The organism is Curtobacterium pusillum (genome assembly GCF_007673235.1).
GTDB classification, from domain to species: domain Bacteria; phylum Actinomycetota; class Actinomycetes; order Actinomycetales; family Microbacteriaceae; genus Curtobacterium; species Curtobacterium pusillum_C.
The window spans coordinates 56,057-103,316 of sequence record NZ_VDZH01000002.1 but is presented as its reverse complement, the minus strand read 5'-3'; the positions used below and the strand labels follow the sequence as shown (position 1 = coordinate 103,316).

Below are 47,260 nucleotides of genomic sequence, written 5' to 3'. Positions count from 1 at the left end.
CTGGACTGGAGGCGCGGTGCGGGTGACCGACGTCGGTCACCCGCACCGCGCCTCCAGTCCAGACGGCCCCACCCGCTAGCGTGGTCCGCATGGGGACGGCGACGGAGTGGACGCGGCTGCCCGTGGGGCGCCGCGAGCTCCGCCAGGACGCGGTCCTCGCGCTCGTCCTCGGTGCCGGCCTGGCGATCACGACGACGCTCTACACCGCCGCGGGCACCTACGGCGACGACCAGGCCGCGTGGTGGGTCTCCGCGCTGATGATCGTCGCGAATGCCGCGCCGATCGCGTTCCGCCGGCGCTGGCCGATGAGCATGGCCGTCGTCTCGGCACTGGCCTTCGCGGCCTTGCAGCTCCTGCACGTGCCAGAGGTCTTCCTCGTCAACTTCACCCTGTTCATCGCGCTGTACACGGTCGGAGCGTGGTGCTCCGACCGTGTCCGGGCCGAGGCCGTCCGGTGGGTCGTGATCGGCGGCATGTTCGCCTGGCTCTTCATCGGGATCGCCTTCGGCTGGGCCGTCCCGAACGCACTGCCGAACGACGACGGCGGGCTGATCCCGCCCTACATCGCGTTCTCGCTGCTCAACATCCTGATCAACGTCATCTACTTCGGTGCCGCCTGGTACGCCGGCAACCGGGCGTGGGCCTCGGCCGTCGCGAAGCACGAGCTGGACGTCCGGACCGCCGAGCTCGCCGCCGAACGCGAGCGGAGCGCCGCGCAGGCCGTGACGCTGGAACGCGTCCGGATCGCCCGCGAACTGCACGACGTCGTCGCCCACCACGTCTCGCTGATGGGCGTGCAGGCCGGCGCCGCCCGACGGGTGATCGACCGCGACCCGGCGCAGGCCACCGCGTCCCTCGGCGTCGTCGAGGAGAGCGCGCGCACCGCCGTCGAGGAGCTCCGGCGGATGCTCGGCACCCTCCGCTCCCACGACGACGACCCCGCGGGCGACGACCACCGCGACGCTCCGAGCACCGAGGGCCTCGGCCGCATCGGGGAGCTCGCCGGCGCCGCCCGCACGGCTGGCCACCCCACCGAGTACGTGGTCGTCGGCGAACCGCGGGAGATCCCGCCGACGGTGTCCGCCGTGGCGTACCGGATCGCGCAGGAGGCCGTGACGAACGTCCTCAAGCACGCCGGACCGACCGCCCGGGCCGACGTCCGCGTGCGGTACCTCGCCGACTGCGTCGAGGTCGAGGTCACCGACGACGGGCACGGCGACCGCGCTCCGCGGAACACGGCGGGCAGCGGACTCGGCCACGTGGGGATGCGCGAACGCGTCGCCGCGGTGGGCGGACGGATCGAGATCGGGCCGCGCGCCCGGGGAGGCTACCTGGTGCGGGCATGGCTGCCGACGACCTGACGATCGTGCTCGCGGACGACCAGGACCTCGTCCGGGCCGGGTTCCGCGTCATCCTCGAGTCCGAGCCGGGGTTCCGCGTCGTCGGCGAAGCGGCGGACGGCGCCGAAGCCGTCGAGGCCGTCCGACGACACCGACCGGACGTGGTCTGCCTCGACGTCCAGATGCCGAACGTCGACGGGCTCGAGGCGGCACGGCGGATCGCGGCCCTCCCCGATCCCCCGGCGGTGCTCGTCCTGACGACGTTCGACCACGACGACGCCCTCTTCCAGGCGCTCGAGGCCGGGGCGAGCGGGTTCCTGCTGAAGAACGCCTCTCCCGAACGGCTGATCGACGCGGTCCGCACGGTGGCCGCGGGCGACGCGCTGCTCGCCCCGGACGTGACGCGGCGGGTGATCAGCCGGGCGACGGCGACCGCCCCGCCGACGAGCGCAGACGCCGTGCCCGCAGCCGACGCGGCGCTGGCCAGCGCCGGCCTCACCGAGCGCGAGACCGAGGTGCTCCGACTGCTCGCCCGGGGTCTGAGCAACGCCGAGATCGCCGCCGAGCTCTACGTGGGCGAGGCGACCGTGAAGACCCACGTGTCGAACGTGCTGCAGAAGCTCGGCCTGCGCGACCGCATCCAGGCCGTGGTCTGGGCGTTCGAGCACGGCGTCGCCGGCACCGCGGGCCGACCCGAGACCACGGACTGACCCGGCACCACGGACGGACCCCGCCCACGTCCGCTCCCCCGTGCGGTGGAGTCGGCGCCGCAGATCGCGCCTCCGAAACCCGTCGCCAGCCGGAGGCACCGCCCCACCCCGGCGCAATAGCGTCGACGCAGGCGGACCGAACCGCCGCGAGAGGGGAACGACATGCTCACCATCGACGGGGTGACCAAGCAGTACGGCGACCGCCGCGTGCTCGACGACGTCACGTTCACGGTCGGTGACGGACGCCTGACCGGGTTCGTCGGCGGCAACGGTGCCGGCAAGACCACCACGATGCGGATCCTGCTCGGCGTGCTGCAGGCCGACGCCGGCACCGTGTCGATCGACGGCGCGACGATCGGCCCGGCCGACCGACGCCGCTTCGGCTACATGCCCGAGGAGCGCGGGCTGTACCCGAAGATGCCCGTCGCCGAGCAGATCACCTACTTCGCCCGGCTGCACGGCGTCGACAAGCGCACCGCCGCGAGCCGCACCACCGACCTGCTCGACCGGCTCGGCCTGGCGCCGCACGCCGACGACGCCGTCGAGAAGCTCTCGCTCGGCAACCAGCAGCGCGTGCAGGTCGCCGCTGCGCTGGCCCACGACCCCGAGGTCCTCGTGCTCGACGAGCCGTTCTCCGGCCTCGACCCGATGGCCGTCGACGTCGTGCTCGCCGTGCTGCGCGAAGCCGCGGCCGGTGGCGTCCCGGTGCTCTTCTCGAGCCACCAGCTGGACGTCGTCGAGCGGCTGTGCGACGACGTCGTGGTGATCGCCGGCGGCACCATCCGTGCCGCCGGACCGCAGGACGAGCTGCGCAAGCAGGCCGGGCCGCCGGCGTGGGAGCTCCTCGTGGAGGGCGACGTCGCCTGGCTCCGCGACGAACCGGGCGTCACCGTCCGCGAGTTCGACGGGGGCTACGCCGTCTTCGAAGCCGACGACCCCACTGCCCAACGGGTCCTGCAGCGCGCCGTCCAGCACGGCACCGTCGGGTCGTTCTCGCCGCGTGTCCCGCGGCTCAGCGAGGTCTTCCGGGAGGTCGTCCGATGAACGGCTCGTTCGTCCAGTCCGTGCGGCTCGTCGCCGCGCGCGAGATCCAGGCACGCGTCCGCAGCAAGGCGTTCGTCGTGTCGGCCTGCATCCTCATCCTGATGGTCGTCGCGTCGATCGTCGTCGGCGGCATCGTCGGCAAAGCGACCGCGGGCGACACCACCCCGGTCGCGGTCGTCGACGGCGTCAGTCTCCCCACGAGCAAGGGGCTCGACGTCACGCAGGCGCCGACCGCCGCCGCCGCCGAACGGCTCGTCGAGAACGGTGACGTCGACGCGGCGATCCTGCCTTCGGACGACCCGCTCGGCTACAAGGTCGTCGGACTCGACGACGCCCCGACCGACGTCGTGCAGGCGCTGAGCGTCTCACCCCGCATCGAGCTGCTCGACCCGAACGCGATCCCCGGCGGGCTCATCTACATCGTCGCGCTCGCGTTCGGGGTGGTGTACTTCGCCTCCGCCGTGACGTTCGGTCAGTCGATCGCGCAGAGCGTCGTCGAGGAGAAGTCCACCCGGGTGGTCGAGATCCTGATGGCCGCGATCCCGGCGCGGGCACTGCTCGCCGGCAAGGTCCTCGGCAACAGCGTCATGGCGTTCGCGCAGATCGTGGCGGTGGCGATCGCTGCGGCGGTGACGCTCGCGGTCACCGGGCAGGACAACATGTTCACCGTGCTCGGGCCGAGCATGCTGTGGTTCGTCGGCTTCTTCGCGATCGGCTTCGTGCTCATCGCCTCGCTGTTCGCAGCAGCCGCAGTGCTCGTCTCCCGCCAGGAGGACGTCGGCAGTGTCACCACCCCGGTGATGATGCTCGTGATGATCCCGTACATCCTGATCATCGTCGCCTACAACAACCCGACGATCCTCGGTGTGATGTCGTACGTGCCGTTCAGCGCGCCGATCGGCATGCCGATGCGGATCTTCCTCGGGACCGCCGAGTGGTGGGAGCCGATCCTGTCCCTCGTGATCGTGGCGGTCTCGGTGGTGCTGGTCGTGGTCATCGGGGCGCGGATCTACGAGAACGCGCTCCTGCGCACCGGCAGCCGGGTGAAGCTGGCGGAGGCACTGCGCGGCTGACGCCGCGATCTGGACCGGAGGCCCGGATCACGTGAGTCGATCGACTCACGTGATCCGGGCCTCCCGTTCAGAGCAGCCCGAAGACCGCCTGCGCGCCGAGGCTCGTCGCCGCCACGAGCACCCACAGCGCGATCCCGAGCAGCATCGGCCGGAACCCCGCACGTCGGAGTGCGCCGAAGTCCGTCGAGACCCCGATCGCAGCCAGCGCGACCGTGATGAGGAACGTCGCCGCGGTGGAGAACCCCGGGGCCGCGGCGGCCGGCAACACCCCGAGGGTGCGGAGCAGGACGACCACGAGGAACCCGATCAGGAACCACGGCACCAACCGGAGCACGCGGACGCCCCCGGCGCGACCCGACCCGTCGTCGGCGGCGAGCTGCTCGCGGGAAGCGCGCCGTGCCTCCAGTCCGGCCAACCCGATGACGATCGGGATGATCATGAGCGTCCGGACCAGCTTCACGACGACGGCGGTGTCGGTCGCCTGGCGACCGTAGACCGTCGCCGTGGCGACCACCGAGGACGTGTCGTTCACGGCCGTGCCGGCGAAGACGCCGAAGGCGTGCTGCGAGAGCCCCAGCGCGTGACCGACCAGGGGGAAGACGAAGACCGCGGCGATGTTGCAGAGGAAGATCGTGGACATCGCGTAGGCGACGTCGGCACTCACGGCACCGATCACGGGGGTGACGGCCGCGATCGCCGATGCCCCGCAGATGCCCGTCCCGACGCCGATGAGCGTGCGGAGCGCACTCGACACCCGCAGCAGCCGGCCGATCCCCCACGCCGCGACGAGGCACACCACGAGGGTCGTGAGCATGACCGGGAGGGTCTCCCCACCGATGCGCAGGACCTCGCCGATGGACAGCTGCGCACCGAGCAGGACGACGGCGAACTGCAGCACACGGCTCGACGCGAACTTCACGCCGGGCTGGAGCGCGTCGAGCCCGCCATGTCGGCGGCGTCGGACGAGCCAGCCGACGACCGCACCGATGACGACGGCGGGTACCGGGCCACCGATGACCGGGACCTCCGTCCCGACGAGGGTGGCGACGAGTCCGATCGCGACGGCCAGCGCGATGCCGGGGACGACGGCAGCGGCGTCCGCACGCGTGAGGGGCATGCCCTCCAGCATGGCAGGGCGCCGGACGGCCGTCAGCCCACGGGCGGCGTCTGTCCGCTCATGTCGACGCGGCCCGTGCTGTCGTTCCACGTGAAGGTGGCGTTCGTCCGGCCGCTCGCGTCGGCGGTCGACTCGTCCGGCTCTGGGTAGTGGTAGGTCACCACGATCGTCGACGGATCGGTGCGGGCGACGTCGGGGACGAACCCGTACGCCTCCTTGGTCGCGGTGCCGAGGTACCGGCCCTGGTGGAACAGCAGGATCGCGACCGGGGAGCTGCCGGTCGCGAGGTCCAGGTTCACGACCGACCAGGACAGCGGCGCACAGGCGTCGTACCCGGAGTAGTCGGAGTTCGCGGGGTCCCACTTCGCGTCCTCGAGGCCGGTCGGCAACGGCAGGTCCGCGATCGCCTGCGAGGCGGCCGCGGCGCCGCTCGACGGACCACAGGTCGGGGTCGCGGTCGGCGTCGGCGTGGGTGTCTCCGCTGCTGTCGTCGGGGTGGCCGTCACGGTCCGGGTCGCGGTCGGTGTCGCAGCTCCCCCACCGCTGCAGCCGGTCAGGCCAACGGCGAGCGCCGCGACGAACAGGAGTCCCCCGGTGGTCCTGGTGATGCGCATGGGTTCAGATTCCTCCTCGCGGTTCGCAGAGTTCACGGCGTATTCTTGGGTTCGGAAGCAACGACGATTCCGGCCATGCCTCGTCGTGCTCGCGTTCCCCGGACCCGACGGGACGAACTGCGACCAAGAGCCCCTCGTGTCTGAACACCTCATCGAGTACGTCGCCCGTGACCGAACGGGCATCACCGCCGTCGTGACGACCACCAGCGTCATCGACGTCGACACCGTGATCAAGAACATCCACGCCGGGCATGCCGGGTACTACGTCGCGGCCGACTCCTGGAAGCGCACCCCGGTCCGGAGCATGTCGTTCCTCGGCGGGGCGTACCTGTTCGCGAACTGGGACGGCTCGAAGCGGAACATGCTGCACGACCTCGCGTTCCGGGCGCCGACCCGCTCGATCGAGACGAAGCCCGTGGTGCGGCCGCGGCCCGGTGTGCCCCGGCTCCTCGCGGCGCTGTTCGGCCGCCGGCGGAGTCCGCGGCACTGACCCGCATGGAGACCGTCGACGTCGTCGTGATCGGAGCCGGGGTCGCCGGGCTCACCGCCGCGAGACTGCTCGCCAACGCCGACGCCGACGGCGACGGCGAACCCGCAGCCGGCCGCCGGGTCGTCGTGCTCGAGGCCCGCGATCGGGTCGGCGGTCGCGTCCACACCGACCGGTCCGGCGGGCACGTCACCGACCTCGGCGCCTCGTGGATCCACGGCGTCGACGGCAGCGCCGTCGCCGAGGCCGTCACGGCGTTCGGCATCCGCACCGTCGAGTTCACCGTCGGTGGGTACCAGGTGGACAGCCGACCGATCGCCTACCACGGGGCGGACGGACACCGGCTCGACGACGCCGCCATCCATCGGTTCAGTGCCGACGTGCACACGGTCGATGCCACCCTGGCCGACGTCGTGGCCGCATCGGGTCCGACCGACACCTACCGCGACGTCACCGAGCGTGCCGTCGCGGCGCAGGTCTGGGACGCCGAACGGGCAGAGCGCGTCCGGGAGCACCTCGAGCACCGGAGCGAGGAGCAGTACGGCGTCGCGAGCGACGAGCTCGCCGCGCACGGCCTCGACGACGACTCCATCGACGGCGACGAGGTGGTCTTCCCGGACGGCTACGACGCGCTGCCGACGCACCTGGCAGCGGGACTCGACGTGCGCCTCCGCCACGTCGTCCACAGCGTCCGCCACGGCGAGGACGGCATCGAGGTCACGACCGACCACGGGACGTTCCACGCCGAGGCCGTCGTCGTCACGGTCCCGGTCGGGGTCCTGCAGTCCGACGACTTCGTGATCGAGCCACCGCTGCCCGCACGGCACCGGCAGGCCCTCGAACGGCTGCGGATGAACGCGTTCGAGAAGGTCGTCCTGCGGTTCCCGGAGCGGTTCTGGGACGAGGACGTCTACGCGATCCGGCAGCTCGGTCCGGAGGGCCGGTGGTGGCACTCCTGGTACGACCTGACCCGGCTCGACGGTGTGCCGACGCTGCTCACCTTCGCGGCCGGGCCGGCAGCACGGGCGATCCGGGGCTGGAGCGTGGAGCAGGTCACCGCCTCCCTGCTCGAGCAGCTGCGCCGGCTGTACGGCGATCGCGTCCCCGCTCCGAGCACGGTGCAGGTGACCGCGTGGCAGGACGACCCGTTCGCCCGGGGGTCGTACGCGCACATGCTCCCGGGGTCGGCCACGGACGACCACGACGACCTGGCGGTGCCGATCGATGGCCGGCTGCACCTCGCGGGCGAGGCCACCTGGACCGACGACCCGGCGACAGTCGCGGGCGCGATGTACTCCGGGCACCGTGCGGCGGAGCAGATCCTCGGGCGGGACGTGCCGATCGCTCGGCTCTGGTCCGGCGCCCTGAACGGCACCACCTGACGGACTGGAGGCGCGGGTCGGGCCCGCACCGCGCCTCCAGTCCGACGGTCGGTACCGTCTACAGCCGCAACGCCAGCGCGTTCGCGGTGAGGCCCGCGGCCGTGCCGCACAGCAGCACGGTGTCGCCCCGCGACAACCGCCCGTCGTCCAGACAGCGCGCCAGTGTGTACGGCACGGACGAGGACACCATGTTCCCGTACTCGGCGACCGCGTCCACGTACCCGCCCGCCGCGATCCCGATCCGCCGCATCGCGATGCCCAGCGCACCACTGGCCTGGTGCGGGACGACGAGGTCGACGTCCTCGAGTCCGAGTCCCGCCTTCGCGAAGAACCGGTCGAAGAACCCGGGCAGGACCTTCAGCATCCCCATCAGTGCACGCCGCCCGTGCATGTCGAACCGGTAGTCGGCGGGGTCGCCGTCGGCGTAGTCCTCTGCCGGGTACCGGGACAGACCGCCCCGCAGTTCCGTGTCGTGCGCGTGCTCGGGCCACGTCTGCTGCAGGCTCGCGAGGACGCCGGGTCCGTCGTCGGCCGGTTCCACCCGGGTGAGGACGACCGCCGCGGCAGCGTCCGAGAACAGCTCGAAGGACTCCCGCTGCTCGGGGTCGAGGAACCGGGTGCCGACGTCGCCGGACACGATCAGGATTCGCTCGTACTCACCGTCGGCCAGGTACCGCGAGGCGACGTCGACCGCGGTGATGAAGCTCGTGCACGTGGAGTTCACGTCGAACGCGGCAGCGCGGGCACCCGGCGAGACCCGCTCCATGACGAGCGCAGCGGTGCACGGGATCGGCTGGACGCCGGCGGCGCACGCGGCGATGACGCAGTCGACGTCGTCGGGGCTGATGCCCGCGTGCCGGATCGCCCGCTCCGCCGCCGTCGCGAGCATGTCGAGGTGCGAGACGTCGTCAGCGATCCGGTGCCGGGTGACCGTGCCCGACCTCGACGGGAACGTGACCGTCGTCTCGGGCAGGTACGTGCCCCATCCGCTGATCCGGCAGCTCCTCATGACGGTCCCCCTTCGTCGGCGCGCTGGCCCTGTTCGTCGGTGCGCTGGTCCTGCAGCAGGTCGGTGTCCGACGGGTGGTGGTCGTGGCTGAACAGCAGTCGGACCCCGGTCCGTTCGGCGTCGAGCAGCAGCCGCGCGGTCTCAGCCTGCGCCGTCGCATCGTGGGCGACGGCGCGCGGGATCGGGCGGATCCGCGCCTCGTGTCCGAGCAGGTCGCGTCCCCAGGCGGCGTCGCCCGCCAGCAGGACACGGCCCGCGATGAGCGCGCCGACGTGGCCGTCGGCGTGGCCGGGCAGGTCCACGAGTCGGTAGGTGCCGTCACCGAACAGGTCGGCGGTCCGGAGCCCCGTGGTCTCGTCGAGTCGGAAGGCCCGGTCGGGCACGGCCTGGAGGCGCGGCTCCAGCCCGGCGGGCAGCAGCGCCTTGAGCACACCAGCACGCAGCGTCGGATCCGCCATGGTCCGTCGCATCGGCTCGGTCACGACGACGGTGGCGTGCGGGAACGCCGCGAGGCCGCCGATGTGGTCGGGGTGCAGGTGGGACAGGACGACGTGGGTGACGGTCGCTGCTTCCGCTCCGAGTTGCTCGCCGATGCTGGCGCCCGGAGGGATGGTCGGTGGCAGCAGGCGTCGGTACGCCCACCCGGCGGGGCCGGTGCGCCAGGGCAGCGGGGCGTAGCCCGTGTCGAACAGGACGCGGCGGTCGCCGTCCTCGTACAGGAAGACGTTCGCGGGGAAGACGCGCCGTTCCCGTGGGGCGCCGCGGAGGAGCTGGTGCACGCCGTGCGAGGTCGTGCCGCAGACGAAGGCGCGGAGGCTAGGCACGGTCGGCTCCGGTCTCGTAGCTCGCCAGGCTGTCGTCGAGGGAGACGATCGGCTCGTAGCCCAGCACCTCGCGCGCCCGGGTGATGTCGAGGGTCTGCGAGTGCGTGATCGTCGACACGGTGTACCGCGTGACGGGTGGTTCGGGACGAGCGGGCAGCACACCGCAGACCGCCTCGAGCACCCCGGCGATGCCGTAGACGACACCCGCCGGCAGCCGCCGGTGCCGGAGCGGCAGCCCGAGGCCCGTGAGGAGCTGGTCGAGCAGCTCGACGAACGGCCGCGGGTCACCGTTCGTGATGTTGAACGCGCGTCCGGCCGCCTCGGGCACCTCGGCCGCGAGCCGGACGGCGAGCGCCACGTTCTCGACCGCGGTCAGGTCGACGAGGCCCCGTCCGCCGTGCATGAGCGGGACGCCGACACGTTCGTGCACGCGGAGCAGCCGCGGGACGAGTGCGGGGTCGCCCGGTCCGATGATGCCGCGCGGGCGCAGGACGACGACCTCGGGGCCGTTGCTGTGGTCGGTGCGGGCGCTGCGGCTGTTGTGGCCGCTTGCCGCACGGAGCAGCGCCTCGGCGTGCAGCTTCGAGCGGATGTAGTGGTTCATCGGGCGGCTCGGGTCGACCTCGTGCTCCCGGATCGCCAGGCGGTCACGCGGTGCCGCGTAGATGCCGGGCGACGACACGTGCACGAACCGCCGGGCACCAACCCGACGGGCGTACTCGAACGCCCGTGCCGTCCCGGTGACGTTGACGTGCTCGAACTCCGACCACCGTCCCCACGGCGAGGACAGCGCAGCACAGTGCACGACGACGTCGACGGGGAGGTCGAACCGGCCCAGGTCGTCGAGGTCACCGACGAAGGTCGCGCCCTCGGGCAGTGCAGCGGCTCGTCGACCGGCTGCCGTCACCGTGTAGCCGTGCGCCCGCAGGTCCCGGACGACGTGGCCGCCGAGGAACCCGCTGGCGCCCGTGACGAGCGCGCTCTCCCCCATCCCACCGATACTAGGTGCCGCCGGGCGGTGCCGTCGGCCGTGGCCGCCCGCTGCTCCCCTAGGCTCGGCCGTGTGCGGATCGCTCTCGTCACCGACTACTACCTGCCGACGCTCGGCGGGGTGCAGACCGCGGTCCGGGCCCTGGCCGAGAGCCTCCGAGCGGACGGACACGAAGCGATCGTCTTCTGCCCGCTGACCCGTCCGTCCGACGATCCGGGCGTCGTCGGGCTCCCGGTCTCGAGCGTGTTCCGGCCCGATGGGTACCCGTTCGCCTGGTCGCCGCAACGCCTCCGCGAGGTGCTCCGTCGCGAGTTCGCCGCACGCCGGATCGACGTCGTGCACACCCACTCGGAGATGTTCGCCGCGCTCGGGGCCATCCGCGCCGCGCACGACCTGGGCATCCCGGTCGTGCACACGATGCACGGTCGGATCGACGTCTACACCCGGAACGTCCTGCCGCTCCCCGCCGTCACGACGGTCCTGCTCGCCGCGCTGCACGGTCGGCAGGTCAGTGCCGCCGGGATCCAGGTCGCCGGTGACACGCCCTACACGGCCACCCGCACGGCTCGGAGGATGTGGCGGGTGATGCTCGCGCAGTCCCGGGCGAGCGATCACGTCCTCGTGCCGTCCCACCACTTCGCGGCGAAGCTCGTCGAGCAGGGGGTCCGGACACCCGTGACCGTGCTCACGAACGGCATCGAGTCGTCCGTGCTCGACGCGATCGGCGAGGCCCCGCTCCGCACGCTCCGATCCGACGAGCCGCTGCGGATCGTGTGGGTCGGGCGCCTCTCCCCCGAGAAGCGACCCGAGGTCCTGGTCCGCGCGGCGCACGCGTTCCCGGACGGCGTGCGCGTGGACGTCTACGGCGACGGGGTCGCGCGAGCGGCGATCACCCGTGCCGCCGCTGGGGTACCCGTCACGCTGCACGGCTCGGCTCCGCACCACGAGGTCCTCGCCGCCATGCGCTCGGCCCACCTGCTCGTCTCGAGCTCGTTCGACTTCGACAACCAGCCCATGGTCATGCTCGAGGCGATCGCCACCGGGCTCCCGGTGCTGTACTGCGATCCCGACCTCGCCGAGGTGCTCCCCGAAGGCGGAGGCTTCTGCACGCCGACGCCCGACGCGGACGGCATCGCGGTCGAGGTCCGGCGGCTGCGGGACGATGCGGACGCCATCACCCGGGCGTCCGAGGCGATGGTCGCCGCACGGTCGCGGATCGAACAGCGCACCGACGCGGTCGTCGACGTGTACCGATCCGTCACGGCCCGCTGACCACCGCCCTCGTGCCAGGATGTCCTGGCAAGCACAACGAGGGGGACGACATGCTCGCAACGGACGTGGCCGCCAAGCGGTTCCAGCCGACGAAGTTCCGAGAGGGCTACGACCAGGGCGAGGTCGACGACTTCCTCGACCGGGTCCAGGCGGTCTTGGCCGGGTACGAGCAGGGGCGGCCGGTCGACACGCTCACCCCGGAGGACGTCGTCAACACCCGGTTCCGCCCCACTCGCTGGCGTGACGGGTACGACCAGGACCAGGTCGACGACTTCCTCGACGAGATCGTCGTCGCGCTCCGCCAGCACGCCACTCGCTGACCACGCTCGTGGAGACGATGCGGCGCTGGCCCGTCGTCGTGACGGTGCTCGCCGCGGTCGTGTTGACCGGCTGCGCAACGGCAGCACCCGGAGACGCACAGCAGACCCCGGGCCGCGCGATGACCGCTGAATCGGCGAACACCGAACAGCTGGACCTACTCGACGCACTGATGGCAGCGGCCCCCGCGTCCTGGGGTCCGGCGACGGTCAACCGTTTCCGGACCTGCAGCACCGCATCCGGCGAGGGCGGCATCCAGATCACCCGTGAGATCCGCGGGAGCGGGATCTCGGACGAGCGTGCCGCCGCGCGCGCGTTCCGGGACGAACTCACGGCGAACGGGTTCGACGCCGAGATCCGCCGCGGAACCGAAGTCGTCGGGACCGGATCCCTGAACCGCTTCGCCGCGTTCAACGCGGACGGCGGAGCGTCGATCATCCAGGCGTACAGCGCCTGTTACCGGTTCGACCTGCGGTCAAGTACCCCGACTGTGCCCGCAACGGCTGGCGACTGAGTTCTCCACAGCACGTCGTCGCTCAACATCCAGCGAGAACCCCGTTCGTTAGTATGTTGCGTACGAGGGGGTGTCATGGGGAACGGTTGGAATGTGGACATCGCCGGGTCGGAGGCGATCGTCCGAGATGCAGCGACGGCCGGGTCGTCCATGCAGCGCGCGGCGTCGGATGTGGACGCGGCGCTCCGGGACGTCGTCGCAGCGCTCACGGGAACGGACGCCGCCGGGGCTGCGCAGGGTTTCCTCGGCGCGCGACAGGGCGACGCGACGACCGCTGTCAGTGCCGTCGAGAAGGCGATCACGGCCGCGACCGGCGCGATGAACGCGTTCGCCGAGGCGGACGCCGGGATGGCAGACCACGCCACCGCGAGAACGCGACGCGGTTTCGGGCGGACCGTCCAGTGAGCGCGACACTCATCGACGAGAGCGCGCTGCCGACCGTGACACCGACGGCGGGGGCGGTGAACGACAGTGCGACCGCCTTGCGGACGTCCACTGGTGCAGTGCGCCAGGCTGCCCAGGACGCACAGCGCACGTGGAGGGGCATCGACGGCGTGCTCTCGTCGCCCGGCGCGACCGATGCCCTGTCCCACGCGATGCGCGCAGCAACCGGACCGGCCGACGGGCTCGCGACCGCAGCCGGCTCCGTGGCGACGGCGCTCGAGACCTTCGCCGACGACGTGACAACGATCCGCCGGACCCGTCGCTCCCTGCTGGCCGACATCGATGAGATCCGCGCGCGCGTCGCGGCGTCGGACAGCGACGACGCCGTCCCGGACGAGTACCGCGCCGCGAACGACGATCTGCACGCACGGGCGAGTCGACTGCACACTCGTTGGCGGTCGGCGCAGGACGACCTCGCCCAGGCGATCCGCGGACAGATCGGGGGTGCCCCGCGGCTGTTCCCGACGCTCGGTGGCAGCATGCTCGCCGCGCCGTTCGCCAGGATCGACTTCGGTGCGGCATCTCGTGCGTTCCGGGATGCCGCACGTCTCCCGCTGCTCGCGGACCTCGCGGCGCAGGGGCCGGACGCGCTCCGGAAGTGGGCCGCAGACCACCCCGGCGAAGCACAGCGGCTGCTCGACCACCCGCCGTCGACCGATGACGTCAAGGCATGGTGGACCGGCCTCGGCGCCGACGATCGCGCCGCGCTGGTGACCGGTCTCTCAACAGTGGTCGGGAACCTCGGGGGTGTGCTCTACGCCGACCGCGGCCGCGCGAACCAGTACACGCTCGACACCGAGCTCCCGAAGGCGCAGGCGCGCTACCGAGAGCTCTCCGGCAAGGTGTTCCGGAACGACGAGCTGACTCCTGCCGAACGAGCCGAGTACGCGCGGCTGTCGGCGATCGTGGGATCGCTCGAAGCCCTCGACAAGACGCTGCTCGCGGGCACTGCCGCGGCACCGCGGACCATCGTGTCGCTGACACTCGGACACCCGCCGCTCGCCGCGGTGGCCATCGGTGACCTCGACACGGCGACGAACGTGACGGTCAACGTCCCGGGGATGGGCAACACCGTCGCCGAGAGCATGCAGGGCTGGACGGGTGGCGCGGAAAACCTCTTGAACGAGCAGCGCTACGCCGCCCAAGAAGCGCACGCCAGTACGAACATCGCCACCGTCGCGTGGATCGGGTACGACACTCCCGACATGCCGCCGAGCGTCGAGGTGCTCGCCTCCACGAAGGCCGAAGTGGGCGCTCAGAACCTCAGCCGATTCCTCGGAGACGTCTCCAGAACCAGGGGATGGAGCGGCGGGGACCATCTGTCGGTCGTTGCTCACTCCTACGGCACGACGACTGCCACGCTGTCGGTGGCGAAGACGCCCGTGGCCAACCTGACCCTGCTCGCTTCCGCCGGCGTCGACGGACGAGTGCCGAATGTGCACGCGGTCGGGGTGCCGAACGGTCACGTCTGGGCTTCGCAGGCCAACACCGACCTCGTCGCGAACATCGGCCGGGGATCCGTTGAGACTCCGTTGGGCTACGTCCTCGGACGTCAGCCCATCGACACCGGGAACCCGTTCACCTCAACGCGAGACCAGATCCTCACCCTGCCGAGCACACACCGACTCAATCCTGGAAATCCGTCCTGGGGTGCGCGGACCTTCTCCTCCGATCCCGACGTCATCGGCGGAGAGTCCTACGCTGGTTCCGACGGACATTCGGCAACCCCGGGTACCGAGGCCGAGATCGCCGGCGAGGACAGCGACACACACGGCTACCTGGACGCTGGAACGACCTCGCTGTACAACACCGCCCGTACGAGCCTCGGGTACACACCCGAAGGGAAAGCCATCCCATGATCCGAGAACGCCCGGGCCGCCTCGTCACCATCGCAGCGCTCCTCGCAGCAGGGCTCGCCCTGACAGGGTGCGCAAGCGACCTCGCAACGAAGGAGCCACGTATGGCCGCGTCGAACAACAGCGCTGCGAAACAGGTGTGGGACGAGATCAACGCCGAGGCCGAGGCATCCCAGGACGTCGTCGGAGGAACCTGGCTCGCCTCCGACACTGCAGCACGTGCATGCGGCTCGGACGGCGCCCGCTGGGTCGTGAATCGATTCGGCCCCGGAACGTCCGCCGCCGACCGCGACCGGCTGCTCGACGACCTGGCGACTCGTTGGGAGGCGAAGGGGTGGACGGCTGATCGGTCTGCGACCACCGGAGACTACCCAGGCGTCCAGCTACGGTACCCCGGGGCCTCCACGCTGGAAACCGGTTTCTTCGTGCGCTTCCGCACCAATGAGAACGGCTCCTCCCTGCAGATCCAGACCCCCTGCACCCCTGGCGACGTCGACCAGCTCAACCGCGAGAAGTACGCCGAGAAGCACACGAACACACCACCCGACATCCCCGGCGTCTCTGACCCGTCGGCAACGGCAACTCCGTGAGCGCCCAGATGGGTGCGGATCACCTCGCCCCAGAACAGGAGCGCCTCGACCGCCCCCGCGGCTGGTGGATCGCCGGACCAGGCCTCGGTGCCGTCCTGCTCGGCATCGTCGCCGCCGTGGTCGCGGGTGGTGCGATCGAGCACATCTGGCTCCTCGCGGTGATCGCCCTGGTCCAGGTCGGACTGCTCGTCTGGACGGCGATGGCACTCCACACGGTGCGCGGTCGGCGGCCACTCGCGCGGATGGCTGGCATCATCGGCATCGTCGTCGCCGGGCTCTCCATCCTGCAAGGGCTGGGCCTCGTCGTCGGACTGGCTCTCCTCAGCACTGCCGTCTGAGACTGCGGCGTGCGACCCCGGCGCGGACGCTCAGGCGCTCGCGGCAGCTTCCGCCGCACCGATCTGCCGCCCCGTCTCGACGAGTCGCGCCACTGACGGCGTCGACCGGCCTGCTGGCCACGCGAGCACCGTCGTCGCGAGGGGCGCGTCGAGCACGGGTACCGCGACGTGCTCGGGCCACTGCCACGCTCGGCTCGAGCGCGGGATGACCAGGAGCGTCCGGCCGAGGGCAACGAGCTGCGCGAGCTGGGACTGCGAGTGCACCTCCGGCCCGGGTCCGGGCGGGTAGGTCCAGTCCGGGAGCGGCCACCGGGCCATCGGCAGGTCGGGAACGTGCGAGACCTCGGCCATCGTCAGCGACCGTCGCCGAGCGAGCGAGTGCGACGCCGGGACGATGGCGACCTGCGGCTCGGAGTACAGGTCGACGGCGTCGATTCCGGCGAAGTCGTCGAACGGCCGGTGCATCACGGCGATGTCGGCGGTGCCATCGCGCAGGAGTCCGGCCTGCTCCCCGATCTCGCACAGGACAACCTCCACCGGCACGTCGTCGGGTGCCGCGTCGAGCAGCGCCTGCAGGAACTCGTGCGACGACCCGGCCTTCGTCGCGAGGACGAGCCGACGCTCGGGAGCACCGGCACGTCGTGCGCGGCGAACCGCTGCCCGGACGGCGTCGAGGGCCGCCGGAGCTTCGCGGAGCAGTGCCTCCCCAGCAAGCGTCAGGCGCACGCCGCGACGATCACGGTCGAACAGCCGGACGCCGATGCGTTCCTCGAGCTGCCGGATCGCCCGCGACAGGGGCGGCTGGGCCATCCCGAGCCGGAGCGCCGCACGGCCGAAGTGGAGTTCCTCGGCGACGGCGACGAAGTACCGGAGTTCACGCGTCTCGACATCGTCCACGGGTGGAGCCTACGTCGGCGATACCCGTCGGGTACCACAGCGGACCGGATCGGTGTTGGACGCCGAGCGAGCTCCGGACGGACGATCGAGCCATGCAGAACGAGAACACGACCACTGCCCTGGTGACGGGCGGCAACAAGGGCATCGGCGCCGCGATCGCCGAGGGACTCGGCCGGCAGGGACTCCGGGTACTCGTGGGCGCCCGCGACGACGACGCGCGCCGCGGCGCAGTCGAGCGGCTCCGCGCGAGCGGGATCGACGCCGACGGGGTCCGCATCGACGTGACCGACGACGCGAGCGTGACCGCTGCCGCGGCCGACGTCGAGGAACGCTTCGGCCGACTCGACGTCCTGGTGAACAACGCCGGGATCTCCGGCCCGTTCGACCCGGTCACGTGGACGCAGGACCCGACGACGCTCGACCTCGACATGGTCCGGCAGGTCGTCGACGTCAACGTGTACGGCGTCATCCGGGTGACGAACGCGATGCTGCCGCTGCTCCGCCGTTCGCCCGCGCCGCGGATCGTGAACGCGTCGAGCAGCATGGGCTCGCTCGGCCGCCAGCCCGGCCCGGTGATGGCCGCGTACTCGCCGTCGAAGACGTTCCTGAACGGCATCACGACGCAGTACGCCCGCGCGTTCGCGGACACGCCGATCATCGTGAACGCCGCGTGCCCGGGCCTCGTTGCGACCGACTTCAACGGTTTCGCCGGCGACCGGACGGCCGCGCAAGGGGCCGCGACCGCCATCCGGCTCGCGACGCTCCCCGATGACGGTCCGCGCGGCGGCTTCTTCGAGGACGCCGGCGTCGTCCCCTGGTGACGGAGGGGGTCGGAGTCCTCGACGGCTGACCCGGAACGACGAAGCCGCTGTCGTACGACAGCGGCTTCGTCGTTCGTTGCACACGCGCACAGTCACGAGCCGCTCGGGACGACAACGCGGACGTCGTACGACAGCGGAAGTGTCGTACAGAGTCCCCACGGCGCAGGACGGAGAGCGTCGGCTCAGACCGCGGCCGTCGCGCCCTCCAGGGTCGCAGCCAGCGGGTCGAAGTCCTCGGGCAGCGACGCGATCGGTGCGACGGTCGACTCGACCTCGATGAACGAGCGGGCGGCGATCGACTCCTCGACCGCGACCATCGTGTCGAGCACGTGGTACCCGACCTCGCCGGTCGCGATGTGCGAGCCGCCGCCACGGATCGCCCGCGCCATGTCGAGCACGCCGAGGCCACGGCCGACCGTCGGCTCCTCGTCGAGCAGCACGTCGAAGTCCTGCGAGAAGGGGAACGTCGCGTCGGCGGTGATCGGTCGTGCGATCCGGATCGGGTGGCCACCACCGAAGGTGTTCGGATCGGGCAGGACGATGGTGCCCTCGGTCCCGTTCACCTCGAACACGCCGTGCCGGAACAGCGGGGTGTCGAACGACAGCAGGGACTGCGCGTTGCCGCCCTGCTCGAACGAGGTCAGGACGGAGACGTGGGTCGGGACCTCGACGGGGAACTCGTCGCCCGCGTTCGGCCCGACGACGAGCTGCCGGGTCTCCCGGGACTTCGACCCCGTCGCGACGACGGACTCGATCGGGCCGAGCAGGTGCACGAGCGCGGTGAAGTAGTACGGGCCGATGTCGAAGAGCGGACCGGCGCCCTTGGCGTAGAGGAACGACGCGTTCGGGTGGAAGACGTCCGGCCCCTGCCACTGCATGCTCGTGACGGCGGTCAGCGGGGTGCCGATCGCACCCGACTCGATGGCGCGCTTGGCGGTCTGCCAGCCCGGGCCGAGCACGGTGTCGGGCGCGATGCCGAGCTTCAGCCCGAGCTCGTCCGCCAGGGCCACGAGCGACGCGGCCGAGGCCCGGTCGACACCGATCGGCTTCTCGCTCCACACGTGCTTGCCCGCGCGCAGCGCCTGCGTCGAGACCTCGACGTGGGTGGCGGGCAGCGTGAGGTTGATGACGATCTCGACGTCCGGGTCGGCGAGCACCTCGTCGCCGGTGCCGGACGCAGGCACGCCCCACTTCGCCGCCGACGCGGCGGCCCGTTCGGTGTCGATGTCGCCGATGCGGACGACCTCGACGTCGGGGAACGTGGTGAGGTTCGCCAGGTACTGCTCGCTGATCATCCCGGCGCCGATGAAGCCGATGCCGACACGTCCGGTGCGGGTCATGCGGACACCTCCTGCTTGTTCAGGGTGGCCTCGAGCCACGCGTAGGACTGCTGCACGGCGTCGAAGACGTCGACTTCGGAGTGGTCGAACTCGATCACGGCGTACTCGAGCGCAGTGGCAGCGTGCAGTGCTTCGGCGAGCCGGACGTCGCCCTGGCCGGCCGGTGTCTGGTCCTGCGGGATCGACGCCGTGGAGATGTCGTCGCGCATCGGGCCGTCCTTGACGTGCACGGCGACGATGCGGTCCCCGAGCTCCTCGATGAACGCGACGAGGTCGATGCCCGCTGCGGATGCCCAGTACAGATCGAGCTCGAGCACGACGGCCGGGTCGAGCAGTCCGGCGAGCACCTGCAGCGCGGGCGTGCCGTCGATCTGCGGCCGGAGCTCGTGGTCGTGGTTGTGGTAGCCGACGCGGAGGCCGTGCGCCGCAGCTTCGGCAGCGGCGGCGTTGAGACGTGCGGCGACGCGCTCGACGCCCTCGCGGGTGGTCCAGTGGTCGGGGCCGACGAACGGGTCGATGACGATCTCGAGGCCGAGTTCCTTCGCGGCGGCGAACGTCTCTGCGTGCGACGGAGCGGTCATCACGGTGCCGTCGGGCAGCGGGATGGTCTCCTCGACGAGGAACGCGTGTCCCGTCTTGGCGGCGATGCCGTGGGCGTCAAACGCGGACTTGAGCTGCGCTGCTCGGTCCACGAACGCGAACGCCTCGACGGTGTCGAAGCCGATCTCGGCGAGGCGGCGGACGCCGCCGTCGAGATCGGGCTCCAGGGCGGCGTTCACCGTGTAGAGCTGCAGGGAGATGGCGGGTGCCATGGCTGGTCCTTTCAGGGGCTTGCGTTGTGTGCGGTGACCGGCCTGGAGGCGCGACGCGCGTCGTCGACGCGGGTCGCGCCTCCAGGCTGCTGGGTGGGTACGCGCGCTACTTGACGGACTTGATGGGGAGGATCACGAGTGCGCCGAGCAGCACCGCGACGCCCGCGCCCCAGAGCATGAGCGTGTAGTTCTGCCCGCCGCCGATGCCGAGGAGGAAGAGGCCGACGGCCGGTGCGAGCGACTGCGGGAGCGCGTTCGCGATGTTGATGACACCGAGGTCCTTGCCGGGTCGCTCGGGGTCGGGGAGCACGTCGACGACGAGCGCGGTGTCGATCGCGGCGTAGATGCCGTACGCGAAGCCGAGCACGATCTCGGCGAAGTAGAAGCCACCGACGCTGTCGACGTGGGCGAGGATCACCAGGCCGACCGCCGTGAGCGCGGTGGAACCCCACACGAAGACCTTGCGGCGTCGGATCCGGTCCGAGACCCAGCCCGAGATCGCCGCACTGGCCATCAGCGCGACCGTGTAGAGCAGCACACCGAACGCGACGACACCGACTGCCTCGGCCTGCGGGAGACCGATGCGGTCCTGCATGTAGAGCAGGCGGTACGTCGTGAACATGAACGTGCCGAAGGTGATGAGGAAGCGCCCCCACCAGGCCAGCCCGAAGTCGCGGTGCTTGATCGGGTTCGTCCAGAACGACGAGATGAGGTTGATCCAGCTGAACGGCTTGATCGGCGTGGTCGGCAGGTCGTCGCGGGCCACGAACGAGTACACGAGGATGACGGCGATCGCCAGGATGCCCGGGGCGATGAACAGCAGCGGCAGGTTGCCGACGAGGTACACGGCCAGGTACAGACCCGCGAGGATCGCGACGTTCTGCGCGAGGGCGATGACACTCGATGCCTTGCCGCGCTGGAACTCGGGCACGTTGTCGGCGAAGCTCGCGGTCAGCGTGGCGAGGACGGCGTTCGCGGCGACCTGCGCGAGGACCCACGCGATGGTGAGCTGCAGCACGTTCGGTGAGAACGCCAGCCACGCGAGGGCGACGAGGAACACCACGGTGCCGCCGACCATGTACGGCCGCCGACGGCCCCACCGCGTGCGGGTCCGGTCCGAGATCGCGCCGAACAGGGGGTTGGCGAAGAGCGCGCCGAGTGCGCCGAACGGCAGGACCGACCCGACGATCGTCTCGGGGCTGTCCGGGTTGAGGGCCGTCGCCTTGATCGTCATGCCGACGAACACCGGTGTGAGCAGCGCGGCGAACAACCCGAACTGCGCCAGGCTGAGCGCCCACATGTAGCCGGCACCGACGCGGACGGAACTGACGGCCTGGGTGATGCCCTCGACCGAGAACGCCCGGGATGCGGCTGCGGGGTCGCTGCCCGTCGCGCCGGCGGCTGCGGTGACCGGCGGGTTCGCAGTGCCGGCGAGACCGGTCTGCGGTTCTTCCTTCGACGTCGGTGTCGACATGACTCCTCCTCGAGTCATCGGGGGCTTCGGGGCCCACTGAATCCCTAGTGCTGCTAGGTGATCGGGACTGTAGCACCGGAAACCTCCACTTGGAAGTTTTTGTTGCGGTACTTTTCGAGGGCTCCTCAGCAGGTCATGGCTGCCGGTAGGTTTGTCCGGGTGACCTCCAACGATGGAACCGGCAGCGGCGCCGGTGCGCGTGGGCCCTACGCCAAGGGCGTGCAGCGCCGGCAGGAGATCCTCGACCAGACCCTCGACGTCGTCGCGTCACGAGGCATCGACGGAGCGTCACTCCGGGCCATCGGCGAGGCGATCGGCGTCTCGCACGCAGCACTCCGGCACTACTTCTCGTCGCGCGAGGCCCTGCTCGTCGAGGTGCTGCGAGAGCGTGACGCCGCATCGAACCGTGCCCTCGGCGACACCGCCGGCGTCTTCACCCGGCTCGGGGTCGTCGCCGACCGGAACGTCAGCGAGCCGGCCCTCGTGACGCTCTACACGACGCTGCTCGGCGCCTCGGTGGAGTCGGGCAACGAGACCGCGCGGTCCTACTTCGCCGAACGGTTCGCGACCGCTCGGTCCGATCTGGCGACGCAGCTCCGGGACGAGCTCGCGGCCTCCGGGCGACACACGGACGCCGACCTGGACCAGGTGGCGTCGCTCATCATCGCCGCGTTCGACGGGCTCCAGGTGCAGTGGTTGCTCGACCGGGACGTCGACATCGCGGGGACGCTGCGACTGCTCGAGCGGGTGCTGTAGCCGGCACGCCGCCGCCCTCGTTATCCTGTTTGCATGCAAACGCCGATCTCGGACGCCGCGCACACGACGCCGATCTACTCCTTGAACGAGGCGGCACAGATCGTGCGCGCACCGTCCACGTCGTTCGCTCGCTGGGCACACGGTCATCGCTTCAAGCAGCGCAGCGAGGGCGCATGGGGTTGGAGCGCACCCATCCTCACCGGAGTGCGGGCGGGTCGTAGCTTCACGGTGCCGTTCAACGCTCTCGCAGAGGGGTACATCGTCGAATCCTTCCGGCGAGCAGGTCTCCCGATGGCGCGGATCCGCCCCGCGGTCGAAGTCCTGCGCCACGAGATCGGCCTGGAGAACGCGCTCCTGAGCGAGAAGCTCCGGACGGACGGAGCGGAGATCCTGATCGAGAACGGCGACCGCGACCTGGTGGTCGTCCGCAACCACCAGGGTGTCTTCCGCGATGTCGTCGACCAGTACCTGCAGAGCATCGTCTACCGCGAGGGGTTCGTGGACTTCCTCCGCCTGCCGACGTTCGAGCGCATCGACGTGGTCGTCGATCCACGCCGCAACGCCGGGCAGCCCACGGTCGCTCGGATCGGCGTCCGTGTCGAGGACGTCGTGAGCAGAGTGCGCGCCGGCGAGTCGATGACCGACGTCGCCGACGACTTCGCGCTCGAACCCGTCGAACTCCGCTCGCTCCTGCTCCAGGCCGCGTGACCGTGGACGAGGCTCGGTTCCTCCTCGACCGTTCGGTCGGTGGGAAGCTCCTCATCGCGCGCCTCAGAGGAGCCGGATGGGTCGCACGGACGCTTGCCGAGGAGTACGGAGACGAGCGTGCTCAGCGCATGCCCGACGAGGAGTGGATCGCCGAAGGCACAAGCTCCGGGTACGTGCTCCTGGCGAAGGACCACCGCGTGGCGACGAGACCGCTGGAGGCGCAAGCGATCTACGTCCACGACGCCCGCGTGATCACGTTCGCGCGGGGTGAACTCACCGCGGCCGAGATGGGCGACCTGTGTCTGCGGCACGAGCGGGCGATCCACCGTCTGGCGCAGGTGCAGCCGCCGTTCGTGATGGCGCTCAGCGAGTCGGGGCTCCGTCGCAAACGTCTCAACGTCGTCTGACGAGCGCACTCGGTCCGCGCGGTGCCGCCGGGCTCCGCAGGGCTACTCCGCGTCGCCGTCCTCCTCCGGGTTGAAGTGCGAGTCGTCCCCGACGTGTCCGGCGGCGAGACCGTCGGGCTCGTTGGGGATGGTGCCGTCCTCGCCGAGGCCGTCCGGCTTCGGGGTGCCCTCGGAGTCGTTCTTCGGTGCGGTGCCGTCGGTGTCGCTCATGGTCTGCTCCCTCGCAGTGGTCGCCCGGGACCGTCGTGGTCCCGGTGCTGCTGACTCGGAACGTACGTGGCGTCCCTGACGAGATCCCCCGGGGCACGCCTTGTGGACGACCCGGCGCCTAGGCTGACCACGTGAACTCGGCGCGCCAGCAGCTGTCCGCGCTCGTCGAACCGGGCGCCGGGCCGCTCGTGACCGGGATGCCCGTGGCCGATGCGTCCCGGAACGCAGCGGTCCTCATCCTGTTCGGCGAGCTCGACGACGTCCCGAGCGACCGCACCGCCGACGACGCAGCGGTGACGCGAGACCTCGACGTCCTGCTGCTCGCCCGTGCCACCACGCTCCGTGCGCACCCCGGTGAGGTCGCGTTCCCGGGCGGCCGTGTCGATCCCGGCGACACCGACGCCGTCGCCGCTGCGCTCCGCGAAGCGCAGGAGGAGACCGGCCTCGACCCGGCCGGCGTGGACGTCCTCGGCACGATCGCCCCGGTGCCGCTCGCGTTCTCGCGGCACCTCGTCACACCGGTCCTCGGATGGTGGCGAGAGGCATCTCCCGTCCGCGTGGTCGACGAAGCTGAGTCCGCCGCGGTGTTCCGCGCACCGGTGGCGGACCTGCTCGACCCGACGCACCGCGGGGTGACGATCATCCGCCGCGGCGGGCAGGAGTGGCGCGGCCCGGCGTTCACGATCGACGATGTCTCGGGCGAGCACGTCGTCTGGGGGTTCACTGCGATGCTGCTCGACGCCCTGTTCGACCGCCTCGGTTGGGCGGAACCGTGGGACGACCACCGCGAGATCGCCCTGCCGAGCCGACGGGCCTGACTGTCCCCGACGATCAGTCGAGCCGTTCCACGGCGTCGGGGACGATGAGCCGCCACAGCCCGTCGCGCTCCTCGTGGAGGTACAGCCGGTAGACGCCGGGCTCGTCGAGCGGGTCGCCCTCGGAGTACTCGACGGCCTGCCCACCGGTGGTGCACTGGTCGGTCGGTGCGAACACGTCGAGCGTGTGTGACGGCGCCGTCCCCTTCCGGACGTCGGTCACGGTGGCCGCGTGCAGCCGGTACACGCCGTCGACGTCCACGGTCCGGTCGGTCGTGCTCACCCGGGCGTCGACCACGAGGGCGGCTTCGTCGGTCCGCGCTTCCTCGGTGTCGAGCTGGACGTAGTCGCGGCAGGAGCTCGTCTGCAGCGCGCAGCCGGTCAGGCTCGCGACGAGCACCACCAGCAGCCCTGCCCCGGCACCGATCGTCCTCCGCACAGCGTCCCCTCCCCTTGCCCTGCGCACACCCTGCCACACCGTCCCGTACTGTTCGACTGTGCCCACCGACCCGCGCGACTGGTTCCTCTCCAGGGAGGAACGCGGCAACCTCGCCACGAGCATCCACGCCGGCACCGACAGCACCGACGCGGGGAGCGCATCCCCCGACGCCGAGGGCGACACCGGCCGCGACGCCGCCCCGTGGTCCGAGGGCAACCACGTCCGTCCACTCGTGCACGGCGCCCCCTACTTCGCCCGCATCGAGGCCGAACTGTCCGCCCTCGAGCCCGGCGACCGCGTGTTCTTCACCGACTGGCGCGGCGACGCGGACGAACGCCTGTCGCCCGACGGCCCGACGATCGGCGACCTGCTGGCCGACTCCGCGCACCGGGGTGTCGAGGTCCGCGGACTGATCTGGCGCTCCCACGGCGAGCGGATCAGCGCGTCGATCAGCGCCCGCTCGAACGAGTTGCTCGGAAAGAAGATCAACGACGCCGGCGGCGAGGTCCTGCTCGACCAGCGGGTCCGGGTGTTCGGTTCGCACCACCAGAAGTTCTTCGTCGTCCAGCACCGTGCCGATCCGTCCCGCGACGTCGCGTTCGTCGGCGGCATCGACCTGTGCCACAGCCGACGCGACGACGCCGCACACGAGGGCGATCCGCAGCCCGTGTCGATCGACGCCCGCTACGGCGAGCGCCCGGCCTGGCACGACGCGTCGATGGAGCTCCGCGGCCCGGTGGTCGCCGACGTCCTCGCGGTGTTCGCCGAACGGTGGGACGACCCGCTCCCGCTGGACCGCAGCCTGCCGTACCGGATGCTCCTGCAGCGTCTCGTCCACATGCCCCGTCGTCCCGAGCCGTTGCCGGAGCGCACGCCGGCACCGCCTGCTGCCGGGAGCCACGCCGTGCAGCTCCTCCGCACCTACGGGGTCAAGCGCCCGCCGTTCCCGTTCGCCCCGCTCGGCGAGCGGAGCATCGCCCGCGCGTACGCGAAGGCGTTCACCCGGGCCCGCTCGCTGCTCTACATCGAGGACCAGTACCTGTGGTCGCGCGAGGTCGCGACCGGCATCGCCGAGGCCCTCGAACGCAACCCCGACCTGCACGTGATCGTCCTGGTGCCGCGGTACCCGAACTCCGACGGGGCGCTCAGTGGCCCGCCGAGCCGGCTCGGGCAGATCGACGCGCTGCGCACGCTGCGCCGGACGGCCCCGGACCGGGTCGGCGTCTTCGACCTGGAGCACGAGTCGGGCCGTCCGATCTACATCCACGCGAAGGTGTGCATCGTCGACGACGAGTGGTTCACGATCGGGTCGGACAACTTCAACCGACGCTCGTGGACGTCCGACAGCGAGCTCACGTGCGCCGTCGTGGACACCAGCGAGGACGGGCGGTCCCTCGCACGGGACCTCCGCCACGAACTCTGGGCCGAGCACCTCGCGACCGCGCCCGACGACGAACGGTTCGCCGGGTCCGGTGCGGAACTCCTTGCTCTCTGGCGGTCGCACGCCCGCGCGGTCGACCACTGGGACGAGGACGGCAGGTTCGGCCCGCGTCCGCCCGGTCGCATCCGGCAGCACGAGCCGGAGCCGGTCTCGGCGCTGCAGCGCCTGTGGGCGCGCCCGGCGGCGCGCATCGCCGTCGACCCCGACGGCCGGCCCCGCGGGATGCGCGGCTCGACCCGCTTCTGACGGGAGGCACGGTGCGGGCCCGCCCCGCGCCTCCCGTCCGACGTCCGCGACCTCAGCCGAACGGGATCACCCGCACCACGATCGCCACCGCGAGCATCGCCACCGCGACGACCGCCGCGCGCCAGAGCACCTTCTTGTGGTGGTCGCCGAGGTTCACGTTCGCCAGGGACACGAGCAGCAGGATCGCCGGGACGAGCGGACTCTGCATGTGCACCGGCTGCCCCACGACCGACGCCCGCGCCATCTCGGCGGGCGTGATGCCGAACGACGCCGCGCTCTCGGAGAGCACGGGCAGGATGCCGAAGTAGAACGCGTCGTTGCTCATGAAGAACGTCAGCGGCATGCTCAGCAGCCCCGTGATGCCCGCCAGGTACGGCCCCATCGAGTCGGGGATGACCGCGACGAGCCAGTCGGCCATCGCCGAGACCATCCCGGTGCCGTCGAGCACGCCGATGAGGACCCCGGCCGCGAACACCATCGAGACCACGCCGACGATGCTCGGTGCGTGCGCGACGATCTGTGCGGTCTGCTGCTTGAGCTGCGGGAAGTTCACGAGCAGCGCGATCGCGGTACCGATCATGAAGACGAAGTGGAGCGGCAGCAGTCCGACGACCAGGGCGACCATGACCGCGACCGTCAGCCCGAGGTTGACCCAGATCCGCCCGGGTCGGAGCGTCGGCCGGTTCGGGTCGAGCATCGTCTCGGCCATCGTGCCGGCGCCGTCGGACCCGGCCGAGCCGACCGGGTCCGTGCTGTCCACGCCCTCACCGTCCGCGCGGCGCCCGTCTGCCTTCCCGCCGCGCAGGCCGAGCGCGACCGTCGGACTGGTGAACATCCCACCGCCCGTCCCACCAGCGGCCGCGAGCATCCGGGACCCCGCACGCGAGCCCGCGGACGCACCGGCCGTCGCCGGCACCCGCCCGCCTCGCGCCGCCGTGGTGAACTCGATCAGTCCGAGGCGCTTGCGCTCCCGCAGTCCCATCGACCACGCGAACCCGAAGCAGAGCAGCAGTCCGACGACCAGGGACGGCACGAGCGGCACGAAGATGTCCGTCGGGTCGATCCCGAGCGCCGCGGCGGCACGAGCGGTCGGTCCGCCCCACGGCACGATGTTGAGCGTCCCGTTCGTGAGTCCCGCCACGCAGGTCATCACGACCGGACTCATCCCGAGCTTCAGGTAGATGGGCAGCATCGCCGCCGTCACCACGATGAACGTCGTCGAACCGTCGCCGTCGAGCGACACCGCACCCGCCAGGAGCGCCGTCCCGAGGACGATCTTCGCCGGGTCGTTCCCGGTGACGCGCAGGATGAACCGGACGAGCGGGTCGAACAGGCCGACGTCGATCATCAGCCCGAAGTACATGATCGCGAACATCAGGAGCGCCGCGGTGGGCGCGAGCGTCCCGATCGCCTTGGTCACCATGTCCCCGAGGCCCAGCCCGGCACCGGCGAACAGCCCGAAGACGGTGGGCACGATGATGAGGGCGAGCACCGGTGACATGCGCTTCGTCATGATCAGGACCATGAAGGTCAGGACCATCGCGTAGCCGAGGATGACGAGCATCGGGACTCCTTCGTCCGTGTCGAGCAGTCCGGGCACGCTACGACCCGGCCTGGAGGCACGGCTCGCTTCTGCGCGTTGGCCCACCAACGCGCGTTGACCGCTTTCTGCGCGTTCTGCTCACGAGCGTCGGCTCGCGATCCGTACGCTGTCCCCGTGACCGACGACCGCTCACGGCGCCCACGGCTCCGCTTCGCCACCGAGGTGCTCCTGCTGCAGCTCCTCGTCGTGGTCGCGGTCATCGGGCTGACGAGCGTCGTGTTCGTCCGGATCGAGGTCGGCCGCCTAGAACGGGCGGCGGAGGGGACGGCCCTCGCGATCGCGCAGAGCGTGGCGTCGCAGCAGGACCTTCGCTCCGAGGTCGCCCGGCTCAGCGTCGACGGCACCTCCCTCGACCGAGACGCACTCGCGGACGGGCCGGTCCAACAGGCGGCGCGCGCGACCCAGCAGCGCACGGGAGCGCTGTTCGTCGTGGTCACGGACGACCGCGGGATCCGACTCGCCCACCCGGACGCCGACCGGATCGGGCAGATGGTGAGCACCTCGCCGGACGAGGCACTCGACGGCCGCGAGTCGGTGTCCTGGGCACGCGGCACCCTGGGTGAGTCGGCGCGGGCGAAGGTGCCGGTCCGCGCGCCCGCAGCCGGCGGGACGGCGACGAGCCGCGCCTCCAGTCCGCTGCCCGTCGTCGGCGAGGTGAGCGTCGGCTTCAACCGGGCCCGCGTGTACGACACGCTCGTCGAGGACAGCGTGCCCGTCGTCGGGGCGGGACTCGTCGCGGTGCTGCTCGCGGTGATCGCGTCGGTGCTGCTCCGTCGACGCCTCGTCCGGCTCACCCTCGGGCTGCAGCCGGAGGACCTCGTGACCCTCGTGCAGAACCAGCAGGCCGTCCTTGGCGGCGTGGGCGAGGGTGTGATCGCGATCGCGTCGTCGGGGACCGTGACGGTCTGCAACGCCGAAGCCGCGCGCCTGCTCGACCTGACCCGGCCGGTCGGGCGCGCACTGGGGTCGCTGGCCCTGCCGGCACCGCTGCCGGACCTGCTCGACCGTTCCGCGTCCGTCCCCTCCAGCGCGACGGTCGTCGCCGGCCACCGGGTGCTGCTCGTCGACGTCCGCGCGGTCCACCGCGACGGACGCGACCTGGGACGGGTCGCCGTGCTGCGGGACCGGACCGACGTCGAGGCCCTCACCCGGCGGCTCGACGCGGTCGGTTCGATGAGCGCCGCCCTGCGTGCCCAGCGGCACGAGTTCGCGAACCGCCTCCACGCGATCTCGGGCCTGCTCGACACGGGCGAGACCGACCGGGCACGGGCGTACCTGGCCGACGTGCAGGAGCGCGGCCCGCTGCACTACCCGGTGCAGCACGCCGATCGGCTGACCGAGCCGTACCTGCAGGCGTTCCTCGGCGCGAAGGGCGTCGAGGCGGCCGAGCGCGGCGTCCTGCTCCGGATCGGCCCGGAGACGCTGGTGCAGGGGACGATCACCGAGCCCGGGGACGTGACGACCGTGCTCGGGAACCTCGTCGACAACGCAGTCGCAGCGGCGCTCGGCGGCGACGACCCATCCCCGTGGGTGGAGGTCGAGGTCCTCGACGACCGCGGGGCACTGCACCTGTCGGTGATGGACTCCGGGCCTGGGGTCGTCTCTGGTGGGGACCTCTTCGCCCGAGGCAGGCCGGAGACCGACGCCCCTCGGGATCCCGCGCAGGTGCACGGCCTGGGGATCGGTCTGCCGCTCTCGCGCGAGATCGCCCGACGACGCGGTGGCGACCTCTGGCTCGCGTCCCCAGGCGGGGACGACCACGGCGCGGTCTTCTGCGCCCGGCTCGAAGGAGTGGTGGTCCCGTGACCGCATCGTTCACCGTGCTGGTCGTCGACGACGACTTCCACGTGGCCGACCTGCACCGACGGCAGGTCGACGGGGTCGCGGGGTTCCGGGCGCTGGACCCAGTCGGCACGCTCGCGGCCGCACGATCCGTGCTGTCGTCGACACACGTCGACCTGGTGTTGGTCGACGTGTACCTGCCGGACGGCAGCGGACTGGACCTGCTGCGCTCCGTCGACACCGACGCGTTCGTGCTCAGTGCGGCGTCGGACTCGGACACGGTGCGCCGGGCGATGCGCCGCGGTGCCCTGGCCTACCTGCTCAAGCCGTTCCCGTCGACGCTGCTCGCGGAGCGACTGCGGTCGTACGCACGGTCCCGGAACGTCCTGGACGAGCGGGCGACCCTCGACCAGGAGGGCGTCGAGCGGGCGTTCCGGATCCTGCACTCCGGCGACGCTGCGGGTGCCTCTCCGTCACGGGCGGCGACCGCGGCGCTCGTGCTCGAGCAGCTGTCGGCCGACGCCGAGCGATCGGCTGCGGAGGTCGCGGCGGGCATCGGGGTCTCCCGGGCGACGGCCCAGCGGTACCTGGCGCAGCTCACCGCGGACGGGACCGCGACGATGCAGCTCCGGTACGGCGCGGCGGGGCGTCCGGAGCACCGGTACACCCGTCGTTGATCCGCACGGCTGGCGGATGTCCGTCGCGGGGATGACGACCGGCGCGAGCGCGCTCCGTATCGTGGCTGCCGCCCGGACGGTCGTCGTCACGGGCGACGAGGGGAGAACGACATGCTGGGCAACGTCAGCGGAGCACACGTCCTGGTGATCGCGGTGATCCTGGCGATCGAGGTGCTGGCACTCGTGCAGGTCTGGCGGGACCGGCGGCGAAGCGACGTCGTCAAGGTCGTGTGGACCGTCGTGATCATCGCGGTGCCGGTCATCGGCGTCGTCGGCTGGGCCGTGAACTGGTTGCTCGGCCGTGCCGCCGATCGGCTGAACCGCTCGAACGGGCCGGCCGCCTAGGGCCGCTCGGCTCAGACGGTGGCCTCGGTGCCCCGCACCTTCCCGACGACCACGTCGACGATGCCCGCGAGCAACGCCGCCCCGACGAACCCGAGCGACACCCCGAGCCCGAGCGGGAGGCCCTGCGCGTAGTCGCCCTTCGAGCTCGCCAGCACCGAGTAGAAGACGCTGCCGACCGCGGCGATCCCGATGGCGGAACCCACGCGGGCACCGACCTGGATGAGTCCGCCCGCCGAGCCGCCCTGTGCCACCGGCACCTCGGACAGGGTGAGTGTCTGGTTCGGCGAGATCGTGAGCCCGGACCCGATGCCCGCGACGAGCAACGGCACGACGAGCCACCACCCGAGGTCGGACCGGTAGTGGTTCGCGACGACCCACACCACGGCACCGAGCCCGAGGAGCACGAGGATCGTCCCGATCACGATGAGCTGCCGACCGAATCGGTGCACGATCCGGCCGCCGATCGTCGACGCGATGCCGGAGCCGACCGCGAACGACACCGAGGACAGCCCGGCCAACAGCGCCGAGTAGTGCAGCCCGGACTGCAGCGCGAGCGTCAGGACGAAGAACAGCGGGGTGAACCCGGCGAAGTACAGCGTCGCGAGCCCGACCCCGAGCGAGAACGACCGACGGCGGAACAGCGCGAGGTCGATCACCGGCTCCTTCGTCCGCCCGTAGCGCCGCTCCCACAGGACGAAGAGCACGCCGAGCACGACGGCGACGACCACGAGCCACCACTTCGTGTTCCCCTCCCACACCTGGGACTGCACGAACGGCAGGAGCAGGGCGACCACCGCGGCGCCGAGCAGCACGATTCCCACCGGGTCGAAGTCGTGCCGCTTCCCACGCTCCGCTCGGCTCGCGGCGGGCAGGTACCGGAAGGCCAGCAGGATCGTGACGAGCCCGACCGGCAGGTTCACGAAGAAGACGAAGCGCCAGCCGTTCTCGGTGCCGAACGCCGTGATGAGCAGGCCGCCGACGAGCGGGCCGATCGCGGTGGCGATGCCGACGGTAGCGCCGAAGAGGCCGAAGGCCGTGCCGCGTTCCTTGCCGCGGAACAGCTGCTGGATGAGCGCGGTGACCTGCGGGGTGAGCAGGCCGCCGGCGAGCCCCTGCACGAGGCGGGCGATCACCAGGACGATGCCGTTCGGCGCGAAGCCGCAGAGCGCACTCGCCACGGTGAACAGCCCGACGCCCACGATGAACATCCGCCGGCGTCCCGTGGCGTCCCCGAGCCGTCCACCGGGGACCAGCAGCAGGCCGAACGACAGCGCGTACCCGGACAGGATCCACTGGACCGCTTCCGGGGTCGCGCCGGGGAGCCCGGTCGAGATGGACTGCAGCGCGACGTTGACGATCGAGACGTCGAGCAGCACGATGCCGCCGCCGAGCAGGCAGATGACGAGCGCTTTCCAGCGGTTGGGGTCGGGCTGGTCGCCGGCGTCGGCCGACCCGGCAGGCGCCTCGGGTGCGTCGGGCGCTTCGGTGGTGGCCGCGTGGTGCGCGGCGTGGTGCTCGACGAGCGGAGCCGCATCGGGCTCGACGGGTTTGCGGTGTTCAGCTGCCATGACGATGCCACGCTAGGCCGCGGTGGCTGTCCGGTCCGGAGGCTCCGGGCGCTCGTTCGTACCCCACCGCCGATCGGCTAGGCTGCCGATGAAGGAAAAACGCGACCGATCCGGTCGTGGCGACACGTGGGCCGTCCGGTCCGCCACTTCTGAGCAGTCAGGAGTGCGCGATGCACGACACCCTGTCCCGTCCCCCCTTCGACACCGAACTCAGCGGCTTCCTCGACGCCCTGCAAGCCCGCGGACCGTTCCGGTTCGACCCGGCGATGCTGCCCCGGATGCGCCAGCTCGACGGCACCGAGACCGAGCTCGACGCCCGGCTCGCCGCACGCGGCCTCGAACGCCACGCACGGACCATCCCGGGGCACCTCGGCGCTCCGATCACGATCGCCGTCATCGAGCGGACCGGTCGGACCGGCACCGCACCGGTCTTCCTCGCGATGCACGGCGGCGGGATGATGTTCGGCCACCACCTCGGCAACCTCGAGTCCTACGATCCCCTGCTCGAGCACGACGCCGTCCTGATCAGCGTCGACTACCGACTCGCCCCCGAGCACCCGGACCCGACCCCGGTGGAGGACTGCTACGCGGCCCTGGTCTGGACCGCCGCGCACGCGGACGAGCTCGGGATCGACCCGGAGCGGATCGTGCTCGTCGGCCAGAGCGCCGGCGGTGGACTCGCTGCGGGAACGGCGCTCCTCGCCCGGGACCGACGCGGTCCTGTCGTGTTCGCGCAGATCCTCGTGTCGCCGATGCTCGATGACCGGGACGCCACCGTCTCGACGCAGCAGTTCGACGGCGTCGGTGTCGCCGACCGCGACTTCGTCCGGACCGGGTGGAGTGCGTACCTGGGCGACCGGCGCGGGACGGACGCCGTCTCGCCGTACGCCGCGCCGGCCCGCGCGGTGGACCTGAGCGGACTCCCGAAGACCTACGTCGACTGCGGTAGCGCCGAGGTGTTCCGCGACGAGACCGTCGCGTTCGCCAGCCGGCTCTGGGCCTCCGGCTGCGACGCGGAACTGCACGTCTGGCCCGGCGCCTTCCACGGCTTCACGAGCATGCAGCCCGACGCGCGGGTCTCGCGCGTCGCCGTGGCGGCGCTGGCCGACTGGACCACACGGCTCCTGCAGGCAGGACCGGTACAGGCGTAGGGACCACCGGCCTGGAGGCGCGGGGCGGGCCCGACCCGTGCCTCCAGTCCGGTGGTCGGTCCGGCCCGTCAGCCGCAGGCCACTCCGGTGACCGGGCACCGGTTGCCGTCGAGTTCGTCCGTGTACTCGTCGCCGTCGCCGAGCAGCACGTGCCGGTAGGCCGCGTCACCGATGGGCTCAGCGGAGCGGACAGCGTCTTCCAGTACCGCGGCGTCCACCTCGGTCCGGGCGCTGACCGCGACCAGGGTGTCCCCGACGACCGCGGACACCTCGTGCCCGTGGGCACTCACCCGGTGGGTGAAGCCGTCGCCGACGGTGCACGAGGTCTCTGGTTCCGATGCGCCGTCCGTCCCGACTCCCTCGACCGGGCGACCGCAGACGGCCGTGTCAGCTGCCACCGTGACGACGGTCAGGTCGTCGCCGCTGGTCTGCCCGGGCGCGTGCCCCTTCGACGCCGGCGAGGAGAACACCTGCAGGAAGCCGGGCAGACGCTTCTCGATGTTGGCCTCGAAGATCGAACCGTAGCCGGACGGAGCGATCGTCACCGGCCGGAAGTCGGCACCGATCGCGACCTGCGCGCGGGCGATCGCCTGCTGATCGCGTTGCACGACCCCGCTGTGGGCGCTGACGCCGACCACCGTGGCGACCACGACGATCGCGACGACCCCCGCGCCGGAGACGGTGAGGCCGACCAATCGGGCTCGCCCGGCGTGCAGCAGCAGGGCGGGTGCCGCGGTCAGCACCACCCCGACGACGTACGGGAGCGGCCCGGCCGACAGGTCGAAGGCACCGTCGGTCCCCCGTCCGCCCACGATGCCGGGGGCGAAGTCGGCGACCAGGACGGCCGGCACGAGGACCAGCGCGGTCAGTCCGATCCACGCCGCCGCCCGCCGACGGGTCCCGACGACGGCGACCAGGGCGAGCGCGACACCGCTGACGGCGAGCACGACCAGGGGTGCCACGAGCCCGGGCAGTCCGGTGAAGAACACGAGGAACGCGGAGACGTGGGCGAAGTGCGCCGTCCCGACACCGACCACCGCGGCCAGCAGGGCGTGCAACCACGGTCGAGCGGTCTCGGCGGCGGAGGGGCCCGTGTCCGTCATGGCACGAGCATGTCAGAGTCGTTGCCCGTCGTGGTGGACGCCTCCAGGCGGGTTAGGCTCGCCCGGTCCACCCGACGCGCCCACAGCCCAGCCGGGTCCGATCCCACGAGAGGCACCTGCGATGAGCATGGAAGGCGCGGCCTGGAGCTCGCTGTACAAGATCTCCTCCGCCCGGGACGGCGGGCACGGGTTCGCCCGTGAGTCCCTCCGACGGATCATGACGTTCGCGGTCCCCTACCGGGCCAAGCTGGTGGTGTTCATCGCGCTGTCCGTCGTCGGGGCCTTCCTCGCCGTCGCGACACCGGTGCTCGCCGGCCAGGTGGTCGACGTCATCGCCGCCCGGGGCGCGGTCTCCACGATCGTCTGGTTGGCGGTCGTGATCGCGATCGTGGCGGTGGCCGACGCCGCCTCGTCGCTGCTGACGCGCTGGTACTCCGCGCGCATCGGCGAGGGCGTGATCCTGGACCTCCGCACCGCGGTGTTCAACCACGTGCAGAAGATGCCGATCGCCTTCTTCACCCGGACGCGCACGGGCGCCCTCGTGAGCCGCCTGAACAACGACGTGATCGGCGCGCAGCAAGCCTTCAGCGGCACGCTGTCCGGCGTCGTCACGAACCTGGTGGCGCTCGTCCTCACCCTCGCCGTGATGCTCAGCACGTCCTGGCTCGTGACCGTCATCGCGGTGGTCATGCTCCCGGTCTTCCTGATCCCGGCCCGCCGGATGGGCAGCCGCCTGGCCGCGCTCCGTCGCGAGGCCGCCGACCACAACTCCGCGATGAGCACGCAGATGACCGAGCGGTTCTCCGCGCCAGGCGCCACCCTGGTCAAGCTGTTCGGCCGGCCCGACGAGGAGGCCGAGGAGTTCCGCGTCCGCGCCGCCCGGGTCCGGGACATCGGGGTCCGCACCGCGATGCTGCAGTTCGTCTTCGTCACCGCGTTGATGCTCGTCTCCGCCCTGGCCCTCGCGCTCGTGTACGGCCTCGGCGGCTCGCTCGCGCTGGGCGGCTCGCTGAACACCGGCGACGTCGTCACCCTGGCGCTCCTCCTCACCCGCCTGTACGCGCCGCTCACGAGCCTCGCCAACGCGCGGGTCGAGATCATGAGCGCGGTGGTGAGCTTCGAGCGCGTCTTCGAGGTGCTCGACCTCGAGCCGCTCATCCAGGAGAAGCCCGACGCGTCCGCCGTCCCCGAGGGTCCGGTGTCCGTCGAGTTCGACGACGTCCGCTTCGCGTACCCGGCCGCCGACAAGGTGTCGCTCGCCTCCCTCGAGGAGGTCGCCACGCTGGACACCCGCGGTGGCGAGGAGGTGCTGCACGGCGTCTCCTTCCGGATCGAACCAGGGCAGACCGTCGCCCTCGTCGGGACGTCCGGCGCCGGCAAGTCCACGATCGCGCAGCTCCTCTCGCGCCTGTACGACGTCGACAGCGGCGCCGTCCGACTGGCCGGCGCCGACGTCCGCGACGTGACCTTCGCCTCCATGCGGCACACCCTCGGCATGGTGACCCAGGACGGCCACCTGTTCCACGAGACCATCGGCTCCAACCTCCGGCTCGCCCGGCCGGAGGCGACCGACGACGAGGTGTGGGACGCCGTCCGCCGCGCGCGGCTCGAGCCTCTCATCCGATCACTGCCGGACCAGCTGGACACCATGGTCGGTGAGCGCGGCTACCGGCTGTCCGGCGGCGAGCGCCAGCGCATGACCATCGCGCGGCTCCTGCTCGCCCAGCCGCGCGTCGTCATCCTCGACGAGGCGACCGCGGCACTCGACTCGACCTCGGAGGCCGCCGTGCAGGCCGCCCTGAGCGAGGCGTTGGAGGGCCGCACCGCGATGGTGATCGCCCACCGGCTCTCCACCATCCGGAGCGCGGACCTCATCCTCGTCGTCGAGGACGGGTCGATCGAGCAGCGCGGCACGCACGACGAGCTCCTCGCAGCGGGCGGACGCTACGAGGAACTGCACCGGACCCAGTTCGCGGTGCAGAAGAACGTCGCCGCCGACGAGAGCGCACTCGACGCACCCCGGTGACGGACTGGAGGCGCCGTGCCAGCCGGCACCGTGCCTCCAGTCCGTCAGTCAGTCCGTCAATCTCCCAGCGACCACCAGATCGCTTCGGCCCGAGCCTCGAGCGTCCACGGCGGCGCCTGCACCGGGTACACCCGCGTCGTGACGGAGCGACCGGCACTGGTGAAGACCTCGACCACGGAGCCGTCGAGGAGCACCCGAACTGCCGGTCGGTCCGACGCCTCGTCGAACGGGCACTGGATCACCGAAGGGCTCCGGTCAGCACGCCGGTCGACGCTGGCGGAGGCCCGGTCGACGGTGAGCGTGTCCGCCTCGGTGTCCACGACGACGTCGAGGAACTCGGCGTCGGAGAACCGGAAGCGGATGCGTCCGGTGACGGGGACCGGGAGCACGACCTCGGCCTGGGCTCCGATCGTCGCCCCCGCCGCGCTCGTCGGTACGCCCGAACGGAGCACGTCGACGGCCGGGTGCGGCTCGGTGCAGAGGCGGCCGTCCTCCAGCCAGGTGCGCCGAGGAAGCGAGATCGCGCCGGACCAGCCCGCCTGCTCGGTCCACTGCTCGGTCCGTCCCTCGGTGACCCACCCGAACAGCACCGGCCCCCACGAGCCCGTCCGCATCACCGATGCCGCGTAGAAGTGCCCGCCGTCGTCGATCCGGTACGGCCGAGGTTCGCCGAGAAGGGGGACCGCGAGCACGTCGCCCGGCCCGTCGGCATGGGACCACGACGCGACGATCGCCACGTCGGAGCCGTCGACCGTGATGACCTGGGGGCACTCCCACCCCTCGCCCGTGTCGACGCCGTGCACCGTCTCACGGGGCATCGCGACGAGGTCGCCGACGAAGGTCCAGTCGACGCCGTCGGACGAGCGGTAGTGCCGGACGGACGCCACCTGGTCGGCCCCCGCCGCGCCGACCGCCATCGACCAGCCGTCGTCGTCCTGCCAGACGAACGGATCGCGGAACATGGTGATCGCTTCGTCCGCGGAGGGGTCCGTGACCACCTGCACCGGCGCGCCGAAGGTGTTGCCGCCGTCGGTCGACTCGGCGAGCAGCACCGACTGGAACGGGCTGTGGTCGACCTTGCCGGAGTAGTACGCCCGGACGACCCCGTCGTGCAGGACCGTGTTGCCCGACCAGGCACCGCCGGAGTCGGCACCGCCGGGCACCGGCACGATCGCAGGACGGTGGAGGGTCCAGTGCACGAGGTCGTCGCTCGTCGCGTGCCCCCACTCCACCGGGACGTCGAGGTCGACCCGCGGCCGTGACTGGAAGTACAGATGGGCTCGCCCACCGATGTCGATCGGACCGTTCGGGTCGTTGACGTAGCCGCGCGGCAGCCGGACGTGGAACTGCGGGAGGTGGTGGTCGACGGCTGCGATCACGGTCGGGGCTGCTTCCTGGAACGGCGTCGGGACGCGGGCGTCGGTCACGGGCGTACCGGTCATCGGGACGACCCCGCGGTGACGCCCTCGATGAAGTACCGCTGGGCCACGATGAACAGCAGCACGCTCGGGATCATCGTCAAGACCACCCCGGCGAGCACGACCGAGATCGAGCCGGTGCCGAGGTTGCCCTGGAGGCCGACCAGACCGAGCGGCAGCGTGAACGTCTCCTGCTGGTTGAGGAAGATGAGCGGCCGGTAGTACTCGGCCCAGAACCCGGAGAAGTTCAGGATCGCGAGCGTCGCGATCGCCGGGCTGGCCATCCGCGAGTAGACGTGCCAGAAGACGCCGAACTGGGTCGCTCCGTCGATGCGGGCGGCCTCCCCGAGCTCCTTCGGCATCTGCATGAAGTACTGCCGCATGAGGAAGGTACCGAACGCGCTGCCGAGGGCGGGCACGATCAGGGACGCGATGGAGCCGGTCAACCCCATGTCCTTCAGGATGACGAAGACCGGGATGATGATCGTCTGGATGGGCACCATCATCGTGGCGAGGAAGACGCCGAAGATCGTGTTCTTCCCGGGGAAGCTGATCATCGCGAACGCGTAGCCGGAGAGGGTGCAGGTGATGGTCTGCCCGACGACGATGAGCAACGTGACGACCACGCTGTTCACGAAGAACTGCCCGATCGGGATCTGGTTGAACACCGCCGCGTAGTTGCTGAAGTCCCACGAGAGCGGGATCCACTGCGGTGGGTTCTCGAACGATTCCGCCGGCGTGCGGAGCGACGTGGTCAACGTCCAGAGCAGCGGGCCGAGCGCGAACACCGCGGCGATGATCAGGATGACCAGCCCGATGACGCTGCCGATCTTCGCGACGGGGCGCCGGCGACGGACGATGTGGGCGACGCTCGGCTGCGCGACGGTCTCCGGCGCATGGAGCGGATTGATGACGTCGGTCGTCGTCATTGGTAGAACACCAGCTTTCGTGCTGCGATGAACTGGATCCCGGTGATGATGCCGATGATGACGAGCAGCAGGATCGCGATGGCGGAGGCGAACCCGAACTGCAGGTTCTGGAACCCGGCCTGGTACAGGGAGATGGTCGCGGTCGTCGTCGCGGTGCCCGGCCCGCCCTTCGTCATGATGAAGGGTTGGTCGAACAACTGCATGGCGTTGATCATGGCGATGACGGTGGCGAAGAGGATCGTCGGGCTGATCAGCGGGATCTTGATCCGGAAGAGCGTGCGCCACGGCCCGGCGCCGTCGATGGCCGCGGCTTCCTGCACGTCGACCGGGACGGACATCAGGGCGGCGACGAACAGGACGAACGTGAAGCCGACCTGCTGCCAGACCACCACGAGCACCACCGTGACCTTGGCCCAGAACGGGTCGTTCAGCCAGTGCGCCCCGGGGAGCCCGATCTCGTTCAGGTAGTAGTTGATGAGCCCGAACTTCGTGTCGAAGATGTAGCCCATGAAGATCGACACCGCGGCGGACGACGCGAGCAGCGGCAGGTAGAACGACGTCCGGAAGAACACGCGCGTGGCGTTGCGCTTCCGGTTGTTCGCCAGGACCGCCAGCAGCATCCCGAGCGAGATCTGCAGGGCGACGATGCACACGGCGAGGACGACCGTGACCCCGAAGGACGCCAGGACCGGGCCGTCGGTGAACAGTCGGACGTAGTTGTCCAGACCGACGAACTTCGGACTGCTGATCACGTCCCACGACGTGAACGAGAGCCCCAGCGACGCGAGGATCGGGATGAAGGTGAAGACGGCGACGAAGACCACCGCCAGTCCGATCATCGCGTAGCCGAAGGAGGCTTCGCGACGCCGGACGCGCTTGGCCGCCGGGCGGTGGGCTGCGACCTCGGCAGCCCGCCGGGAGCGGATTCCTGTCGTCGTGGTCATCAGGACGCCTGCGCAGCGGCCTTCTCGATGTCGGCTTGCAGGCCGTCGAGCGCCTTCTTCGCGTTGCCGGACGAGATCGCTTGGGTGGTGCGCTGGTTGAGGGCCGTCGCGAGCGCGTTGTAGTACGGCGGTGCGGAGATGGGCACCGAGTTGTCCAGCTGGTCGTAGAACACCGACCAGTGCTCCGGTCCGGTCGTCTCGTACCGGTCCGCGGTCAACAACGACTTCTGCGCCGGGGTGGTGACGTTCCCGGGCCAGAGGGCGTCGAAGCTCTCCGGCTGCACCATCAGCTTGATGACCTCGAACGCGAGGTCCTTCTGCTTCGAGGAGTTGAAGATCCCGTAGCCTCCGGCCCCGAACAACGACTTGTTGCTCTTCCACGTCGGGAACTGCACGACGTCGAAGCTGCCGTTCTTCATGCCGGCGTTGTGGAGTCCGCCGGCCCAGAACCCGCCGCCGATCGTCATGCCGATGCGACCGGACGAGAACAGCCCCTGCAGCGTGCTGCCGCCGCCGACGTCGGGCGACGGTGACGCCCCGGACTTCTGGAGGTCGATCACGTACTGCAGCGCCTCGACCGCGGCATCGGAGTTCGCGGTCGGGTCGCCCCACTTCCAGCCGCCCTTGCGACCGCTGACCCCCACGGCGTTCCCGTCGAACGCCTTGCTCCCCCAGAGCCAGTCGCCGCCGGAGTAGCGCCCCTCCTCGAGGAGGTTGCCGTCGTTCGCGTACAGGAACGAGGTCCAGCTGCCCCAGAGCCGCACGACCCAGTCGAACGCGTAGGTGCTGCCGCCGACCTTCGCCAGGCGCTCCGCCGAGGAGTGGAAGTCGTCCATCGACCAGTTCGCGGCCGGACGTGCGAGCCCGGCCTTCTCGAACAGCGAGGTCGAGTAGAACATGCTGCCCGCGTTGAAGCTGTCCGGCAGCGTGTAGAGGTGCCCCTGGTACATCGTCGACTCGACCAACGACGGGTGGATGCCCTTGAAGTAGGCCGAGAGCCCGGACAGGTTCTTCGTGACGAGGTCGTCGAGCGGCGTCAACAGGTCCTTCGAGGCGAGCAGCTGCTGCCCCTCGGTCGCGACGCTGACGATATCGGGGACGTCACCGGAAGCGATCTGCGTGAGCACCTTCGCGAGGAAGTCGTTCCAGTCGGTGCCGTTGATGGCCGTGACCTGCAGGCTCGCCTTCTTGTCGAGCTGCCGGATCTTCGGCTCGATGGCCTTCTGCAGCGCGGTCGCCGCACTCTGCTCGCCGAAGTAGAGCATCTTGATCGTGCCCGTCGCGCCACCGCCGCCGGAAGTCGAGCACGCGGCCAGCGATCCGACGCCGGCGAGCGCGAGCCCGGCCGCACCGAACCTGAACAGCGTGCGTCGGTCGATCGGAGTGCTGAATCCGTTCGCCATGGGTCGCTCCTCTCTGAGCGATCGTGGCCCCGTCACGCCGGAGCCAATACGTATTTGCTCGCCGAGCGTACACACGTCGACCCAGTGAGGCAATACGTATTTGCTTCTGCCATGATGAGGGGGTCGAAGGAGATCAGATGGCGAGCCGAAAGCGGACGGAACCGTCGCACCGCATCACGATGAAGGACGTCGCTCGGCATGCCGGCGTCTCCCAGCCGACGGTGTCGTTCGTCCTGAACGACCGGCGCGACGTCTCGATCGCGGCGGACACCCGCGCCCGCGTGCTGGAGTCGGCCAAGGAGCTCAACTTCCAACCGAACCGAGCCGCGCAGTCCCTGCGGTCGAACCGGTCGTACACGGTCGGGGTGATCGCGGACCGGCTCGTCTCCCAGCCGTACGCCGGCCACATCGTGCTCGGCGTGCAGCAGGCGGTACAGGAAGCCGGCTACGTCTGCTTCGTCGTCGAGACCGCGCAGACCTCCGACGGCGGGAAGGCCGCCGTCGCGAACCTCGTGCAGCAGGGTGTCGCCGGACTGATCTACGCCGCGCCCGGCCCCGAGGACGTCAGACCCGTCTCGGGAGTCGACGACGTACCGACGGTCTTCGTGAACTGTTTCCCGCCGGACGGCGCACCGGCGGTCACCGTGCTGGCCGACGAGTACCAGGGCGGGTACGACGTCGCCGCTGCCGTGTTCGCCGCCGGGCACACCAACGTCGCGTTCCTCGGCGGTCCGGAGGACGACTACGCCTGTCGTGAGCGCAAGCGCGGGTTCGACGAGGCAGCCGCCGCAGCGCGGATCCCGACCGGTGCAGTCCCCGTCCGGTTCGGCACCTACCAGGTCGGCTCCGGCTACGACCTCGCGATGGAGTTCCTCGCGGAGGACCCACCGACCGCCCTCGTCTGCGGGAACGACCGCATGGCCGTCGGTGCCCTGATGGCCGCGCAGTCGCTCGGGCTGCGCTGCCCGGAGGACATCAGCATCGTCGGCTTCGACGACCAGCCGGACCTCGCCGACCAGATGCACCCGCCGCTGACCACGGTCGCACTCCCCCACCAGCAGATGGGCTTCGACGCCGGCTCGCTCCTGCTCGCCGAGACGCACGAGCCCGGCCGCCACCTCGTGCCGTGCGAGTACGTCCCACGCAGTTCCCTTGCCGCGCCGCGGACCAACACCGCACCGCGGACCGACACCGCACCGCGAATCGCCCTCGACCCGCAGGAGTCCGCGTGACCGCCGTACCGAGCACCCACTTCCGCCCGCCGAACGGCTTCGTGGGCGACGTCATCCCGTTCGAGCAGGACGGCCGAGCGTGGCTGTACTACCTGCTCGACGAACGACCGGAAGCGGCGCCCGTCGACCGACCGACCGGCATGCCCTGGGGTGCGGTGTCGACGACGGACTTCGTCACCTTCGAGGACCACGGCGTCGTGCTGCCCTCGGGCGGTCCCGACGCCGGCGACTTCGACTGCTACACCGGCAGTGTGGTCCGCGACGACACCGGCCTGCTGCACCTGTTCAGCACCGGTCACAACCCCCGCATCACCACGGAGACCGCACTCGGGCGGAAGGACGTCCAGGTCGTCTGCCACGCGACCTCCGACGGCGACCTCACCGCCTGGACGAAGCACCCCGAGTGGGACCTGCCGGCTCTGCCGGGCTACGCGCCCGAGGACTGGCGGGACCCGTTCGTGTTCCGGCCGTCCCACGACCGGCCGTGGCAGATGCTGCTCGCCACCCGACGACCGGACGAGCCGTACCGCCGCTCCGGGGTCGTCGCGCGCCTCGAGTCGGACGACCTCGTCACCTGGCGCGACGCCGAACCGCTCTGGGCGCCGCACCGGTTCATCGCCCACGAGTGCCCCGACGTCTTCCGGTGGGGCGACTGGTGGTACCTGGTGTACTCCGAGTTCTCCGACGCGTTCTGCACCCGCTACCGCATCGCGAGGTCGCCCGACGGGCCGTGGCTCGCTCCCGCGAACGACACCGTCGACGGTCGGGCGTTCTACGCCGCGAAGACCGTCGCGCTCGGTGCGGACCGGTTCTTCGTCGGCTGGATCGCCACGAAGGACGGTCAGCGCGACGCCGGCGCGTGGCAGTGGGCCGGCACCATGGCGACCCTCCAGGCCCACCAGCGACCGGACGGGTCGTTGCGCTTCGACCTCCCCCGGACCGTCACGGCGGCGTACACGGACGAGGTCGACGTCACGGCCGACTTCACGCCTCGGAACGGAGCAGCCGCAACGGTCGGCGGTGGCGCCACGAGCCGCTCCTCGTGCTGGGTCGGGCCCGAGCTGCCCGTCGAGGCGCTCGTGACCGTCGAGCTCGACGTCGCCCCGGACACCCGGTCGTACGGTGTACTGCTCCGCACGAGCGACGACGGCGAAGCGGGCTACGTGCTCCGCCTGGAACCGGACCGCGACCGACTCGTCCTCGATCGGTGGCCGCGCGGGACGACCGGTGGTGAGCAGTGGCAGATCCTCGGCGACGTACCGCATGCGGTCGAGCTCGAGCGCGCGGTCCCGCTCACCCCGGGTCGGCACCGCATCGACGTGCACCTCGACGGCGACGTCTGCGTCGCCGTCGTCGACGGCGCCGTCGCGCTGAGCACGCGCCTCTACGACCGCCCCAGCGGTCGACTCGCGCTCTTCGCGCAGGACGGTGCGTTCACACTGGAGCGGGCCACCGTCAGCACACGCTGACGGGCTCCGCACAGGCGGACGGGAGGCGCGGTACCAGCTGGCACCGCGCCTCCCGTCCGTCTGCTGGCTGGCTAGTGCTTCTCCTCCAGCGAGAGCGCGACGCCGAGGGCCATGAAGGTGGGCGCCCAGTGGCCGATGAAGATGCCCCAGCGGTCGGCCTGAGCCTTGCTGTCGGCCTTCTTCCCACGGGAGACCGACCAGCTGAGCAGCGACAAGCCGATGGAGGCGAACGCACCGATGTAGGCGTAGTCGCTCTTGACGCCGACGCTGGCGAGGTACTTGATGGGGTTCACGGTCAGTCCTTCGTCGAAGGCACACGAGGGTGTGTGCTGAGGGGGATGCTGCTCCCCTCCACGTGCGCGTCGTCGCAGGGAACGGTATCGAGGTGCTGCGCGCACGGCCCCGTCGTCAGTGGCTGCCGAGACCGTGCGCGGCGAGGGGCTCGTCAGTCGCGACCTGCCAGGCGGCGCCGGCGGGCGATGACGGCCATGCCGGTGCCGGCCAGGAGCAACGCTCCCGCGACGCCGAGGGGCACGGTCGGGTCGCTGCCGGTGAACGCGAGCTCACCGGTCGGGGTGGTGCCGCCACCGGCCACGGCAGTCGGTGTCGCACCGGTGACCGGCGGCGTAGTCGGGGCAGACGGCGTCGGGGTGGGCGACTGGGTGGCGGCCGGCTGGACGGTGATGACCACGGTCTGGGTGTCGTTCGGCGTCGTGCCGTTGGACGCGGTGATCGTGACCGTGGAGGAACCCGGCGTCGTGGGGGTGCCGGAGATGACGCCGGTGGTCCCGTTGATCGTCGGGCCGGCGGGCAGGCCGGTCGCGGTGTAGGTCGGGGTGGGGGTGCCCGTCGCTACCACCGCGTACGAGTACGGCGTCCCGGCCGTCGCCGTGGTGGGTGCGCCCGAGGTGATGACCGGCGCGGTCGTCTCGGAGGGTGTTCCCGGAGCCGGGCAGCCGGTGGACGCCGTGATGGTGTTCGTGTCGAGCGTCACGGCACCGGTACGGGCGAGCAGGCGACCCTGCACGGTCGCGCCGGTCGTGGCCGTCACGGACTGCTGTGCCAGGACGGTGCCCTGGAACTGGGCGCCGGTGCCGACCGAGGCCGAGCTGCCGACCTGCCAGAAGACGTTGCACGAGCTCGCGCCGCCGGTGATCGTGATCCGGCTGGCGGAACCGATGGTCAGCGTCGAGGCTGCCTGGAACACCCAGACCGAGTCCGCGCTGCCGGCCAGGGTCAGTGCGCCGTTGTCCGCCAGCGCCAACGCGCCACCGGAGTACACCCCGGGCGAGAGCGAGAGCCCGTTGAGTTCGGTGAGGCCGGTCTGCGTCGGGGACAACGACGCCGCGACGTCGTACGCGGTCGTGGTGTCGCGCTGGGCCTGTGCCGCGGCGGCGTCGGTCTGGTGCGTGGTGCCGTTGACCGAGCCGTTCGGCGCACCCCCGAAGCCCGTGATCGACGTGCCGGGCGACAGCCCGAGGTCCCCGTTGACGACGGACGGGCCGGTGTTCGTGACCGCGCTCGCACCGAGGACGCCGTAGGTCGCGGCGGTGCCGAGGTTCACCGGGCCGTCGATGACGGTCGCGGCAGAGGCTGCCGAGGTCGTCATCACCGACAGCGAGGCAGCGAGACCGATGCCGGTCAGCGCGATGATCGTGGGACGGAGGAAACGGGACGTGGCCATTTTGGCCCCTGTCTGATCGGGAGAGGGCCTGGGTGCACGTCGACGACGCGGGAACGTTCTCCTGTCTCCGCAGTATGCGCCTGATCGGCTGGGGATGAGGACAGGGCTCGAGGATCCATCGGATCGCAGGTGGAGCAGACGACCGTCCCGGAGTCGATCCGGGCCCCGGCGTCGGGCGGACTCCTAGGAGAAGACCTGCTGGAACGTGGTGACGACCCGCGTGATCCCCAGCACGATCCCGAGGACCGCGACCGCGATGCCCACCCAGAGCGGCCACATCGGCCGACCGGGCGCCACCTTCCGGACGACCACGTACCGGCCGATGAGGTACAGGACTGGAGACAGGAGGAACGACCAGCCCCACGAGAACGGGCGCACCACACCGCGACGTCGCAGTTCACGGTGGTCGAAGAACGCGAGGACGACCTCGGCGGCGAAGAGCAGGACGCTGAAGGCCTGCAACAGGAAGTACCCGGGCGTGTAGATCGAACTCGGATCCACCGTCCGGACCCCGCCGGGCGCGAGCGTGGCGTACCGGAACTCCGGGGTGTACAGGAGCGAGATCGGCAGCGCGACGAGCGGGAGCAGCGCGAGGATCCAGACGAAGACCGTGTCGGTGGGCACGTGGTCGGGGATCCGCGGGCGGTCCATCTGCTCGGTCGGCCCGTCGACGTGCTGCGTCCACTGTCCGCCGTCCCACCACCGGGTGCCGTGCTGTCCGGACGGGTCCGGGTACCAGCCAGGGGGTGTCGTCGACATCGATGCTCCTCGTGATCCGCGGGAGCGGCGGGCCCCCGCTCCGACCGTAGGGCACGGCGGAGATGACGGCTGCGATTCGGACATGACAGATCGTTCAGTTCGGTCCGGAGGCGCGGCTCCTGCCCGCAAGCGTCAGGGGCAGGGCGTTGACTACGTCAATGATCCCCAAGAGCCTCATCAACCAGGTCGAGGGCGCGACGCTCCGTGACCGCGACGGTGCAACGGTCGGCAAGGTGACACAGGTGTTCCCCTCCGACGAGGACGGAAGTGCCGCGTACGTCAGCGTCGCGTCGGGGATGCTCGGGAGGCGCCAGTCGCTCGTCCCGGTCGAGGACGCCACCTTCGACGGCACGGATCTGCGCGTCGGGTACACGAAGGACGCCATCGACGGCGCGCCGCACCTCGGGGCCGCACCCACGCTGTCCCTCGCCGAGGCGAACGCCGTTCGCAGTCACTTCGGGCTGTCCGCCGTCGGCGCAGCGACCGGGGACATGGGCGACCCGGACGAGAACCTCGACCAGGCCGGGACAGGTCCCGCAGGTGCGGACGACACCGAGGGCGCGGGGACCACGCCGCCCGCGTGAGCGGATCGCGGTCGCGTCGGCCGGGACGTCGAACCGGCCCGTGCTGCTCCACCGCTCCGTCGTCCACCCGTCGGGACGATCGCCGGTCGCACGTGTTGACCGGACCTGCGTCCGGGATGCCCGCGCCCGTCGGGCATCGTCTTGTATCCTGGCTCCATGAACGCCGAGACCGTCGCACTCCGCGCGACGATCGACGCCCACCGGTCCGCACTCGACGCGATCCTGGACCGGTACCACGCCCGGAACCCGCGCGTCTTCGGTTCCGTGGCACGCGGCGACGCCCGGGCCGACAGC

At 71.1% G+C, this 47,260-nt stretch carries 48 protein-coding genes and 2 pseudogenes (1 of these 50 only partly in view); 29 read left to right on the top strand and 21 right to left on the bottom strand.

The features are described 5' to 3' along the window. Positions 1 to 89: 89 nt before the first annotated feature. The 4 genes from FS532_RS05130 (at position 90) to FS532_RS05115 (ending at position 4,167) form a co-directional block, all read left to right on the top strand. Positions 90 to 1,361: a sensor histidine kinase gene (locus tag FS532_RS05130; protein WP_144751057.1), complete on the top strand. Its 1,272-nt coding sequence runs from the start codon at positions 90 to 92 to the stop codon at positions 1,359 to 1,361. Further along, a complete protein-coding gene (locus tag FS532_RS05125; RefSeq protein ID WP_144751055.1) occupies positions 1,343 to 2,050 on the top strand; it encodes a response regulator in 708 nt (235 codons plus the stop codon). The genes FS532_RS05130 and FS532_RS05125 overlap by 19 nt, the downstream gene beginning before the upstream one ends. 162 nt (positions 2,051 to 2,212) lie before the next feature. Then, a complete protein-coding gene (locus FS532_RS05120) occupies positions 2,213 to 3,094 on the top strand; it encodes an ABC transporter ATP-binding protein (protein WP_144751053.1) in 882 nt (293 codons plus the stop codon). Then, positions 3,091 to 4,167, top strand: coding sequence for an ABC transporter permease (locus FS532_RS05115; RefSeq protein ID WP_144751050.1), 1,077 nt, complete (start codon positions 3,091 to 3,093; stop codon positions 4,165 to 4,167). Before FS532_RS05120 ends, FS532_RS05115 begins: the two co-directional genes overlap by 4 nt. Before the next feature lie 67 nt (positions 4,168 to 4,234). On the opposite strand, the gene FS532_RS05110 is transcribed toward FS532_RS05115, so the two are convergent. Both FS532_RS05110 and FS532_RS05105 read right to left on the bottom strand, forming a co-directional pair. Beyond that, entirely contained in the window at positions 4,235 to 5,284 is a 1,050-nt protein-coding gene (locus FS532_RS05110) for a YeiH family protein (RefSeq protein ID WP_144751049.1), read from the bottom strand. 32 nt (positions 5,285 to 5,316) lie between these two features. After that, the gene (locus FS532_RS05105) at positions 5,317 to 5,898 is read right to left on the bottom strand and encodes an LppP/LprE family lipoprotein (protein ID WP_144751047.1); all 582 of its coding nucleotides are present in this window, start codon (positions 5,896 to 5,898) and stop codon (positions 5,317 to 5,319) included. Between the two features lie 136 nt (positions 5,899 to 6,034). On the opposite strand from FS532_RS05105, the gene FS532_RS05100 reads away from it, so the two are divergent. Further along, complete coding sequence (locus tag FS532_RS05100; RefSeq protein ID WP_144751044.1) at positions 6,035 to 6,388, top strand: hypothetical protein; 354 nt, start codon at positions 6,035 to 6,037, stop codon at positions 6,386 to 6,388. Between the two features lie 5 nt (positions 6,389 to 6,393). Continuing rightward, positions 6,394 to 7,767, top strand: coding sequence for a flavin monoamine oxidase family protein (locus FS532_RS05095; RefSeq protein WP_144751042.1), 1,374 nt, complete (start codon positions 6,394 to 6,396; stop codon positions 7,765 to 7,767). A 58-nt stretch (positions 7,768 to 7,825) separates the two neighbouring features. Here the strand turns inward: FS532_RS05095 and FS532_RS05090 are convergent, their stop codons facing one another. Genes FS532_RS05090 through FS532_RS05080 form a run of 3 tightly spaced genes read right to left on the bottom strand, consistent with a single transcriptional unit; the run spans position 7,826 to position 10,591 of the window. After that, on the bottom strand, positions 7,826 to 8,776 hold the full coding sequence (locus FS532_RS05090; protein ID WP_144751040.1) for a 3-oxoacyl-[acyl-carrier-protein] synthase III C-terminal domain-containing protein: 951 nt from the start codon (positions 8,774 to 8,776) through the stop codon (positions 7,826 to 7,828). Beyond that, complete coding sequence (locus FS532_RS05085) at positions 8,773 to 9,600, bottom strand: MBL fold metallo-hydrolase (protein ID WP_144751038.1); 828 nt, start codon at positions 9,598 to 9,600, stop codon at positions 8,773 to 8,775. The genes FS532_RS05090 and FS532_RS05085 overlap by 4 nt, the downstream gene beginning before the upstream one ends. Next, on the bottom strand, positions 9,593 to 10,591 hold the full coding sequence (locus FS532_RS05080; protein ID WP_144751036.1) for an NAD-dependent epimerase/dehydratase family protein: 999 nt from the start codon (positions 10,589 to 10,591) through the stop codon (positions 9,593 to 9,595). Before FS532_RS05080 ends, FS532_RS05085 begins: the two co-directional genes overlap by 8 nt. A 72-nt stretch (positions 10,592 to 10,663) precedes the next feature. On the opposite strand from FS532_RS05080, the gene FS532_RS05075 reads away from it, so the two are divergent. The 8 genes and pseudogenes from FS532_RS05075 to FS532_RS05045 all read left to right on the top strand — a co-directional run bounded on the left by FS532_RS05075 (position 10,664) and on the right by FS532_RS05045 (position 15,923). After that, entirely contained in the window at positions 10,664 to 11,863 is a 1,200-nt protein-coding gene (locus tag FS532_RS05075; protein ID WP_186321920.1) for a glycosyltransferase, read from the top strand. Between the two features lie 50 nt (positions 11,864 to 11,913). Beyond that, positions 11,914 to 12,036: pseudogene (locus tag FS532_RS19010) on the top strand (DivIVA domain-containing protein); the annotation flags it as partial. Next, positions 12,019 to 12,168: pseudogene (locus FS532_RS19005) on the top strand (DivIVA domain-containing protein); the annotation flags it as partial. The pseudogenes FS532_RS19010 and FS532_RS19005, both read left to right, overlap by 18 nt. A 32-nt stretch (positions 12,169 to 12,200) precedes the next feature. Further along, positions 12,201 to 12,695, top strand: a complete 495-nt coding sequence (locus tag FS532_RS05065) for a hypothetical protein (RefSeq protein WP_144751032.1) — start codon at positions 12,201 to 12,203, stop codon at positions 12,693 to 12,695. Positions 12,696 to 12,770: 75 nt separating this feature from the next. Further along, on the top strand, positions 12,771 to 13,100 hold the full coding sequence (locus tag FS532_RS05060; protein ID WP_144751030.1) for a hypothetical protein: 330 nt from the start codon (positions 12,771 to 12,773) through the stop codon (positions 13,098 to 13,100). After that, complete coding sequence (locus FS532_RS05055; protein WP_144751028.1) at positions 13,097 to 14,998, top strand: alpha/beta hydrolase; 1,902 nt, start codon at positions 13,097 to 13,099, stop codon at positions 14,996 to 14,998. The genes FS532_RS05060 and FS532_RS05055 overlap by 4 nt, the downstream gene beginning before the upstream one ends. Positions 14,999 to 15,099: 101 nt before the next feature. Next, positions 15,100 to 15,585: a hypothetical protein gene (locus FS532_RS05050; protein WP_144751026.1), complete on the top strand. Its 486-nt coding sequence runs from the start codon at positions 15,100 to 15,102 to the stop codon at positions 15,583 to 15,585. Then, positions 15,582 to 15,923 (top strand): hypothetical protein, encoded by a 342-nt coding sequence (locus FS532_RS05045; RefSeq protein WP_144751024.1) that lies wholly within the window; start codon positions 15,582 to 15,584, stop codon positions 15,921 to 15,923. Before FS532_RS05050 ends, FS532_RS05045 begins: the two co-directional genes overlap by 4 nt. Positions 15,924 to 15,953: 30 nt before the next feature. On the opposite strand, the gene FS532_RS05040 is transcribed toward FS532_RS05045, so the two are convergent. Beyond that, entirely contained in the window at positions 15,954 to 16,820 is an 867-nt protein-coding gene (locus FS532_RS05040) for a LysR family transcriptional regulator (RefSeq protein ID WP_144751022.1), read from the bottom strand. Positions 16,821 to 16,912: 92 nt separating this feature from the next. Here FS532_RS05040 and FS532_RS05035 point away from each other — a divergent pair, with 92 nt between their 5' ends. Next, complete coding sequence (locus tag FS532_RS05035) at positions 16,913 to 17,641, top strand: SDR family oxidoreductase (protein ID WP_144751020.1); 729 nt, start codon at positions 16,913 to 16,915, stop codon at positions 17,639 to 17,641. Between the two features lie 182 nt (positions 17,642 to 17,823). Here the strand turns inward: FS532_RS05035 and FS532_RS05030 are convergent, their stop codons facing one another. The 3 genes from FS532_RS05030 to FS532_RS05020 form a co-directional block, all read right to left on the bottom strand. Next, complete coding sequence (locus tag FS532_RS05030) at positions 17,824 to 18,981, bottom strand: Gfo/Idh/MocA family protein (protein WP_144751018.1); 1,158 nt, start codon at positions 18,979 to 18,981, stop codon at positions 17,824 to 17,826. Continuing rightward, positions 18,978 to 19,793, bottom strand: coding sequence for a sugar phosphate isomerase/epimerase family protein (locus tag FS532_RS05025; protein ID WP_144751016.1), 816 nt, complete (start codon positions 19,791 to 19,793; stop codon positions 18,978 to 18,980). The genes FS532_RS05030 and FS532_RS05025 overlap by 4 nt, the downstream gene beginning before the upstream one ends. A 106-nt stretch (positions 19,794 to 19,899) precedes the next feature. Beyond that, positions 19,900 to 21,267 (bottom strand): MFS transporter, encoded by a 1,368-nt coding sequence (locus FS532_RS05020; RefSeq protein WP_144751014.1) that lies wholly within the window; start codon positions 21,265 to 21,267, stop codon positions 19,900 to 19,902. Between the two features lie 159 nt (positions 21,268 to 21,426). Between FS532_RS05020 and FS532_RS05015 the strand changes: the two genes are divergently transcribed. Genes FS532_RS05015 through FS532_RS05005 form a run of 3 tightly spaced genes read left to right on the top strand, consistent with a single transcriptional unit; the run spans position 21,427 to position 23,138 of the window. Further along, positions 21,427 to 22,023, top strand: a complete 597-nt coding sequence (locus FS532_RS05015; protein WP_260852570.1) for a TetR/AcrR family transcriptional regulator — start codon at positions 21,427 to 21,429, stop codon at positions 22,021 to 22,023. 33 nt (positions 22,024 to 22,056) lie between these two features. Further along, entirely contained in the window at positions 22,057 to 22,731 is a 675-nt protein-coding gene (locus FS532_RS05010; protein WP_144751010.1) for a DUF433 domain-containing protein, read from the top strand. Then, positions 22,728 to 23,138: a hypothetical protein gene (locus FS532_RS05005; RefSeq protein ID WP_144751009.1), complete on the top strand. Its 411-nt coding sequence runs from the start codon at positions 22,728 to 22,730 to the stop codon at positions 23,136 to 23,138. Before FS532_RS05010 ends, FS532_RS05005 begins: the two co-directional genes overlap by 4 nt. Positions 23,139 to 23,180: 42 nt before the next feature. Here the strand turns inward: FS532_RS05005 and FS532_RS18630 are convergent, their stop codons facing one another. Beyond that, positions 23,181 to 23,348 (bottom strand): hypothetical protein, encoded by a 168-nt coding sequence (locus tag FS532_RS18630; protein ID WP_186321919.1) that lies wholly within the window; start codon positions 23,346 to 23,348, stop codon positions 23,181 to 23,183. A 131-nt stretch (positions 23,349 to 23,479) separates the two neighbouring features. Here FS532_RS18630 and FS532_RS05000 point away from each other — a divergent pair, with 131 nt between their 5' ends. Further along, on the top strand, positions 23,480 to 24,166 hold the full coding sequence (locus FS532_RS05000) for an NUDIX hydrolase (RefSeq protein WP_440130703.1): 687 nt from the start codon (positions 23,480 to 23,482) through the stop codon (positions 24,164 to 24,166). Positions 24,167 to 24,179: 13 nt separating this feature from the next. On the opposite strand, the gene FS532_RS04995 is transcribed toward FS532_RS05000, so the two are convergent. Further along, a complete protein-coding gene (locus FS532_RS04995) occupies positions 24,180 to 24,602 on the bottom strand; it encodes a hypothetical protein (RefSeq protein ID WP_144751007.1) in 423 nt (140 codons plus the stop codon). Positions 24,603 to 24,660: 58 nt separating this feature from the next. Here FS532_RS04995 and FS532_RS04990 point away from each other — a divergent pair, with 58 nt between their 5' ends. Then, on the top strand, positions 24,661 to 26,289 hold the full coding sequence (locus tag FS532_RS04990; RefSeq protein ID WP_186321918.1) for a phospholipase D family protein: 1,629 nt from the start codon (positions 24,661 to 24,663) through the stop codon (positions 26,287 to 26,289). A 52-nt stretch (positions 26,290 to 26,341) separates the two neighbouring features. Here the strand turns inward: FS532_RS04990 and FS532_RS04985 are convergent, their stop codons facing one another. Then, positions 26,342 to 27,853 (bottom strand): CitMHS family transporter, encoded by a 1,512-nt coding sequence (locus tag FS532_RS04985; RefSeq protein ID WP_144752510.1) that lies wholly within the window; start codon positions 27,851 to 27,853, stop codon positions 26,342 to 26,344. A 153-nt stretch (positions 27,854 to 28,006) separates the two neighbouring features. Here FS532_RS04985 and FS532_RS04980 point away from each other — a divergent pair, with 153 nt between their 5' ends. The 3 genes from FS532_RS04980 to FS532_RS04970 all read left to right on the top strand — a co-directional run bounded on the left by FS532_RS04980 (position 28,007) and on the right by FS532_RS04970 (position 30,696). Then, positions 28,007 to 29,698, top strand: coding sequence for a sensor histidine kinase (locus FS532_RS04980; RefSeq protein WP_144751005.1), 1,692 nt, complete (start codon positions 28,007 to 28,009; stop codon positions 29,696 to 29,698). Continuing rightward, positions 29,695 to 30,351: a response regulator gene (locus FS532_RS04975; protein WP_144751003.1), complete on the top strand. Its 657-nt coding sequence runs from the start codon at positions 29,695 to 29,697 to the stop codon at positions 30,349 to 30,351. Before FS532_RS04980 ends, FS532_RS04975 begins: the two co-directional genes overlap by 4 nt. A gap of 111 nt (positions 30,352 to 30,462) precedes the next feature. Further along, a complete protein-coding gene (locus tag FS532_RS04970; protein WP_079237025.1) occupies positions 30,463 to 30,696 on the top strand; it encodes a PLDc N-terminal domain-containing protein in 234 nt (77 codons plus the stop codon). A gap of 11 nt (positions 30,697 to 30,707) precedes the next feature. On the opposite strand, the gene FS532_RS04965 is transcribed toward FS532_RS04970, so the two are convergent. Then, the gene (locus tag FS532_RS04965; RefSeq protein WP_144751001.1) at positions 30,708 to 32,264 is read right to left on the bottom strand and encodes an MFS transporter; all 1,557 of its coding nucleotides are present in this window, start codon (positions 32,262 to 32,264) and stop codon (positions 30,708 to 30,710) included. A 170-nt stretch (positions 32,265 to 32,434) separates the two neighbouring features. Here FS532_RS04965 and FS532_RS04960 point away from each other — a divergent pair, with 170 nt between their 5' ends. Next, positions 32,435 to 33,415, top strand: a complete 981-nt coding sequence (locus FS532_RS04960; protein ID WP_144750999.1) for an alpha/beta hydrolase — start codon at positions 32,435 to 32,437, stop codon at positions 33,413 to 33,415. A gap of 68 nt (positions 33,416 to 33,483) precedes the next feature. Here FS532_RS04960 and FS532_RS04955 read toward each other — a convergent pair whose 3' ends face one another. Then, positions 33,484 to 34,518, bottom strand: a complete 1,035-nt coding sequence (locus FS532_RS04955) for a DUF4870 domain-containing protein (RefSeq protein ID WP_144750997.1) — start codon at positions 34,516 to 34,518, stop codon at positions 33,484 to 33,486. 121 nt (positions 34,519 to 34,639) lie between these two features. Here FS532_RS04955 and FS532_RS04950 point away from each other — a divergent pair, with 121 nt between their 5' ends. Beyond that, complete coding sequence (locus FS532_RS04950) at positions 34,640 to 36,544, top strand: ABC transporter ATP-binding protein (RefSeq protein ID WP_144750995.1); 1,905 nt, start codon at positions 34,640 to 34,642, stop codon at positions 36,542 to 36,544. Positions 36,545 to 36,600: 56 nt separating this feature from the next. Here FS532_RS04950 and FS532_RS04945 read toward each other — a convergent pair whose 3' ends face one another. The 4 genes from FS532_RS04945 to FS532_RS04930 are packed head-to-tail and all read right to left on the bottom strand — an operon-like array spanning position 36,601 to position 41,238. Continuing rightward, on the bottom strand, positions 36,601 to 37,986 hold the full coding sequence (locus FS532_RS04945; RefSeq protein WP_144750993.1) for a glycoside hydrolase family 32 protein: 1,386 nt from the start codon (positions 37,984 to 37,986) through the stop codon (positions 36,601 to 36,603). Further along, positions 37,983 to 38,891, bottom strand: a complete 909-nt coding sequence (locus FS532_RS04940) for a carbohydrate ABC transporter permease (RefSeq protein ID WP_144750991.1) — start codon at positions 38,889 to 38,891, stop codon at positions 37,983 to 37,985. The genes FS532_RS04945 and FS532_RS04940 overlap by 4 nt, the downstream gene beginning before the upstream one ends. Next, on the bottom strand, positions 38,888 to 39,835 hold the full coding sequence (locus tag FS532_RS04935; protein ID WP_144750988.1) for a carbohydrate ABC transporter permease: 948 nt from the start codon (positions 39,833 to 39,835) through the stop codon (positions 38,888 to 38,890). Before FS532_RS04935 ends, FS532_RS04940 begins: the two co-directional genes overlap by 4 nt. Further along, complete coding sequence (locus tag FS532_RS04930; protein ID WP_144750986.1) at positions 39,835 to 41,238, bottom strand: ABC transporter substrate-binding protein; 1,404 nt, start codon at positions 41,236 to 41,238, stop codon at positions 39,835 to 39,837. The genes FS532_RS04935 and FS532_RS04930 overlap by 1 nt, the downstream gene beginning before the upstream one ends. A 137-nt stretch (positions 41,239 to 41,375) precedes the next feature. On the opposite strand from FS532_RS04930, the gene FS532_RS04925 reads away from it, so the two are divergent. Together FS532_RS04925 and FS532_RS04920 are read left to right on the top strand one after the other, a co-directional pair. Further along, complete coding sequence (locus FS532_RS04925) at positions 41,376 to 42,470, top strand: LacI family DNA-binding transcriptional regulator (protein WP_144750984.1); 1,095 nt, start codon at positions 41,376 to 41,378, stop codon at positions 42,468 to 42,470. Beyond that, positions 42,467 to 43,939: a GH32 C-terminal domain-containing protein gene (locus FS532_RS04920; protein ID WP_144750982.1), complete on the top strand. Its 1,473-nt coding sequence runs from the start codon at positions 42,467 to 42,469 to the stop codon at positions 43,937 to 43,939. Before FS532_RS04925 ends, FS532_RS04920 begins: the two co-directional genes overlap by 4 nt. A gap of 71 nt (positions 43,940 to 44,010) precedes the next feature. On the opposite strand, the gene FS532_RS04915 is transcribed toward FS532_RS04920, so the two are convergent. The 3 genes from FS532_RS04915 to FS532_RS18890 form a co-directional block, all read right to left on the bottom strand. After that, on the bottom strand, positions 44,011 to 44,232 hold the full coding sequence (locus FS532_RS04915; protein ID WP_222121941.1) for a hypothetical protein: 222 nt from the start codon (positions 44,230 to 44,232) through the stop codon (positions 44,011 to 44,013). A 152-nt stretch (positions 44,233 to 44,384) separates the two neighbouring features. After that, the gene (locus FS532_RS04910) at positions 44,385 to 45,623 is read right to left on the bottom strand and encodes an ice-binding family protein (RefSeq protein WP_144750981.1); all 1,239 of its coding nucleotides are present in this window, start codon (positions 45,621 to 45,623) and stop codon (positions 44,385 to 44,387) included. A gap of 183 nt (positions 45,624 to 45,806) precedes the next feature. Beyond that, the gene (locus FS532_RS18890) at positions 45,807 to 46,382 is read right to left on the bottom strand and encodes a DUF2510 domain-containing protein (protein ID WP_222121940.1); all 576 of its coding nucleotides are present in this window, start codon (positions 46,380 to 46,382) and stop codon (positions 45,807 to 45,809) included. 158 nt (positions 46,383 to 46,540) lie between these two features. Here FS532_RS18890 and FS532_RS04900 point away from each other — a divergent pair, with 158 nt between their 5' ends. Next, positions 46,541 to 46,966 carry a PRC-barrel domain-containing protein gene (locus FS532_RS04900; protein WP_144750979.1) on the top strand — a complete coding sequence of 142 codons (426 nt, stop codon included), beginning with the start codon at positions 46,541 to 46,543 and terminating at the stop codon, positions 46,964 to 46,966. 156 nt (positions 46,967 to 47,122) lie between these two features. Continuing rightward, positions 47,123 to 47,260 carry the 5' portion of a nucleotidyltransferase family protein gene (locus FS532_RS04895; RefSeq protein WP_144750977.1) on the top strand. Its footprint extends 174 nt past the window's final position, so the window shows 138 of its 312 coding nt (coding positions 1-138); it begins with the start codon at positions 47,123 to 47,125; its stop codon lies off the right edge, out of view.

Coding starts and splice junctions, on each gene's coding strand:
- FS532_RS05105 (WP_144751047.1), bottom strand. CDS start 5,898: ATGCGCATCACCAGGACCACCGGGGGACTCCTGTTCGTCGCGGCGCTC.
- FS532_RS05050 (WP_144751026.1), top strand. CDS start 15,100: ATGGCCGCGTCGAACAACAGCGCTGCGAAACAGGTGTGGGACGAGATC.
- FS532_RS05025 (WP_144751016.1), bottom strand. CDS start 19,793: ATGGCACCCGCCATCTCCCTGCAGCTCTACACGGTGAACGCCGCCCTG.
- FS532_RS04955 (WP_144750997.1), bottom strand. CDS start 34,518: ATGACGGACACGGGCCCCTCCGCCGCCGAGACCGCTCGACCGTGGTTG.
- FS532_RS05120 (WP_144751053.1), top strand. CDS start 2,213: ATGCTCACCATCGACGGGGTGACCAAGCAGTACGGCGACCGCCGCGTG.
- FS532_RS04965 (WP_144751001.1), bottom strand. CDS start 32,264: ATGGCAGCTGAACACCGCAAACCCGTCGAGCCCGATGCGGCTCCGCTC.
- FS532_RS04950 (WP_144750995.1), top strand. CDS start 34,640: ATGAGCATGGAAGGCGCGGCCTGGAGCTCGCTGTACAAGATCTCCTCC.
- FS532_RS04945 (WP_144750993.1), bottom strand. CDS start 37,986: ATGACCGGTACGCCCGTGACCGACGCCCGCGTCCCGACGCCGTTCCAG.
- FS532_RS05065 (WP_144751032.1), top strand. CDS start 12,201: ATGCGGCGCTGGCCCGTCGTCGTGACGGTGCTCGCCGCGGTCGTGTTG.
- FS532_RS04985 (WP_144752510.1), bottom strand. CDS start 27,853: ATGCTCGTCATCCTCGGCTACGCGATGGTCCTGACCTTCATGGTCCTG.
- FS532_RS04935 (WP_144750988.1), bottom strand. CDS start 39,835: ATGACCACGACGACAGGAATCCGCTCCCGGCGGGCTGCCGAGGTCGCA.
- FS532_RS05130 (WP_144751057.1), top strand. CDS start 90: ATGGGGACGGCGACGGAGTGGACGCGGCTGCCCGTGGGGCGCCGCGAG.
- FS532_RS05020 (WP_144751014.1), bottom strand. CDS start 21,267: ATGTCGACACCGACGTCGAAGGAAGAACCGCAGACCGGTCTCGCCGGC.
- FS532_RS05060 (WP_144751030.1), top strand. CDS start 12,771: ATGGGGAACGGTTGGAATGTGGACATCGCCGGGTCGGAGGCGATCGTC.
- FS532_RS05110 (WP_144751049.1), bottom strand. CDS start 5,284: ATGCCCCTCACGCGTGCGGACGCCGCTGCCGTCGTCCCCGGCATCGCG.
- FS532_RS04925 (WP_144750984.1), top strand. CDS start 41,376: ATGGCGAGCCGAAAGCGGACGGAACCGTCGCACCGCATCACGATGAAG.
- FS532_RS04940 (WP_144750991.1), bottom strand. CDS start 38,891: ATGACGACGACCGACGTCATCAATCCGCTCCATGCGCCGGAGACCGTC.
- FS532_RS05125 (WP_144751055.1), top strand. CDS start 1,343: ATGGCTGCCGACGACCTGACGATCGTGCTCGCGGACGACCAGGACCTC.
- FS532_RS05010 (WP_144751010.1), top strand. CDS start 22,057: ATGCAAACGCCGATCTCGGACGCCGCGCACACGACGCCGATCTACTCC.
- FS532_RS04910 (WP_144750981.1), bottom strand. CDS start 45,623: ATGGCCACGTCCCGTTTCCTCCGTCCCACGATCATCGCGCTGACCGGC.
- FS532_RS04960 (WP_144750999.1), top strand. CDS start 32,435: ATGCACGACACCCTGTCCCGTCCCCCCTTCGACACCGAACTCAGCGGC.
- FS532_RS18890 (WP_222121940.1), bottom strand. CDS start 46,382: ATGTCGACGACACCCCCTGGCTGGTACCCGGACCCGTCCGGACAGCAC.
- FS532_RS04930 (WP_144750986.1), bottom strand. CDS start 41,238: ATGGCGAACGGATTCAGCACTCCGATCGACCGACGCACGCTGTTCAGG.
- FS532_RS05030 (WP_144751018.1), bottom strand. CDS start 18,981: ATGACCCGCACCGGACGTGTCGGCATCGGCTTCATCGGCGCCGGGATG.
- FS532_RS05090 (WP_144751040.1), bottom strand. CDS start 8,776: ATGAGGAGCTGCCGGATCAGCGGATGGGGCACGTACCTGCCCGAGACG.
- FS532_RS04970 (WP_079237025.1), top strand. CDS start 30,463: ATGCTGGGCAACGTCAGCGGAGCACACGTCCTGGTGATCGCGGTGATC.
- FS532_RS04900 (WP_144750979.1), top strand. CDS start 46,541: ATGATCCCCAAGAGCCTCATCAACCAGGTCGAGGGCGCGACGCTCCGT.
- FS532_RS05115 (WP_144751050.1), top strand. CDS start 3,091: ATGAACGGCTCGTTCGTCCAGTCCGTGCGGCTCGTCGCCGCGCGCGAG.
- FS532_RS18630 (WP_186321919.1), bottom strand. CDS start 23,348: ATGAGCGACACCGACGGCACCGCACCGAAGAACGACTCCGAGGGCACC.
- FS532_RS05095 (WP_144751042.1), top strand. CDS start 6,394: ATGGAGACCGTCGACGTCGTCGTGATCGGAGCCGGGGTCGCCGGGCTC.
- FS532_RS05080 (WP_144751036.1), bottom strand. CDS start 10,591: ATGGGGGAGAGCGCGCTCGTCACGGGCGCCAGCGGGTTCCTCGGCGGC.
- FS532_RS05035 (WP_144751020.1), top strand. CDS start 16,913: ATGCAGAACGAGAACACGACCACTGCCCTGGTGACGGGCGGCAACAAG.